The organism is Pseudomonas sp. R19M, assembly GCF_050312585.1.
Taxonomy (GTDB): domain Bacteria; phylum Pseudomonadota; class Gammaproteobacteria; order Pseudomonadales; family Pseudomonadaceae; genus Aquipseudomonas; species Aquipseudomonas palleroniana.
Map to the genome: position 1 here is coordinate 1 of NZ_JBNPJV010000029.1, position 55987 is coordinate 55987.

At 59.7% G+C, this 55987-nt stretch carries 59 protein-coding genes (1 of these 59 cut by a window edge); 21 read left to right on the plus strand and 38 right to left on the minus strand.

Annotated features, from left to right (window positions below; all coding sequences use genetic code 11):
- Positions 1-85: 85 nt before the first annotated feature.
- From murA to ACQRBT_RS04720, 7 genes are all read right to left on the minus strand, one after another.
- Positions 86-1351, minus strand: a complete 1266-nt coding sequence (gene murA / locus ACQRBT_RS04690; protein WP_060754956.1) for a UDP-N-acetylglucosamine 1-carboxyvinyltransferase — start codon at positions 1349-1351, stop codon at positions 86-88.
- A 23-nt stretch (positions 1352-1374) separates the two neighbouring features.
- Entirely contained in the window at positions 1375-1614 is a 240-nt protein-coding gene (locus tag ACQRBT_RS04695; protein ID WP_060754955.1) for a BolA family protein, read from the minus strand.
- A 114-nt stretch (positions 1615-1728) separates the two neighbouring features.
- Entirely contained in the window at positions 1729-2034 is a 306-nt protein-coding gene (locus tag ACQRBT_RS04700; protein ID WP_411985272.1) for an STAS domain-containing protein, read from the minus strand.
- Positions 2031-2678, minus strand: a complete 648-nt coding sequence (locus ACQRBT_RS04705; RefSeq protein ID WP_090366737.1) for an MlaC/ttg2D family ABC transporter substrate-binding protein — start codon at positions 2676-2678, stop codon at positions 2031-2033. The genes ACQRBT_RS04700 and ACQRBT_RS04705 overlap by 4 nt, the downstream gene beginning before the upstream one ends.
- An 11-nt stretch (positions 2679-2689) precedes the next feature.
- Positions 2690-3157: an outer membrane lipid asymmetry maintenance protein MlaD gene (mlaD, locus tag ACQRBT_RS04710; protein ID WP_010170575.1), complete on the minus strand. Its 468-nt coding sequence runs from the start codon at positions 3155-3157 to the stop codon at positions 2690-2692.
- On the minus strand, positions 3157-3954 hold the full coding sequence (gene mlaE, locus ACQRBT_RS04715; protein ID WP_060754952.1) for a lipid asymmetry maintenance ABC transporter permease subunit MlaE: 798 nt from the start codon (positions 3952-3954) through the stop codon (positions 3157-3159). Before mlaE ends, mlaD begins: the two co-directional genes overlap by 1 nt.
- Positions 3954-4763 carry an ATP-binding cassette domain-containing protein gene (locus ACQRBT_RS04720; protein WP_003171811.1) on the minus strand — a complete coding sequence of 270 codons (810 nt, stop codon included), beginning with the start codon at positions 4761-4763 and terminating at the stop codon, positions 3954-3956. The genes mlaE and ACQRBT_RS04720 overlap by 1 nt, the downstream gene beginning before the upstream one ends.
- 298 nt (positions 4764-5061) lie before the next feature.
- On the opposite strand from ACQRBT_RS04720, the gene ACQRBT_RS04725 reads away from it, so the two are divergent.
- The 10 genes from ACQRBT_RS04725 (at position 5062) to ACQRBT_RS04770 (ending at position 12071) form a co-directional block, all read left to right on the plus strand.
- Positions 5062-6036: a KpsF/GutQ family sugar-phosphate isomerase gene (locus ACQRBT_RS04725; protein WP_104995528.1), complete on the plus strand. Its 975-nt coding sequence runs from the start codon at positions 5062-5064 to the stop codon at positions 6034-6036.
- A complete protein-coding gene (locus ACQRBT_RS04730; protein ID WP_411985271.1) occupies positions 6037-6561 on the plus strand; it encodes a KdsC family phosphatase in 525 nt (174 codons plus the stop codon).
- A gap of 8 nt (positions 6562-6569) precedes the next feature.
- Positions 6570-7142, plus strand: a complete 573-nt coding sequence (gene lptC / locus ACQRBT_RS04735; RefSeq protein ID WP_060754949.1) for an LPS export ABC transporter periplasmic protein LptC — start codon at positions 6570-6572, stop codon at positions 7140-7142.
- The gene (gene lptA, locus ACQRBT_RS04740) at positions 7129-7662 is read left to right on the plus strand and encodes a lipopolysaccharide transport periplasmic protein LptA (RefSeq protein ID WP_244384323.1); all 534 of its coding nucleotides are present in this window, start codon (positions 7129-7131) and stop codon (positions 7660-7662) included. The genes lptC and lptA overlap by 14 nt, the downstream gene beginning before the upstream one ends.
- Positions 7662-8387: an LPS export ABC transporter ATP-binding protein gene (lptB, locus tag ACQRBT_RS04745; RefSeq protein WP_003171806.1), complete on the plus strand. Its 726-nt coding sequence runs from the start codon at positions 7662-7664 to the stop codon at positions 8385-8387. Before lptA ends, lptB begins: the two co-directional genes overlap by 1 nt.
- Positions 8388-8572: 185 nt before the next feature.
- The gene (locus ACQRBT_RS04750) at positions 8573-10066 is read left to right on the plus strand and encodes an RNA polymerase factor sigma-54 (RefSeq protein ID WP_060754947.1); all 1494 of its coding nucleotides are present in this window, start codon (positions 8573-8575) and stop codon (positions 10064-10066) included.
- A 75-nt stretch (positions 10067-10141) separates the two neighbouring features.
- The gene (gene hpf / locus ACQRBT_RS04755; protein WP_003171804.1) at positions 10142-10447 is read left to right on the plus strand and encodes a ribosome hibernation-promoting factor, HPF/YfiA family; all 306 of its coding nucleotides are present in this window, start codon (positions 10142-10144) and stop codon (positions 10445-10447) included.
- A gap of 10 nt (positions 10448-10457) precedes the next feature.
- Positions 10458-10922: a PTS IIA-like nitrogen regulatory protein PtsN gene (gene ptsN / locus ACQRBT_RS04760; protein WP_060754946.1), complete on the plus strand. Its 465-nt coding sequence runs from the start codon at positions 10458-10460 to the stop codon at positions 10920-10922.
- Positions 10923-10924: 2 nt separating this feature from the next.
- Positions 10925-11782 (plus strand): RNase adapter RapZ, encoded by an 858-nt coding sequence (rapZ, locus tag ACQRBT_RS04765; protein ID WP_060754945.1) that lies wholly within the window; start codon positions 10925-10927, stop codon positions 11780-11782.
- A 16-nt stretch (positions 11783-11798) separates the two neighbouring features.
- A complete protein-coding gene (locus ACQRBT_RS04770; protein WP_060754944.1) occupies positions 11799-12071 on the plus strand; it encodes an HPr family phosphocarrier protein in 273 nt (90 codons plus the stop codon).
- Positions 12072-12108: 37 nt separating this feature from the next.
- Here ACQRBT_RS04770 and ACQRBT_RS04775 read toward each other — a convergent pair whose 3' ends face one another.
- The 6 genes from ACQRBT_RS04775 to pmbA all read right to left on the minus strand — a co-directional run bounded on the left by ACQRBT_RS04775 (position 12109) and on the right by pmbA (position 17379).
- Complete coding sequence (locus tag ACQRBT_RS04775; protein WP_412047018.1) at positions 12109-13002, minus strand: ZIP family metal transporter; 894 nt, start codon at positions 13000-13002, stop codon at positions 12109-12111.
- A 36-nt stretch (positions 13003-13038) separates the two neighbouring features.
- Positions 13039-13650 (minus strand): superoxide dismutase, encoded by a 612-nt coding sequence (locus ACQRBT_RS04780; protein WP_090366752.1) that lies wholly within the window; start codon positions 13648-13650, stop codon positions 13039-13041.
- 1 nt (position 13651) lies between these two features.
- Positions 13652-14095, minus strand: a complete 444-nt coding sequence (locus ACQRBT_RS04785) for a hypothetical protein (RefSeq protein ID WP_198761543.1) — start codon at positions 14093-14095, stop codon at positions 13652-13654.
- Positions 14096-14122: 27 nt separating this feature from the next.
- Positions 14123-15499, minus strand: coding sequence for a class II fumarate hydratase (locus tag ACQRBT_RS04790; RefSeq protein ID WP_412047017.1), 1377 nt, complete (start codon positions 15497-15499; stop codon positions 14123-14125).
- Entirely contained in the window at positions 15492-15887 is a 396-nt protein-coding gene (locus ACQRBT_RS04795; RefSeq protein ID WP_060754939.1) for a hypothetical protein, read from the minus strand. The genes ACQRBT_RS04790 and ACQRBT_RS04795 overlap by 8 nt, the downstream gene beginning before the upstream one ends.
- Before the next feature lie 145 nt (positions 15888-16032).
- Entirely contained in the window at positions 16033-17379 is a 1347-nt protein-coding gene (gene pmbA, locus ACQRBT_RS04800) for a metalloprotease PmbA (RefSeq protein ID WP_060754938.1), read from the minus strand.
- A 108-nt stretch (positions 17380-17487) separates the two neighbouring features.
- On the opposite strand from pmbA, the gene yjgA reads away from it, so the two are divergent.
- A complete protein-coding gene (gene yjgA, locus ACQRBT_RS04805; RefSeq protein ID WP_060754937.1) occupies positions 17488-18009 on the plus strand; it encodes a ribosome biogenesis factor YjgA in 522 nt (173 codons plus the stop codon).
- A 45-nt stretch (positions 18010-18054) separates the two neighbouring features.
- On the opposite strand, the gene tldD is transcribed toward yjgA, so the two are convergent.
- The 8 genes from tldD to mreB all read right to left on the minus strand — a co-directional run bounded on the left by tldD (position 18055) and on the right by mreB (position 29256).
- Positions 18055-19497, minus strand: coding sequence for a metalloprotease TldD (tldD, locus tag ACQRBT_RS04810; protein WP_060754936.1), 1443 nt, complete (start codon positions 19495-19497; stop codon positions 18055-18057).
- A 19-nt stretch (positions 19498-19516) separates the two neighbouring features.
- A complete protein-coding gene (locus ACQRBT_RS04815) occupies positions 19517-20362 on the minus strand; it encodes a carbon-nitrogen hydrolase family protein (RefSeq protein WP_412047016.1) in 846 nt (281 codons plus the stop codon).
- Between the two features lie 48 nt (positions 20363-20410).
- Complete coding sequence (locus ACQRBT_RS04820) at positions 20411-24226, minus strand: YhdP family protein (protein WP_412047015.1); 3816 nt, start codon at positions 24224-24226, stop codon at positions 20411-20413.
- A 76-nt stretch (positions 24227-24302) separates the two neighbouring features.
- On the minus strand, positions 24303-25760 hold the full coding sequence (gene rng / locus ACQRBT_RS04825; protein ID WP_010567681.1) for a ribonuclease G: 1458 nt from the start codon (positions 25758-25760) through the stop codon (positions 24303-24305).
- Positions 25761-25830: 70 nt separating this feature from the next.
- Entirely contained in the window at positions 25831-26427 is a 597-nt protein-coding gene (locus tag ACQRBT_RS04830; protein WP_412047014.1) for a Maf family protein, read from the minus strand.
- A 51-nt stretch (positions 26428-26478) separates the two neighbouring features.
- Positions 26479-26967, minus strand: a complete 489-nt coding sequence (mreD, locus tag ACQRBT_RS04835) for a rod shape-determining protein MreD (RefSeq protein ID WP_003171788.1) — start codon at positions 26965-26967, stop codon at positions 26479-26481.
- Complete coding sequence (gene mreC / locus ACQRBT_RS04840; protein WP_412047025.1) at positions 26967-28079, minus strand: rod shape-determining protein MreC; 1113 nt, start codon at positions 28077-28079, stop codon at positions 26967-26969. The genes mreD and mreC overlap by 1 nt, the downstream gene beginning before the upstream one ends.
- Positions 28080-28218: 139 nt before the next feature.
- A complete protein-coding gene (gene mreB, locus ACQRBT_RS04845; protein WP_002555108.1) occupies positions 28219-29256 on the minus strand; it encodes a rod shape-determining protein MreB in 1038 nt (345 codons plus the stop codon).
- A 210-nt stretch (positions 29257-29466) separates the two neighbouring features.
- On the opposite strand from mreB, the gene gatC reads away from it, so the two are divergent.
- The 6 genes from gatC to ACQRBT_RS04875 all read left to right on the plus strand — a co-directional run bounded on the left by gatC (position 29467) and on the right by ACQRBT_RS04875 (position 34678).
- Complete coding sequence (gatC, locus tag ACQRBT_RS04850; protein ID WP_003188556.1) at positions 29467-29754, plus strand: Asp-tRNA(Asn)/Glu-tRNA(Gln) amidotransferase subunit GatC; 288 nt, start codon at positions 29467-29469, stop codon at positions 29752-29754.
- A 16-nt stretch (positions 29755-29770) separates the two neighbouring features.
- A complete protein-coding gene (gene gatA, locus ACQRBT_RS04855; protein WP_412047013.1) occupies positions 29771-31222 on the plus strand; it encodes an Asp-tRNA(Asn)/Glu-tRNA(Gln) amidotransferase subunit GatA in 1452 nt (483 codons plus the stop codon).
- Between the two features lie 10 nt (positions 31223-31232).
- Entirely contained in the window at positions 31233-32678 is a 1446-nt protein-coding gene (gene gatB, locus ACQRBT_RS04860) for an Asp-tRNA(Asn)/Glu-tRNA(Gln) amidotransferase subunit GatB (protein ID WP_060754930.1), read from the plus strand.
- Between the two features lie 145 nt (positions 32679-32823).
- Positions 32824-33195, plus strand: coding sequence for a septal ring lytic transglycosylase RlpA family protein (locus ACQRBT_RS04865; RefSeq protein ID WP_060754929.1), 372 nt, complete (start codon positions 32824-32826; stop codon positions 33193-33195).
- A 50-nt stretch (positions 33196-33245) separates the two neighbouring features.
- Positions 33246-34301, plus strand: coding sequence for a calcium/sodium antiporter (locus ACQRBT_RS04870; protein WP_161548353.1), 1056 nt, complete (start codon positions 33246-33248; stop codon positions 34299-34301).
- Positions 34298-34678, plus strand: a complete 381-nt coding sequence (locus ACQRBT_RS04875) for a carboxymuconolactone decarboxylase family protein (protein ID WP_060754927.1) — start codon at positions 34298-34300, stop codon at positions 34676-34678. The genes ACQRBT_RS04870 and ACQRBT_RS04875 overlap by 4 nt, the downstream gene beginning before the upstream one ends.
- Here the strand turns inward: ACQRBT_RS04875 and ACQRBT_RS04880 are convergent.
- The 5 genes from ACQRBT_RS04880 to kdgD form a co-directional block, all read right to left on the minus strand.
- Complete coding sequence (locus ACQRBT_RS04880) at positions 34675-35616, minus strand: AEC family transporter (RefSeq protein ID WP_060754926.1); 942 nt, start codon at positions 35614-35616, stop codon at positions 34675-34677. The two genes, ACQRBT_RS04875 and ACQRBT_RS04880, sit on opposite strands and share 4 nt — an antisense overlap.
- Positions 35617-35960: 344 nt before the next feature.
- Positions 35961-37514: a galactarate dehydratase gene (garD, locus tag ACQRBT_RS04885; RefSeq protein WP_104995520.1), complete on the minus strand. Its 1554-nt coding sequence runs from the start codon at positions 37512-37514 to the stop codon at positions 35961-35963.
- An 11-nt stretch (positions 37515-37525) separates the two neighbouring features.
- Positions 37526-38890 carry an MFS transporter gene (locus ACQRBT_RS04890; protein WP_060754924.1) on the minus strand — a complete coding sequence of 455 codons (1365 nt, stop codon included), beginning with the start codon at positions 38888-38890 and terminating at the stop codon, positions 37526-37528.
- A gap of 96 nt (positions 38891-38986) precedes the next feature.
- Positions 38987-40432: an aldehyde dehydrogenase family protein gene (locus tag ACQRBT_RS04895; protein WP_205345123.1), complete on the minus strand. Its 1446-nt coding sequence runs from the start codon at positions 40430-40432 to the stop codon at positions 38987-38989.
- Between the two features lie 54 nt (positions 40433-40486).
- On the minus strand, positions 40487-41398 hold the full coding sequence (gene kdgD, locus ACQRBT_RS04900) for a 5-dehydro-4-deoxyglucarate dehydratase (RefSeq protein ID WP_060754922.1): 912 nt from the start codon (positions 41396-41398) through the stop codon (positions 40487-40489).
- Between the two features lie 232 nt (positions 41399-41630).
- Between kdgD and ACQRBT_RS04905 the strand changes: the two genes are divergently transcribed.
- Complete coding sequence (locus ACQRBT_RS04905) at positions 41631-42785, plus strand: phospholipase (RefSeq protein ID WP_244697523.1); 1155 nt, start codon at positions 41631-41633, stop codon at positions 42783-42785.
- 3 nt (positions 42786-42788) lie between these two features.
- On the opposite strand, the gene ACQRBT_RS04910 is transcribed toward ACQRBT_RS04905, so the two are convergent.
- From ACQRBT_RS04910 to rplM, 8 genes are all read right to left on the minus strand, one after another.
- Positions 42789-43538: a FadR/GntR family transcriptional regulator gene (locus tag ACQRBT_RS04910; protein WP_060754920.1), complete on the minus strand. Its 750-nt coding sequence runs from the start codon at positions 43536-43538 to the stop codon at positions 42789-42791.
- Between the two features lie 157 nt (positions 43539-43695).
- Positions 43696-44115 (minus strand): ClpXP protease specificity-enhancing factor, encoded by a 420-nt coding sequence (locus ACQRBT_RS04915; protein WP_244697516.1) that lies wholly within the window; start codon positions 44113-44115, stop codon positions 43696-43698.
- 17 nt (positions 44116-44132) lie between these two features.
- Positions 44133-44750 carry a glutathione S-transferase N-terminal domain-containing protein gene (locus ACQRBT_RS04920; RefSeq protein WP_060754918.1) on the minus strand — a complete coding sequence of 206 codons (618 nt, stop codon included), beginning with the start codon at positions 44748-44750 and terminating at the stop codon, positions 44133-44135.
- Positions 44751-44899: 149 nt separating this feature from the next.
- Positions 44900-45679 carry a cytochrome c1 gene (locus ACQRBT_RS04925; RefSeq protein WP_412047012.1) on the minus strand — a complete coding sequence of 260 codons (780 nt, stop codon included), beginning with the start codon at positions 45677-45679 and terminating at the stop codon, positions 44900-44902.
- Entirely contained in the window at positions 45679-46890 is a 1212-nt protein-coding gene (locus ACQRBT_RS04930; RefSeq protein WP_060754916.1) for a cytochrome b, read from the minus strand. The genes ACQRBT_RS04925 and ACQRBT_RS04930 overlap by 1 nt, the downstream gene beginning before the upstream one ends.
- Positions 46890-47486 (minus strand): ubiquinol-cytochrome c reductase iron-sulfur subunit, encoded by a 597-nt coding sequence (gene petA, locus ACQRBT_RS04935; protein WP_060754915.1) that lies wholly within the window; start codon positions 47484-47486, stop codon positions 46890-46892. The genes ACQRBT_RS04930 and petA overlap by 1 nt, the downstream gene beginning before the upstream one ends.
- Positions 47487-47752: 266 nt before the next feature.
- On the minus strand, positions 47753-48145 hold the full coding sequence (gene rpsI, locus ACQRBT_RS04940; protein WP_016971570.1) for a 30S ribosomal protein S9: 393 nt from the start codon (positions 48143-48145) through the stop codon (positions 47753-47755).
- Between the two features lie 14 nt (positions 48146-48159).
- Positions 48160-48588: a 50S ribosomal protein L13 gene (gene rplM / locus ACQRBT_RS04945; protein ID WP_060754914.1), complete on the minus strand. Its 429-nt coding sequence runs from the start codon at positions 48586-48588 to the stop codon at positions 48160-48162.
- A gap of 248 nt (positions 48589-48836) precedes the next feature.
- On the opposite strand from rplM, the gene ACQRBT_RS04950 reads away from it, so the two are divergent.
- Positions 48837-49877, plus strand: a complete 1041-nt coding sequence (locus ACQRBT_RS04950; RefSeq protein ID WP_060754913.1) for an NADP(H)-dependent aldo-keto reductase — start codon at positions 48837-48839, stop codon at positions 49875-49877.
- 111 nt (positions 49878-49988) lie between these two features.
- Here ACQRBT_RS04950 and ACQRBT_RS04955 read toward each other — a convergent pair whose 3' ends face one another.
- Positions 49989-51125 (minus strand): acyl-CoA dehydrogenase family protein, encoded by a 1137-nt coding sequence (locus ACQRBT_RS04955; RefSeq protein WP_060754912.1) that lies wholly within the window; start codon positions 51123-51125, stop codon positions 49989-49991.
- A 220-nt stretch (positions 51126-51345) separates the two neighbouring features.
- Between ACQRBT_RS04955 and ACQRBT_RS04960 the strand changes: the two genes are divergently transcribed.
- Complete coding sequence (locus ACQRBT_RS04960) at positions 51346-52266, plus strand: GlxA family transcriptional regulator (RefSeq protein ID WP_174554048.1); 921 nt, start codon at positions 51346-51348, stop codon at positions 52264-52266.
- A 131-nt stretch (positions 52267-52397) separates the two neighbouring features.
- Here the strand turns inward: ACQRBT_RS04960 and zapE are convergent, their stop codons facing one another.
- From zapE to ACQRBT_RS04975, 3 genes are all read right to left on the minus strand, one after another.
- On the minus strand, positions 52398-53492 hold the full coding sequence (gene zapE / locus ACQRBT_RS04965; RefSeq protein WP_060754910.1) for a cell division protein ZapE: 1095 nt from the start codon (positions 53490-53492) through the stop codon (positions 52398-52400).
- A gap of 79 nt (positions 53493-53571) precedes the next feature.
- Positions 53572-54927 (minus strand): tryptophan--tRNA ligase, encoded by a 1356-nt coding sequence (locus tag ACQRBT_RS04970; protein WP_412047011.1) that lies wholly within the window; start codon positions 54925-54927, stop codon positions 53572-53574.
- A gap of 24 nt (positions 54928-54951) precedes the next feature.
- Positions 54952-55581 (minus strand): alpha/beta hydrolase, encoded by a 630-nt coding sequence (locus ACQRBT_RS04975; protein ID WP_060754908.1) that lies wholly within the window; start codon positions 55579-55581, stop codon positions 54952-54954.
- A gap of 146 nt (positions 55582-55727) precedes the next feature.
- Between ACQRBT_RS04975 and ACQRBT_RS04980 the strand changes: the two genes are divergently transcribed.
- Positions 55728-55987, plus strand: the 5' portion of a protein-coding gene (locus ACQRBT_RS04980) for a YhcB family protein (RefSeq protein ID WP_060754907.1). 178 nt of this gene lie beyond the right edge of the window; 260 of the gene's 438 nt are visible here — the first part of the coding sequence; the start codon lies at positions 55728-55730; the stop codon falls past the right edge of the window.

Below are 55987 nucleotides of genomic sequence, written 5' to 3' on the forward strand. Positions count from 1 at the left end.
GCTGGAGTGCGCAGCGCTCCCAAGATTTTTAGGGCCGCTTCGCAGCCCAGCGCGGGGCAAGCCCGCTCACTACAGTGATAGCGGACTAGCCCGGTACGCGGCGGATCTTCGCACCGAGCATCTGCAGCTTCTCTTCGATGCACTCGTAGCCACGGTCTATGTGGTAGATGCGGTCGATCAGGGTGTCGCCTTTGGCGCACAGTGCAGAAATCACCAGGCTGGCCGAAGCACGCAGGTCGGTCGCCATCACCGGCGCGCCCTTGAGCTCATCGATGCCGGTAACGATAGCGGTGTTGCCCTCGACCTGGATCTTGGCACCCATGCGGTGCAGCTCATACACGTGCATGAAGCGGTTTTCGAAGATGGTCTCGATCACGGCGCCCGTGCCTTCGGCAATTGCGTTCAAGGAGATGAACTGCGCTTGCATGTCAGTCGGGAACGCCGGGTAAGGAGCAGTGCGCAAGTTAACGGCTTTGGCTCGCTTGCCGTGCATGTCCAGCTCGATCCAGTCTTCACCGGTGGTGATTTCAGCACCGGCTTCCTTGAGTTTTTCCAGGACGGCTTCGAGGATGGTCGGATCGGTGTCCTTGACCTTCACGCGGCCACCGGTCACGGCGGCGGCAACCAGGTAGGTGCCGGTTTCGATACGGTCCGGCATCACTTTGTAGGTGGCCGAGTGCAGACGCTTTACACCGTCGATGGTAATGGTGTCGGTGCCGGCGCCGCTGATGTTGGCACCCATGGCGATCAGGAAATTCGCCAGGTCGACCACTTCCGGCTCACGCGCGGCGTTTTGCAGGACGCTGCGGCCATTGGCCAGGGCAGCGGCCATCATGATGTTCTCGGTACCGGTCACACTGACGGTATCGAAGAAGAAGTTGGCGCCACGCAAGCCGCCTTCCGGCGCCTTGGCCTTGATGTAGCCACCTTCGACGTCGATGATCGCGCCCATGGCTTCAAGGCCACGGATGTGCAGGTCAACCGGGCGCGAACCGATGGCACAACCGCCAGGCAGGGCCACTTCGGCTTCGCCGAAACGGGCAACCATCGGGCCCAGTACCAGGATCGACGCACGCATGGTTTTCACCAATTCATACGGGGCAACCAGGGTCTTGATGGTGCGCGGGTCGATTTCGACCGCCAGTTTCTCGTCGATGACCGGCTCGATACCCATGCGACCGAACAGTTCGATCATGGTGGTGATGTCGTGCAGGTGCGGCAGGTTGGCCACAGTCACCGGGCCATCGCACAGCAGGGTCGCTGCCAGGATCGGCAAGGCGGAGTTTTTCGCACCGGAAATGCGAATCTCGCCATCAAGGCGGGCACCACCGGTAATAATCAATTTATCCATAAGAATCTCGACGCCTTGGGGGCTCAGGTGCGCTCGGACCAGGCCGCGCGGCTGAAAAATTTCATAGTGACCGCGTGGATGCTGCCATCGGTGATCCACGGGTTCAAATGGGCATAGATCTGCTGTTGACGCTTGACCGGGCTCAATGCCGCCAGTTCATCGCTAATCACGTTCAGCTGGAAATTGCAGCCTTCGCCTTCAACTTCTACGATCGTTTCCGGCAGCTTTCCTTCAAGGAAGCTCTTAACTTCTAGGGCCTGCATGCTCAACCTCTATCGGCGCCCAGTGCGCACGGGTCGCACATCATACAAAAAAGCCCCGCGCCTGCGAACCCCGCATAGCAGGACTCTGACGGGGGGCTTTCTTGATAATAGCTATTAAGGACGCGCCAACAGCTCGGTCAGGCCACTGACCTGGGCAATTTCACGCATATCTTCGGGCAACGCGCGGATACTCACAGGCTTTTTCGCAGCCTCGGCATCCCGCATGAAGCACAGCAACAACGACAAGCCGACGCTGCTGGACTTGGTCACTGCCGAGCAATCGAGCACCAAAGCGGGCGCGGTGCTGGACTTGATCAACGCCTGGCCCTGCTTGCGCAGCGCAGGCCCGGTGCGGTAGTCCAGCACGCCGCTGAGCAGCAGCTCGCCGGCATCGCCAAGACGAACAGCCGACTCGGTCATTGTGCGGACTTCCCAGCTTCTTTATCGGAAGCTTCCTTGGCCTTGGCCACTTCACCCGCCCAACCATTGATGGTCTTGTCCAGGTCGTTGCCGTTGCGCTGCATGGCATCGGCGAACTGGTCACGGAACAGCTTGCCGATATTGATGCCGTTGATGATCACGTTGCGCAGCTTCCACTCGCCGTTGACCTTCTCCAGCGTGTACTGAACAGGGTAGACGGCGCCGTTGTTGCCTTTGACGCTCATGTTCACGCTGGTGCGGTCGCCCGACTCATCGCCGGCCGGAGCAACGGTAATGCCCTGATTGTTGTACTCAAGCAGCGCATTGCCGTAGAACTGGAACAGGCCCCTCTTGAAGTTTTCCTGGAAGGTCTGCATCTGCGCTGGGGTTGCCTTGCGCGAATACTTGACCGTCATGATGCTTCTGGAAATGCCTTCGGCGTCAACCACAGGCCCGACAATAGTGTTCAGGGCGTTGTAGAACTGGCTTGGGTCTTGTTTGTATTGCTCTTTGTTGGCTTTCAAGTCAGCCAGCATCTTGTTGGTCGTGTCCTGCACCAGATCGTGCGCAGAACCTGCCGCGTTGGCCATCAGCGGCAGCGCTGCAAGCAGTACCAGCAGGCCGCGTCGCAAGGTAGAGATCATGAACAGGTTCCTCATTTGGCGTCTTTATTGACCGTATTGAGCAGGAATTTACCGATCAGGTCTTCAAGCACCAACGACGACTGTGTGTCGTGGATTGTCGAACCATCCTTGAGCAGGGCTGTTTCCCCGCCCACGCTGATACCGATGTATTTTTCGCCCAGCAGACCCGCAGTGAGGATAGATGCAGTGGAGTCCGTCGGCAGATTATCTACCTTCTTATCCACTTGCATGGTCACTCGACCGGTGAAGCTGTCGCGATCCAGATCGATTGCCGTGACCTTGCCGATGGTCACACCGGCCATGGTCACTTTAGCTCTGACCGTCAAACCGGCGATATTGTCAAAGTAAGCGTAAAGTTTATAAGTATCGGCGGTGGGGCTGGCCGAAAGGCCGCTGACGCGCAGCGCCAGCAACAGTAAAGCCAGGATGCCAGCCAGCAAGAAAAGGCCGACACCGATTTCCACAGTGCGGTTTTGCATCAGAAATCTCCAAACATCAAGGCGGTCAAAATGAAGTCAAGGCCCAGTACGGCCAGCGAGGCGTACACAACGGTCTTGGTCGTGGCGCGACTGATCCCTTCTGAGGTGGGTTCACAGTCGTAGCCTTGGAATACGGCGATCCAGGTCACTACAAAGGCGAAAACGATACTCTTGATGATGCCGTTGAGCACATCGCCACTGAACGTCACGCTGTTTTGCATGTTGGCCCAGTAGGAGCCGTCATAGACCCCCAGCCAGTCCACCGCCACCCAGGAGCCGCCCCAGATACCCACCACGCTGAAAATCATCGCCAGCAATGGAAGGGAAATGAAGCCGGCCCACAGGCGCGGGGCAACAATGTATTTGAGCGGGTCTACGCCGATCATTTCCAGGCTGGACAGTTGCTCGGTGGACTTCATGTTGCCGATCTCGGCAGTCAGCGCCGAACCGGCGCGCCCGGCGAACAGCAACGCGGTGACCACCGGACCAAGCTCACGCAGCAGCGTCAGGGCGACCATCTGCCCTACCGCCTGCTCCGAACCGTAGCTGGAAAGAATATTGAAGCCCTGCAACGCCAGCACCATGCCGATGAATACGCCCGAGACGACGATGATCACCAGGGACATCACGCCGACCGCATGCAGTTGCTTGACCAGCAACCCAAAGCCGCCGCCGATGCCGCCGCGACCGAGCAAGGCGTGAAACAGGAAAATAGTCGAGCGACCCAGCACTTCGACGATGTCGATGCCTGAGCGGCCGAAAAGGCGAACCTTCTCGATAAGAGATGTCTTGCGCATCAGCGCTTCCCCAGAAGATCTGAGCGGTAGTCCGCTGCCGGAAAGTGAAAAGGCACCGGGCCATCGGGATCGCCGGTCATGAACTGGCGGATACGCGGGTTATCGGCATTCATCAGCTCCTCCGGCGTACCCTGCCCCAGCACCTGGCCATCACCCACTACATAGAGGTAGTCAGCGATGCTCGCGGTCTCGGCCAGATCGTGGGACACCACGATGCTGGTGATCCCCAGCGCATCATTGAGCAAGCGGATCAGGCGTACCAGCACGCCCATGGCGATGGGGTCCTGGCCGACGAAAGGCTCGTCATACATGAGGATCTGTGGGTCGAGGGCAATAGCCCGCGCAAGGGCGACACGGCGTTTCATGCCGCCGGACAACTCGTCGGGCATCAGGTCGATGGCACCACGAAGGCCAACGGCCTGCAGTTTCAACAACACGATGTCACGGATCATCTCATCGGACAGCTGGGTATGCACCCGTAGCGGAAACGCTACGTTTTCGAAAACATCGAGGTCGGTAAACAGCGCGCCGCTCTGGAACAGCACCCCCATGTGCTTGCGCGCATCGAACAGATCGCTGCGCGACAGCGTCGGCAGGTTCTGGCCATTGACCCACACTTCACCGGCACTGGGGCGCAATTGCATGCCCATCAGGCGCAATAAGGTGGTTTTGCCACAGCCGGAAGGCCCCATGATTCCCGTGACCTTGCCACGGGGAATGCGAATATCGACGTTATTGAAGATGCTGCGCGTCCCGCGCTTGAAGGTAAGGCCCTTCAGCTCGACCGCGTAGGCGTTATCGGCACTCATCTAATCTCCTTGGGATGCAGCCTTTCACTCAGACACCCGGTATGCGACTTTCGTTAGCAACGCCTGCGCAATAATTATCCACATGGGCTGAGCGGACCGAACTGGCGGCGAACTATATCACTGCTGGTACAGCGCCCCCAAGGCCGGAACAGCGCTTGTTCAGATTCACGACAGGGAAAAAACGTTGCTGAGCACGAATCTCAAGCGCTCAGCGAATAAAGCCTGACGAACTTGCGTGAGGGAATTGATCATTACCGCTATAATCGCCGACTTTTCGTCAGGCTATACGACTTCAGACATGAGCCAATCCAGCGACCTCATTGAATCCGCACAACGTACCATTCGCCTCGAACTGGAAGCCGTAGAAGGTTTACTGACCCATATCGACGCGGATTTCGTGCGTGCCTGCGAGATGATCCTGGCCAGTAAGGGCCGCGTTGTCGTGGTCGGCATGGGCAAATCCGGCCATGTCGGCAACAAGATTGCCGCCACACTGGCAAGCACCGGCACCACCGCGTTTTTTGTACATCCGGCCGAAGCCAGCCATGGCGACATGGGCATGATCACCAAGGATGACATCATCCTGGCGCTGTCAAACTCCGGCACCACCAACGAAATCGTGACCTTGCTGCCGCTGATCAAGCGCCTGGGCATCAAGATGATCAGCCTCACCGGCAACCCGGAATCGACGCTGGCCAAGGCTGCCGAAGTCAACTTGAACGTGCATGTGGCCCATGAAGCCTGCCCACTGAACCTGGCTCCCACCTCTTCGACCACCGCGGCCCTGGTCATGGGCGACGCCCTGGCCGTAGCGCTGCTGGAGGCTCGCGGCTTTACCGCTGAAGACTTCGCGTTCTCCCACCCGGGCGGCGCCCTGGGCCGTCGCCTGCTGCTGAAGGTGGAAAACGTCATGCATGCCGGCGATGAACTGCCCCACGTCCAACGCGGCACGTTGCTCAAGGACGCGTTGATGGAGATGACCCGCAAGGGCCTGGGCATGACCGTGATCCTGGAGACCGACGGACGCCTGGCCGGAGTCTTCACCGACGGCGACCTTCGCCGAACCCTGGACCGTACCATTGATATTCACACTGCAACCATCGATGCGGTGATGACGCCCCACGGCAAGACGGCCCGCCCGGAAATGCTCGCGGCCGAAGCCCTGAAGATCATGGAAGACCACAAGATCGGCGCGCTGGTGGTAGTCGACAGCGACGACCGCCCGATTGGCGCGTTGAACATGCACGACTTACTGCGTGCGGGAGTGATGTAAATGACCGACGACCTGCTGCAACGCGGCAAGAACATCAAACTGGCGATTTTCGACGTCGATGGCGTGCTGACCGATGGCCGCCTGTATTTCCTCGAGGATGGCAGCGAATTCAAGACTTTCAACACGCTTGATGGCCAAGGCATCAAAATGTTGATGGCCGCGGGCGTGCAAACCGGGATTATCAGCGGTCGAAAGACACCCGTTGTGGAACGCCGCGCACAAAACCTGGGGATTCCTCACCTCTATCAGGGCCGTGAGGATAAACTGGTGGTTCTGGACGAGCTTCTTGGCCAACTCAACCTAAGCTATGAGCAGGTCGCCTACTTGGGCGATGACCTGCCCGACCTGCCGGTCATTCGCCGGGTAGGCCTGGGCATGGCCGTCGCGAACGCCGCAGCCTTTGTGCGTGAACACGCGCATGGCGTCACCACTGCCCGTGGCGGTGAAGGTGCCGCCCGCGAGTTCTGCGAATTGATCCTGCGCGCCCAGGGCAGTCTTGAAGCGGCCCACGCCGCCTACCTATAGAGCGTTTTATGCTGAGCAAAAAGATTCGCAACTTCCTGTTATTCGGAGTCATCGCCGCGATCTTCCTGGCGGTGGGCTACTGGAATATCAGCCCGGAGCGCTTCCTCGACAAACCTGTCGTGCAGGTTGATGCAGGCGCTATCGACTATTACGCAACCAACGCCTACAGCGTGCAGTTCCTGCCCGACGGCAAGGTGCAGTACGAGATGACGGCGGACAAGGTCGAACATTTGAAAGCGTCCGAGGTCACTTTGCTGACCAACCCGGACATGAACCTGTACCGTGGCACCGAGTTCCCTTGGCATGTCACGAGCCTGCGCGGCGAAGTCAACCCGGACGGCACCCAGGTAGAGTTGATCGATTCGGTGCGCATTGCGCGCACCGACGAACAGAAGCGCGACACCATCATCACCAGCAGTCGCATGACCGTATTCCCACAACAGCAATATGCGCAGACCGAGCAAGACGTTAGAATCGACGGCGCTGGCGGTGTATCGACTGGCAAGGGAATGAAAGCGTATTTGAAAGAAAGCAGGATACACCTGCTATCGAACGTAAGAGGACAGTATGAGGCTCGTTAAAACCCTCCCTATTTTGCTCGGTCTGGGCGCAGCACTGGGAAGCGTGAGCGCCTGGGCTCTGCCGAACGATAGCCAGCAACCGATCCACATTCAGGCCAACGATGCCCAATTGGACGACAAGAAAGGCATTGCTACCTACACGGGCGATGTGATCATTACCCAGGGCTCGATGAAAATCACCGGCAACACGGTGACGCTCACTCGCACCCCCGCTGGCGACATCGACGTGGTGACCTCGGTGGGCAACTTGGCTTACTTCGAGCAGAAGCAAGCCGCGACCGATCCGGGACCGATGAAGGGCTACGGCAAGACCATCCAGTACCACGCCCAGCAAAACCGCATCATTTTGATCGACCAGGCCAAAGTGATCAGCACCGACGGCAACTCCACGGAAGGTGAAAAAATCACCTATGACACCGTGAAACAGATCGCCAACGCCGGTCGCGCCAATGGCAACAAGGTCAGCGCACCTCGTCCGCGTGTCGACATGGTTATCCAGCCGAAGAAGAAGGCCGAGTAATGGCAACCCTGAAAGCCCAGCATCTGGCCAAGGCCTATAAAAGCCGTCAGGTCGTGCGCGACGTCAGCTTGTCGATCGACAGTGGCCAGATCGTCGGTTTGCTCGGCCCCAACGGTGCCGGCAAGACCACTTGCTTCTATATGATCGTCGGCCTGGTCCAGGCGGATCAGGGTCGCGTGCTGATCGACGACCTGGATGTCAGCCACCAGCCCATGCACGGTCGTGCTCGGGCTGGCATCGGCTATCTTCCGCAGGAAGCGTCGATCTTCCGCAAACTGTCGGTGGCCGACAACATCATGGCGATTCTGGAGACCCGCAAGGAACTCGACCGTGATGGCCGCCGCAAAGAGCTGGAAAGCCTGCTGCAGGAATTCCACATCAACCACATTCGCGACAACCTCGGCATGAGCCTGTCCGGTGGTGAGCGTCGCCGAGTGGAGATCGCCCGCGCCCTGGCCACCGCACCGAAGTTCATCCTGCTGGACGAACCGTTTGCCGGCGTCGACCCGATCTCGGTTGGCGACATCAAACAGATCATCCACCACCTCAAGGCCAAGGGCATCGGCGTACTGATCACCGATCACAACGTTCGCGAGACGCTGGATATCTGTGAAACCGCCTATATCGTCAACGATGGCCAACTGATCGCCGAAGGTGACTCCGCGACCATCCTGGCCAACGAACTGGTCAAGGAAGTGTACCTGGGCCACGAGTTCCGCCTGTAAACACCGCGGTGTCACGGCTATTGGCCAATGCGCGCGGTAGTCAATAAAAACCTCAGGCTTTTTATTGTTACCGCGCTCTAGGCAAAGCCCCCGATATCAGGCATATAATTTGCTTATGTTTGGCGCTCACGCGCCCTGTCGTGGATGGCGCAATGCGCCGGCGAATAAGGTGTTAAGCCCCTGCCATGAAACCATCGCTAGTCCTGAGAATGGGCCAGCAGCTGACGATGACACCGCAGCTGCAACAGGCCATCCGCCTGCTCCAATTGTCGACCCTGGACCTGCAACAGGAAATCCAGGAGGCCCTGGAGTCCAATCCGATGCTCGAACGCCAGGAAGACGGCGACGACTTCGATAATACGGACCCGCTGGCCGACAACATCGAGCAAAAACCCAACTCCGACGTGCAGGAACCCTCCTATCAGGAAACCGCCCCTACGGTGGACAACCTCGAGGACGGCGAATGGAACGAACGCATCCCCAACGAGCTTCCAGTGGATACCGCCTGGGAAGACGTCTATCAGACCAGTGCCAGCAGCCTGCCCAGCAGCGACGATGACGAGTGGGACTTCACCACCCGCACGTCCGCCGGCGAGAGCCTGCAAAGCCATCTGTTGTGGCAGTTGAACCTGGCGCCGATGTCCGACACCGACCGCCTGATCGCCGTCACCCTGATCGACTGCATCAACAACCAGGGCTACCTGGACGAAACCCTTGATGAAATCCTCGAGGCATTCGACCCGGAACTGGACATCGAACTGGACGAAATCGAAGCCGTCCTGCACCGCATCCAGCAGTTCGAGCCCGCCGGCATTGGCGCCCGTACGCTCAGCGAGTGCCTGCTGTTGCAACTGCGCCAGCTGCCCGCCAAGACCCCCTGGCTGGTCGAAGCCCAGCGCCTGGTGACCGACTATATCGACCTGCTGGGCAGCCGCGACTACAGCCAGCTGATGCGCCGCATGAAGCTCAAGGAAGACGACCTGCGCCAGGTGATCGAGCTGGTACAGAGCCTCAACCCGCGCCCAGGCTCACAAATCGAGTCCAGCGAAGCCGAGTATGTCGTGCCCGACGTAATCGTGCGCAAGGACAATGAGCGCTGGCTCGTCGAGCTGAACCAGGAGTCGGTGCCGCGCCTGCGAGTCAACCCGCAATATGCAGGCTTTGTGCGCCGCGCCGATACCAGCGCCGACAACACCTTCATGCGCAACCAACTGCAGGAAGCCCGCTGGTTCATCAAGAGCCTGCAAAGCCGCAACGAAACCCTGATGAAAGTGGCCACCCAGATCGTCGAGCATCAGCGCGGCTTCCTGGAGTATGGCGACGAAGCGATGAAACCGCTTGTGTTGCACGATATCGCCGAAGCAGTGGGCATGCACGAGTCGACGATTTCCCGGGTAACCACGCAAAAATTCATGCATACCCCCCGGGGTATTTATGAGTTGAAATACTTTTTCTCAAGCCACGTCAGCACCTCCGAAGGCGGCGAATGCTCGTCCACGGCAATCCGCGCGATCATCAAAAAACTGGTTGCCGCGGAAAATCAGAAAAAGCCATTGAGTGACAGTAAGATCGCTGGTTTACTGGAGGCACAAGGCATTCAGGTCGCCCGTCGAACCGTCGCCAAGTACCGCGAGTCCCTCGGGATCGCGCCTTCCAGCGAGCGTAAGCGTTTGATGTGACGGGCGGGCCACAGCGTTCCAGTGGCAGGCACCCCGGCCTGCCGCTTTATGCACTGGCAACGAAGGAGAAGCTGTATGCAAGTCAACATCAGTGGACACCAGCTGGAAGTCACCAAACCCCTGCGTGAATACACCGAAAGCAAGCTGAACAAGCTTGCGGGGCATTTTGACAAGATCACCAACGTGCAGGTCATCATGGAGGTCGATAAGCTCAAGCAGAAAATCGAGGCCACCCTGCACGTACCGAATGCCAAGCTCGTCGCCAATGCGGAACATGAAGACATGTACGCGGCGATCGACTCGCTCTACGACAAGCTCGACCGCCAACTCATAAAGCATAAGGAAAAGAATCTGCACCTGATGCAAGGTACAGGTCGCTAACTCCCCTCCCATGATCCGACTTGAAACCATCCTGACCCCCGGCCGTTCCCTTGTGAACGTGCCGGGCGGCAGCAAGAAAAAAGCCCTCGAACAAATTGCCAACCTGATCAGCCGTGAAGTGCCGGATCTGGAGATGCAGGATGTCTTCGACGCGTTGATTGCCCGTGAAAAACTCGGCTCTACCGGTTTTGGCAATGGCATCGCCATTCCGCACTGCCGCCTCAAAGGTTGTGAAGCGCCCGTGAGCGCCCTGCTGCACCTGGAAGCGCCCATCGATTTCGACGCCATCGACGGCGCCCCGGTCGACCTGCTGTTCGTGCTACTGGTCCCACAGGCCGCCACCGACGCACACCTGGAACTGCTTCGGCAGATCGCCAGCATGCTCGACCGCAAGGAAGTACGCGACAAACTACGCAGCGCCAGCAGCAACGAGGCGCTCTATCAGGTTGTCCTGGATGAACAAAACGGGCAGTAATCATGCGTTTGATCATCGTCAGCGGCCGTTCCGGCTCAGGTAAAAGCACCGCCCTCAATGTTCTTGAGGACAACGGTTTTTATTGCATCGACAACTTACCCGCCGGTCTGCTGCCTGAATTGGCGGAACGTGCGTTGATCCATACCGAACTGGCGCAGCCGTTGGTGGCCGTATCGATTGACGCCCGCAACCTGCCCAGCCACCTCTCCCGCTTCCCGGAGTTGCTCGAGGAAGTACGCGCCAAGCACATTCATTGCGACGTGCTGTATCTGGATGCCGACGAAGAGACGCTGCTCAAACGCTTCTCGGAAACCCGTCGACGTCATCCGCTCAGCAGCCCACATCGATCTCTGGCTGAAGCCATTGAGGACGAAACCACGTTGCTGGGGCCGATCATTGACCTCGCCGACCTGAAGATCAACACCACCAGCCTCAACCTGTACCAACTACGCGACGCGATCAAGCTGCGCCTGTTGAACCAGCCCGAGCCCGGCACCGCGTTTCTCGTGGAGTCGTTCGGCTTCAAGCGCGGCATGCCGGTGGACGCCGACCTGGTGTTCGATGTCCGCTGCTTGCCTAACCCCTACTGGAAGCCAGAACTGCGCGACCAGTCCGGGCTGGATCAACCCGTTATCGACTACCTTGCAGCACAGCCGGATGTAGAGGATATGTTCCAGGATATCTCTACTTACCTGCTCAAATGGTTGCCGCGCTTCGCCGCGAGCAATCGGGCCTATGTCACGATTGCCATTGGTTGCACCGGCGGCCATCACCGCTCTGTCTATTTGACCGAACGACTGGGCCAGGTTTTGCAACACACCCTCAAGAACGTCCAGGTTCGCCACCGCGACCTTAGCTGAAAGGAACACCCCCGCGATGCCCGCTCTGGAAATTGAAATCATCAACAAGCTCGGCTTGCACGCCCGGGCTTCCGCCAAATTCGTCGGCGTTGCCGGGCAGTTCCCCTGCCAGATTCGCGCCGGCCGCACCCCGGAATCGATGGTCGATGGCAAAAGCATCATGGCCATGATGATGCTGGCTGCCGGCAAGGGCACCCGGATCCACCTGAAGACGGAAGGCGAGCAGGAACAGGAAGCGATGGACGCCTTGGTGAAGTTGATCAACAACTACTTTGATGAGGGTGAGTAAACCCACCCGTTGAAAACTGCGTGGAGCTGAAACGGCTTCACCCCAACGCAGTATCCATGACCATCATCAGGCAAAACCCGATACACAGCCCCAGGCTGGCGAGCTTTTCGTGACCATTGCGCCTCGATTCGGGGATCACTTCATGGGTTACCACCAGCAACATCGCACCGGCGGCCAACGCCAGCCCCAATGGCAACAGCACCTCGGCCAGGCTTACCAGCCATGCGCAAAGCACGGCAAAGACAGGCTCGACCAACCCGGATGCAGCACCGATCAAGAATGCCTTAAACCGTGACATCCCTGCCCCCGCTAATACCAGCGCTATCACCAGACCTTCAGGCACGTCCTGCAGGGCAATGCCCATGGCCAAACTGTCGGCATCGGGTACGCCACCCCCAGCGGAGACGCCCACCGCCATACCTTCCGGAATGTTGTGGGCAATGATCGCGAACACAAATAGCCAGATACGCGGCGGCATTACCGGCTTGTCCGGTGTCCCCACCAATATTTCGGGGCTGGCACCAGAAACCTTGCGATCAACCAGATACAGCCAGAAAGCACCCAGCATGATGCCGAAGCTGATCAATCCGCTCGCGCCCCAGGGCGATAACCCGAGGTTCTGGGCGGCAGAGATACCCGGCACGACCAACGAGAACGCGGTCGCCGCCAACATCACCCCCGCACCAAATCCCAGCAGGGAATCACTCAGTGCGACCGGCATGCGCCGAATCACCAGCACCGGGACCGCCCCCAACGCCGTGCCAAGCGCACAGATCGCCCCGCCCTGCAGGGCACGCAGAATGCGTGGTTCCAGGCCCAACCAGGCCAGCCCATGGGCTACCAGCAACGCAGTACCTGCCAATAGCAGCAGCGAGCCAAACGCATAGCGAAACAGGCGCCCGCTGCCGATCGTCAGTGTTTCAGTGCCCATTGGTCACCCTTGGATCTTGTTATAGGGAGGTGAGTGTCAGGCCAAGGCAGCCTGATAACGAGCGGCGACTTCCGGCCAGTTGATGACGCTGTAGAAGGCATTGATGTATTCCGGGCGACGGTTCTGATACTGCAGGTAGTAGGCGTGCTCCCAGACATCCAGGCCGAGGATCGGCGTATTGCCGCTCATCAACGGGCTGTCCTGATTGCCGCTGCTCTCCACCACCAGGGTCTTGCCTGGAGTGACACTGAGCCAGGCCCAGCCACTGCCGAAACGGGTCAGCGCGGCTTTGGTAAAGGCTTCCTTGAAACGCTCAAAGCCGCCCAATTGCTCGTCGATAGCCCGGCCCAGCACGCCCTCGGGCTGGCCGCCGCCCTTGGGTGACATCACTGCCCAGAACAGCGAGTGGTTGGCATGACCGCCGCCCTGATTGATCACTGCCGCGCGCAGTGTTTCAGGCAATTGCTGGACGCTGGACACCAGTTTCTCTACCGGCCAGCCCTCGAACTCAGTCCCGTCAACCGCCGCGTTGAGGTTGTTGATATAAGTCTGGTGATGCTTGGTGTAGTGAATTTCCATGGTCTGTGCATCGATATGCGGCTCGAGGGCATCGTAGGCATAAGGCAAGGCAGGCAAGGTGTAGGTCATATCAATGCGCTCCGTAATAAGGGTTGTTGCGGGTCGACGCATCCGTTTGCGTCGCAGCGCCGCCCAACAAGCGATGAGTACGTGGGTATTCACCGTGATCGCTGATGAAATTCAACAACTCGACATAGGTCTTGCTGCTCTGGCGCAGCGCCGCCTCGCGCAACTGCGGGCTAAGACGCGGGTCCTGCAGGGTCTGCAACAGGCGTTGGTGAATGGCGCAGAGGTATTCCGCGCTTTCTTCCGGCTGGTTCAGGCGCAGGTGCAGGTCCGCCAGGTTGTGATGGGAAATGACGCAGGCCGCCACTGCTTCTTCGGCGTCCGCCCAGCGCTCAAACAGCACTTGAGCCAGGGCCAGGGCTTGCAAATAGGCCTCGCGAGCGTCGACCAACTCACCCTGCATAAAGCAGCGATTGGCGCGTTCGATCGTACGTTTCCAGTGCTCCATGGTGAGCCTCCAAAGCAGAGTCGGTGACTACACGCCGCCGGCCGTGAGTTTTTCCGGGTCCAGCAGCATTTCCAGCTGACTACGGGGCAAGTCAGTGTGCTCAAGGGCAACGTCAATCACCGGCCGGCCTTGTTGATAGGCTTTTTTGGCGATTTCGGCGGCCTTCTGGTAACCAATGATCGGGTTGAGCGCGGTGACCAGGATTGGATTGCGCGACAGCGCTTCCTTGAGTTTGGCCTCATTGACCTTGAAGCTGGCGATGGCCTTGTCCGCCAGCAATCGACTGGAGTTGGCCAGCAATTCAAGGCTGCTGAGCAGGTTCTGGGCGATGATCGGCAGCATCACGTTCAGCTCGAAGTTGCCCGACTGGCCGGCGACGGTAATCACCGAGTCATTGCCAATCACTTGCGCGGCCACCATGGCGGTCGCCTCCGGGATCACCGGGTTGACCTTGCCCGGCATGATCGAGGAGCCCGGCTGCAGCCCTTCCAGCTCGATTTCGCCAAGCCCGGCGAGGGGACCGGAGTTCATCCAGCGAAGGTCGTTGGCGATTTTCATCAGTGAGACGGCGGTGGCTTTCAATTGACCGGAAACGGCGACGGCAGTGTCCTGGGAACCGATCAGGGCAAACAGGTTCTTGCCCGGCGTGAATTTCACGCCGGTCAAACCACTCAGTTGCCGGCTGAAACGTGCAGCGAACTCCGGGTGTGCGTTGATCCCGGTGCCGACAGCCGTGCCTCCTTGAGCCAGGGCCTGCAAGCTTGGCAGCAAGTCCTGCAAATGCCCGATATTGGCCTTGAGTTGCTGCGCCCAGCCGTTGAGCACCTGGCTCATGCGCACCGGCATGGCGTCCATCAGGTGGGTGCGGCCGGTCTTGATGAAGGGATGGACGGCTTCGGCCTTTTGCTCGATCACCTGAACCAGATGCAGCAGGGCTGGCAACGTTTGCTCATGCAGCACCAACGCGGCGCTGACATGGATAGTGGTCGGGATGATGTCGTTGCTGCTCTGGCCGCAGTTGACATGATCGTTGGGGTTGACTACCTCACCGAGCAAGCGGGTGGCCAGAGTTGCAATCACTTCATTGGCATTCATGTTGGAACTGGTGCCGGACCCGGTCTGGAAGATATCCACCGGGAAGTGCGGCATGAAATCACCTTCGAGCAAGCCTTGGGCGGCATCGACGATGGCCTTGCCCTGTGCTTCGCTGATCTGTTTGAGGTCGACATTGACCTTGGCGGCAGCCACCTTGGCCAGGATCAAGGCTCGAATGAATTGCGCCGGCATGCGCTGGTGACTGATTGGGAAATTGTTCACCGCGCGCTGAGTCTGCGCGCCATACAGCGCGTCGGCAGGTACTTGAAGTTCGCCCATGCTGTCGCGTTCGATACGGGTGTTACTCATCGTTAGATCCTTGCACCAGGTCAGAGTGAGAAAGTGATGGCAGCAATTGGCAGGTCGCCAACTGCCAGGCAAAGGTCTGCCAGCGCTTGAGGCGGCAGGCGCAGCGGGAGAGTTTTTCCAGGTCACGCAATGGGCGCCATGCCTGATCCAGGCACAGGGATCGCCAGTGCCATGGCAAGGCGATATCACTGGCGGTGTCGATCAAGAGACGGAATGAGGTTTCGGCGATCGTCCACGGATGGGTCGCAGTGCAGCACGCCAGGTATCGGCCTTCGTTGAGGTAATGTTCGATCAGGCGAGGCTCATTGGGATCAAGGCCGCAGCGGATCTGACGGCTCATCCAGCGCCAGCTTTCCAGGTACGGATCCTCATGCAGGACAGAACTCATGATCTACACTCGCTCGATAATGATATTCATTATTAAATGATATTAAGAATCAAAACAAGACGAGAAATTCAGTTCGACTTTTACATAGCCAAAAAAAAGCACGCCATCTTCGGGATGGCGTGCTTTTTTATGAAGCGCTGTGTGATCAGCTGCCGGCGACGGTCATCCGCTCGATCAGTACCGACCCCGTGCGAATGTTGCTGCGCAGCTCCAAGTCATTACCCACTGCCACGATCTGCTTGAACATGTCACGCATATTGCCGGCAATGGTCACTTCTTGGACGGCAAACTGAATCTCACCGTTTTCCACCCAGAAACCCGCCGCGCCTCGAGAGTAATCACCCGTCACCATATTCAAACCATGGCCCATCAACTCGGTCACCAGCAGGCCCCGGCCCATACGACGCAGCAAGGCAGCCTGGTCTTCGGCACCGTGAGTCACAAAGAGGTTATGCACGCCACCGGAGTTGGCAGTACTCGGCAAGCCAAGCTTGCGCCCGGCGTAAGTGCCCAGCACGTAGGACACCAGCTCGCCCTTCTCGACAAACGGCTTGGCATACGTCGCCAGGCCATCACCGTCGAACGCCGAACTGCCCATGGCACGCATCAGGTGAGGGCGCTCGTCGATGGTCATCCACTCAGGGAACAACTTCTGGCCGATTGCGCCTTCAAGGAACGAGGACTTGCGGTACAGGTTGCCGCCGGAAATCGCCCCCAGGAAACTGCTGAACAACCCCCCAGCCAGTTCCGCCGAAAACAGCACCGGCACTTCACAGGTCGGCACCGGGCGCGCACCCAACCGGCTGGCAGCGCGTTGTGCAGCGCGCTGGCCGATGCTGACCGGGTCCGCCAGCAGATCGCCCTGGCGATTCACGTCGTACCAGTAATCACGCTGCATCTGGCCATTGGCTTCGGCGATCATCACGCAGCTCAAACTATGACGGGTGGACGCGTAACCACCGATAAAACCGTGGCTGTTACCGTAAACGCGGCAGCCCTGATGCGTACTCAAAGTGGTGCCATCGGCGTTCTTGATGCGGGCATCGGCGTCAAACGCAGCCGCTTCGCACTTCAGCGCCTGCTCGATCGCTTGCTCAGGCGTGATATCCCAGGCATGGAACAGGTCGAAATCCTTCAAGTCCTTAGCCATCAACGCTTTGTCGGCCAACCCCGAGCTTTCATCTTCAGAGGTGTGCTTGGCGATGGCCAAGGCAGCCGCGACGGTCTCGCGAATCGCCTCCGGGCCGCTGGCCGACGTGCTGGCCGAGCCCTTGCGTTGCCCCACATACAAAGTAATACCAAAACCCTGGTCGCGGTTGAACTCGACGGTTTCCACTTCGCGCTGACGCACCGACGTAGACAGCCCTTGCTCCAGCGACACCGCCACCTCACAGGCGCTGGCCCCCTGGCGCTTGGCCTCGGCAAGGATCTGCTCGACTTGTTCCTGCAGTGCCGGTAAAGCTTGCGGACCGACGCTTTGGGCTGCACTCATGGTTTTCTCCACTCAAATTCTGCTTTCGGTTAAGGCCATCGAGCGACCGGGCCGGACAAGCGGCCCCCGACTGGTTATCATGGCGGCGTTTCTTTGCGGACTGCCACCATGGTTGATTCTTACGACGACTCCCTCGATGGGGAGAAAAGCAAATCCCAGGTCAAACGCGAGCTGCATGCTCTGGTTGACCTTGGCGAGCGCCTTACAACGCTCAAGAAAGACTTGATTGCGAAACTGCCACTGACCGACGAAATGCGCCGGGCGCTGGCGGATGCGCCCAAGCACACCGCGAATATCGCGCGTAAACGGCATATCGCGTTTATCGGCAGGCTGATGCGCGATCAGGATACTGACGCGATTCTGGCCTTGCTTGATCAAACCGATGCCTCCACTCGCCAGTACAACGAACGCTTCCATAACCTGGAACGTTGGCGTGACCGCCTGATATCGGGCGACGACGCCGTGCTGGAGAAATTCGTGGTGGACTACCCGGAAGCGGATCGCCAGCAACTGCGTTCCCTGATCCGTCAGGCCCAACACGAACTGGCGCACAACAAGGCGCCGGCCACCAGCCGTAAAATCTTCAAGTACATCCGTGAGCTGGACGAGACGCAGCGCGGCCTGCGCTGATCCTCTTCCCCGGGTGGCGACCTTCGCCACCCGAAGCTCCCCGGCTTACGACCCCGTACCCCCGACGGTAATCGCATCAATTTTCAGCGTTGGCTGGCCGACACCCACCGGCACCGACTGCCCGTCCTTCCCGCACGTACCGACGCCACTGTCCAGCGACAGGTCATTACCGACCATCGACACCTTGCTCATGGCCTCCGGCCCGTTACCAATCAACGTCGCCCCCTTGACCGGCGCGGTAATCTTGCCGTCCTCGATCAGGTACGCCTCGCTGGTGGAAAACACAAACTTGCCGCTGGTGATATCCACCTGGCCGCCGCCAAGGTTGGCGCAGTAGATCCCACGTTTCACCGAAGCGATGATTTCCGCCGGGTCGCTTTCGCCTCCCAGCATGTAGGTATTGGTCATGCGCGGCATCGGCAGGTGCGCATAGGATTCGCGGCGGCCGTTGCCGGTACGTGCCACACCCATCAGGCGCGCGTTGAGTTTGTCTTGCATATAGCCTTTGAGTACGCCGTTCTCGATCAGGGTGGTGCACTCGGTCGGTGTACCTTCATCATCAACACTCAGCGAGCCACGGCGGCCGGCCAGGGTGCCGTCATCGACGATGGTGCATAGTTTGGAAGCCACCCTCTCGCCCATGCGTCCGCTGTAGGCGGAGCTACCCTTACGGTTGAAGTCGCCTTCCAGCCCATGGCCCACCGCTTCGTGCAGCAAAACCCCGGACCAACCCGAACCCAGGACCACCGGCAAAGTCCCCGCTGGTGCCGGAATGGCCTCCAGGTTGACCAATGCCTGGCGCAGCGCTTCCCGGGCGTAGCCCATGGCACGGTCGTCAGCCAGGAAATAGCGGTAGTCGGTACGCCCGCCGCCGCCATGGCCGCCGCGCTCGCGACGGCCGTTCTGCTCAACGATCACGCTGACATTGAAACGTACCAACGGCCGCACATCCGCCGCCAGCCCACCATCGGTGGACGCCACCAGGACACGCTCCCACACACCGGCCATGCTCACGGTCACCTGCTGAATGCGCGGGTCCAGGGCTCGGGTGGCCGCGTCGACACGCTTGAGCAGCTCAACCTTTTCTGCACGACTGATGACTTCCAAAGGGTTATCCGGTGCGTAGAGCTGCGCCACATCCTGGGTGCTGAACGCCTGTACCGTGCCGTTTTGACCGGCACGAGAGATCGAACGCGCCGCACGGGCCGCCAGGCCCAGGGCTTCCAGGGTGATTGCGTTGCTGTAAGCAAAACCGGTCTTCTCACCCGATTGCGCGCGCACGCCGACCCCTTGGTCCAGGTTGAAGCTGCCTTCCTTGACGATGCCGTCTTCAAGAGCCCACGACTCGGAAATCTGCCCCTGGAAATACAGGTCGGCTGCGTCGATGCCCGGCCCGGCCAGATCGCCCAGCACGGTTTGCAAGCTTTCGATGGTCACGCCACCGGGTGCCAGGAGGTGTTCACTGACTGAGGACAACAACTCGCTCATAGGTTTGGCCTTAAATTCATCATTCTGAAGCAGGCCGCTGGGCGCCCTGCGAGAAAAAGCGCCGATGGTTCACCACCGGCATGCGCGCCCGTATCGACGCCTGTTCACTGCTATCGCGCTCGGCCAACAACACCGCTTCGCCTTGATCCTGTTGTGCCAGCACTCGCCCCCAAGGGTCGATAATCGCCGCATGCCCAAAGGTTTCCCGCGGCCCGGGGTGCACGCCGCCTTGTGCGGCCGCCAGCACGTAGCATTGGGTCTCGATGGCGCGTGCGCGAATCAACACATCCCAATGCGCCGCTCCCGTCACCGCAGTAAAAGCCGAGGGTGCGCTGATCAGCTCTGCGCCCGCTGCGCGCAACTCACTGTACAGCTCGGGGAAACGCAGGTCATAACACACGGTCAGCCCCAGTCGACCCACCGGTGTATCCGCCACCACCACTTTGCCACCGAAAGCATAGTCGTCAGACTCCCGATAACGACCACGGGCATCGGCGACATCGACATCGAACAAGTGCAGCTTGTCGTAACGGGCGACGATCTGGCCCTGATCGTCGATCAGCAGCGAGCAGGCGTTGGGCTTGGCATTCGGCTGGCCCTCGGGTGGCAATGGCAATGTACCGGCCACTATCCATAAGCTGAGGTCGCGGGCTGTCTGTTTCAACCACGGCAGGATCGGGCCTTCACCCGAGGCCTCGGCGCGACCGATATCGGCCACATCACGACGCCCCATGGCCGCGAAGTTTTCCGGCAGCACGGCAAGCGTCGCACCGCCCATCGCCGCTTGTTCCAGCAAGCGCCGGGCCTGGATCAGGTTGGCCAGCACATCGCTCTGGCTGACCATTTGAATTACCGCAAAGGACATGGGCCCACACTCCATGATTGGCATAGGGCCATGCTACTCCACAGTCTCTCAGTTTGGTTTTTCAAATGGTTTGTCGAACGTGATTTTCGGGTCTTTCCAAGGCCCTTCCACTTTGTATTGCACGCTGGCGAAGCGCGAAACACGGTCACCGATCAATTTGTCGATCAGAAACAACGCCCCCCCAATGGCCGGCGCACCGACAATCAGCGCCGCAATGGGCAGGTTGTTGGTTACAGGCAAAGTCACCAGCAACTTGGCGTCCACGCGGTCAGCCACCAGGTCCAGGGTGCCGTTGAGTTCCAGATTGGTCGACGGCCCGGTCATGGTGATCGGCTCACGGGTCACGAAGACTCCGTCACTGGCCGCCAGCAACCCCTTGACTCGGTCATAGCTCAAGCCCTTGCCGAGCAGGTCCGAGAAGTCCAGGCGCAAACGACGACCGATGGAGTTGAAGTTCAACAGGCCGAACACCCGCAACGCCTGGGCGCCGCCCTCCACTTCCACAAACTGACCTTTACGGAACGAGGCATCGAGGCTGCCGGAGAAGCGCTTGGGCCCGACCCACGCCGGTGAACCCGGCCAACGGCCATCCACGTCCAGGTGGAAGTCCTCGCTGGTCACCGTCGGCGCAAAGCCCCAGCCCTTCAGCACATCGGCGATGTTCTTGCCATCCAGGCGCCCTTTGTACCAACTGTAGCTGGCCCCTGGCGCACCTTCCCAGCCACCGGCGCCCTTGAGCAGCATACCCTTGAGGCCCAGATCCAGGTCGGTAAATGCCAGGCCCTTGGCGGTCGGCCGGATCTTCAGCGACCAGGCCCCCACGAGGTCCGGCCCCTGGAACAGCTTGTCGATGGCGATATCCAGTGCCGGAATATCCTTGGGATCAATATCAGCCAGCGGGTCAGGAGCGTTTTCGTCCGCCTGTACCGTTGGGTCCACCGCAGGCAATTTCACGTACTGCAGGTTGATCGCAATCGGCGCGCCCTTGGCGTCCGGCAGGTTCACCGTGCCTTTGGCCTGCTGGCTGTCGAGCTGCAAGCCCCACGCAGCAGGCTTGCGGTCGAGCTGCAGGCTGACTTGATCCAACTGGGAGCCAAGGCCGGTCAGCTTGCCCACCTTGAAATCGGCACCACTGAGCAGTTGCTTGGCACTGCCGCCCGGATCGTTGCCCGCGTAACGGTTAACCAGTTTTTTCCATGGGTCGATATCCAGTTCCGACAGCACCCCGCGAATGCGCAGGCCTTTGTTCGCGGGCAATAACGCGTTGCCATCGCCGAGGAACAACTCGCCACGACCGTCATTGAGCTTGTCGGGTGGCGCCGCAAAGGTGAAACTCGCCAACTCGCCGTAACTGAACCAATAGCGGCGCTCGGCACCTTGCAAAGTCATGCGAAAGACGCTGTCACGCCCCTGGCTGGCAGGCATGCCAAAGGGGGCGGGCAAATCTACTGCAACGCCCTTCATATTGGAGCTGACCATGAGTTGGCTGTCAGCGCCATCCAGGGTCAGCTGCAGTTGGTAAGGTATGTCGCCGGAAACCGGTAATGGCTGGCTGATCTTCAACCAATCCGTCAGACGCTTCACCGTGACCTGGCCTTTGGCGGTCACGCGGGTGCTGATATTGCCGGGCTTGCCATCGGCAACAATCTGCGCAGTGATGGGACGGTCGAACGCCTGCGCCGAAATGTTCTGGCCGCTCAGGCCCTTGGCGCTGTCGAAGCGGAAGTCACCCTTGAGCTGGGTCAGGTCCAGTGGCGGCTCGGCCAGTTGCAGGCGGGCCTTGTCGGTCTTGAAGTCCACCACGATCTTGGGGTCGTTCCCCTTGGCCAACGGAACATCCAGGTCCAGGCTGCCTTGCAGATCGCCCTCGCCTTTCCAACCGGCGAAGGTCGAGGCTGTGCCTATCGGCGCTTCCTGAAGGATTTTCAGACCATCACCCAGGCCACCGGCAAACCCTCCGGTCAGCAGCAGGTGACTGTCCTGGCCGGCAGGTGCGTGGGGAATATTGACATAGACATCCTTGACCTTGGTGTCGAGCAACTGGCCCTTGCTGGCCAGAATACGCACACCGCTCTCCTCGACGAACACTTCACCGTCGACCTTGCCCACATGAGGCCAGCCCGGCTGGAACGCCAACTCGGCATCATGCACCTTGAAGAACAGGCTGATATTGCGCGAAGCCGGCAGCGCGTCGTGGTTCAGCGAGCCCTGGTACTGGAAGAAACCCTGGTCAACCGCCCCTTTGAGAATCGCTGTGCGCAACCACTCATCCAGCGACGGGCTGAGTACGGCGGGCAGATACTTGGGGGTGAAGCGACCATCACCATCAACCATGCCGACCCGCAGGTCCATGTAGTCTTCCTGGTTATGGTCGAAATGCAGGCGAATCAGGAAGTCGGCAGCGATTTTGCCTTCCTCGCCCAGCACCTTGATGTAAGGCGCTATCAGGGTGAAGCCTTCTTTATCCAGCTTCCAGGTCAGTCGCGCATTGGCCTGGATGTACTGCCAAGGCTTGGCGAAAATCGGGTCCAGATGCAGGGAAAAGTCCTTGCTGTCCATGCGCAATTCGCCATGGCCCAGGTCGCCGCTGATACTACCGGACACGTTACGCGCGGCCGGCGCACCGAAATAAGCATCAAAGCCGATGCGCTCAAGGTTGGCGGCGAAGCTGACTTTCTGGTCGGTGGTGTCCTGGGGGCGCAGATCCACCAGTACATTACGCAGTACCCCCGTGGCCTTCAGATGCTCCAGGGTCTTGGCGAAGCCTTCCGGCAACGGCGCCAAGGCATTCAACAAAGGGGTGATAGGCGTCAGATCGAGGCGATCGGCCTGGAGCTTCCAGACCTCCTGGTCCTTGTCCGTGGCCAGGGTTTGCTGCAATTGCATGTGCGATTCCCAGCGGGTATCGCCCAGGTTCATCGCGAGCGAATCGAACAGCACCTTAAGGCCGCTATCACTGCGTTGCAGATAAGCGGTCAGGGCCAGATTTTCGATATGCACAGGCTTGCGATCGGCGTAGCTGCCCTTCACTTGCGCAGAGTTGAGACGCACAGCAGCACTTTGGACAGTACCTTTGGCCCAGCTCAACCAGAACTCACCGCCGGCCTGGAACTGCGTGAGCTTCCATTGCCGGGTCAGCTTCGCGGGAATCCATTTGGCCCAGTCGCTCTGGGGCAGGCTGAGATAGGCTTCGACTTCTGCGTCTTGCCATTGGCTGGCGCGAATGCGGCTGCGCAGGCTGACGGCAAGCGGTTGACCGTCAGGCAACGTCAAGCGTGCATCCAAACGTTGCCGAGTCATGCCGGTGTGCAGGCTCAAGCCGACGTAAGTCATGGTCAGCGGCGCCTGATCGAACGGCTGGAGGGTGACCTGGCTATCCAACAGCGACACGCGCTTGACCATTTGCATGCGCGTCAACAACTGCCCGGGGTCCAGTGGCTGTTCATCCCGTACCGGCAGACCTTGCAAGGCCCAGTGACCGTCCTTGTCTTCCTTGACGCTCAATTGCAGCCCACTGACTTGCAGATGGGCGATGCGCACTTCAAGGGCCATCAGGCTGGCCCAGATATCCGGCACCACTTCGACCTGATCCAGGCGCAGGGCGCTGCTGCCCTCACCGACCATCACGTCGTGGGCCAGCAATACCGGGGCGAAGCCACTCCAGCGCCCCTCGAGGCTGCCAATGTGCAGGGGCATGTCAACCGCGGCCTGGGCCTTGGCCTCAACTTGCGCACGGTATTCGGCCACCAGCGGCGTCAGTTCACGACCCAGGCTCACGTAGACCGCCGCCATTACCAGCAGCAGCGCACAGAGGCCCAGGCCCCAACGGGTCAAAGCGGCAAAAAAGCGTATCAGACGCTCCATGTCAGGCGACCCTCAAGGCAGTTGGCGGACGGCAGATCATGGCCTGCCGGTCTCACGGAAAGAAAGCGAATGGGGATCAGAGCAGCACCACGTCGTATTGTTCCTGGGAATACATGGTTTCAACCTGAAAACGGATGGTGCGCCCGATAAAACCTTCCAGCTCCGCGACGTTACCGGACTCCTCATCCAGCAATCGATCGACCACTTTCTGGTTGGCGAGCACTCTATAGCCTTCGGCCTGGTAGGCTCGCGCCTCCCGTAAGATTTCCCGGAAAATCTCGTAGCAAACCGTTTCTGGGGTCTTCAACTTGCCGCGCCCCTGGCAACTGCTGCAAGGCTCGCACAGCACCTGCTCAAGGCTTTCACGGGTACGCTTGCGGGTCATCTGCACCAGGCCAAGCTCGGTGATACCGATGATATTGGTCTTGGCGTGATCGCGCTCCAGCTGCTTTTCCAGCGTGCGCAACACCTGACGCTGGTGCTCTTCGTCTTCCATGTCGATGAAGTCGATGATGATGATGCCACCGAGGTTGCGCAGGCGCAGTTGGCGGGCGATCGCCGTAGCCGCTTCGAGGTTGGTCTTGAAGATGGTTTCTTCCAGGTTGCGGTGCCCTACGAACGCGCCCGTATTCACGTCGATGGTGGTCATGGCTTCTGCCGGGTCTACCACAAGATAGCCTCCGGACTTGAGTGGCACCTTGCGCTCCAGGGCTTTCTGAATTTCATCTTCGACGCCATACAGGTCAAAGATTGGACGTTCGCCAGGGTAGTGTTCCAGGCGATCGGCAATTTCCGGCATCAGTTCGGCAACAAACTGCGTGGTGCGCTGGAAGGTTTCCCGCGAGTCGATGCGAATTTTCTCTATCTTTGGGCTGACCAGGTCGCGCAGGGTGCGCAGCGCCAGGCCCAGGTCTTCATAGATGACGCTCGGTGCGCCAACGGTCTTGATCTGCGCGCCTATCTGGTCCCACAAACGCCGCAGGTAACGGATGTCCATCAGGATCTCATCCGCGCCGGCGCCTTCAGCGGCCGTGCGCAGGATAAAACCACCCGCTTCCTTGATGCCCTCAGCGGCCACACAATCACTGACGACCTTTTTCAGGCGCTCACGCTCGGCTTCGTCTTCGATTTTCAGCGAGATGCCGACATGGGCAGTACGGGGCATGTACACCAGGTAGCGTGATGGAATCGATAGCTGGGTGGTCAGGCGTGCGCCCTTGGAGCCGATGGGGTCCTTGGTGACTTGCACGACCAGGCTCTGCCCTTCATGCACCAGAGCACTGATGCTTTCCACCGCCGGGCCTTCGCGCAGGGAAATTTCCGAGGCATGGATAAACGCAGCACGGTCCAGGCCGATATCGACGAACGCTGCCTGCATCCCCGGTAACACGCGCACCACTTTGCCTTTATAGATATTGCCGACGATCCCGCGCTTCTGGGTGCGCTCGACATGCACTTCTTGCAGAACACCGTTCTCTACCACCGCCACGCGCGATTCCATCGGCGTGATATTGATCAGAATCTCTTCACTCATGGCTGGGTCTCGTTCAGGCGTTTTCACAATAGTGGCCGATCGCTTAAGGCTGGGCGCTGGAGTCAAGCGATCAGCGCACGGTGAGGTTTTGCCAACAGGGTATGCCGAATTGGCCAAGCAGTTGCGCGGTTTCGCACACCGGCAAGCCGACCACGGCGGAATAACTGCCATTGAGACCGGTCACAAATACCGAGCCCAACCCTTGAATAGCATAGCCCCCCGCCTTGTCCTGAGGTTCGCCACTGTGCCAGTAAGTTGTAGCCTCTTCGACAGAAACCCCGCGAAAACGTACACGGCTGCTTACACATTGGGTTACGCAGCGCAGCCCATCAGTAACAGCAATCGCGGTGAGGACTTCATGCTCGCGATCAGAAAGCGCCAGCAACATCGCCAGCGCATCGGCCTGATCCACCGGCTTGCCGAGGATCTGGCCGTCGACGATCACAGCCGTGTCGGCACCCAACACACATGCGCCGAAAGAATGTTCAAGCGCAGCAAAACCTGCCATGGCCTTGCCACGCGCAAGACGCTCGACATAGGCAACGGCGGGTTCGTTTGCAAGAGGAGTTTCATCAATAGCGGCGCTGACCACGGTGAAAGGCACACCGATCTGGGTCAGCAGCTCACGTCGCCTCGCAGAGCCCGAGGCCAGATAAAGCGAATTCATTCCAGACTCTCCCTGTAGAGTTCGATAACCAGGCAGAGCCTCGCAATCCATTCAATTGATTTTATAACGACGACGCAGGCCGCGCAGGCCGAAACTGATCCAGGGCCACAGTAGCGCACTGACCAGAGCCGGTAACACCAATGCCAGGGTTGGCTGGCGGTTACCGGTCAAGGCGCTGAGCCATAGTTGCACCAACTGCGCCAGGCCGAAGATCACCAGGATCACCAAGCACTGCTGCCACATCGGAAACATGCGCAGGCGCTGTTGCAACGACAGCACCAGAAAGGTAATCAGGGTCAGGATCAACGCGTTCTGCCCAAGCAAAGTGCCATAGAGCACATCTTCCGCCAAGCCCAGAAACATCGCAGTGACCATGCCCACTTTGTGCGGCAGGTTCAGCGACCAGAAGGCCAGCAGCAATGCCAGCCACAGTGGGCGCAGGATCTCCATGAATTGCGGCAGTGGCGACACGCTGAGCAGCAAACCGATGGCAAAGGTTAGCCAGACGATCCAGCCATTGCGCGAATGAGTACCGGCCATTATTCCTCCCTCTGCCGCGTAGTTGCCGGGGTGGTTGCCGGGGTGGTTGCCGCCGGCCTGGCGGCTGGCGTCGCGGCCGGTGGTTTAGCTGCTGCCGGTTTGGCTGGCCGCGCACTGTGGGCGGCCGGCTTGGCCGGGGTTGCTACGGGCGCCGCCGGAGCGGCTGCCGGCGCAGGCGGCCCTACGAACGCGGGCTTCGGCACCGTCGCCGGAATGATCGGCGCCGTACCGTTTTGCTTGTCTTCCGCCTCTTGGGCCTGCGCGGCGTCATTGGCGCGCTCTTCCGGCGTGCGGTTGTCACTGAAGACCAGCAGCAGGTAACGGCTACGGTTGAGGGCGGCGGTCGGCACGGCGCGAACAATGGCGAACGGCTGGCCGGAATCGTGGATCACTTCCTTGACCGTCGCCACCGGGTAGCCGGCGGGGAACCGCTGGCCGAGACCGGAGCTGACCAGCAGGTCGCCTTCCTTGATGTCGGCGGTATCGGCCACATGCCGCAGTTCCAGGCGCTCCGGATTGCCGGTGCCGCTGGCGATTGCACGCAAGCCATTACGGTTGACCTGCACCGGGATGCTGTGGGTCGTGTCGGTCAGCAACAATACCCGCGAGGTGTAGGGCATCAGCTCAACCACCTGGCCCATCAAGCCACGGGCATCGAGCACCGGCTGGCCAAGGACCACACCGTCGCGCTCACCCTTGTTGATGATGATGCGATGGGTAAACGGGTTGGGGTCCATGCCGATCAACTCGGCCACTTCGACCTTCTCGTTGACCAGTGCGGAAGAATTGAGCAACTCGCGCAGCCGAACGTTCTGCTCGGTAAGGGCCGCGAGCTTTTGCAGGCGCCCCTGCAGCAGCAGGTTTTCAGTCTTGAGTTTTTCGTTCTCGGCAACCAGCTCGGTGCGGCTGCCGAATTGGCTGGCCACGCCCTGGTAGAGACGTTGCGGCAGGTCGGTGATCCAGTAGGTCTGCATCAGCACCAGCGACATCTGGCTACGCACAGGCTTGAGCAGCGCAAAGCGGGCATCGACCACCATCAGCGCGACCGAAAGCACGACCAGCACCAATAAGCGCACGCCCAATGAGGGGCCTTTGGCGAAAAGCGGTTTAATAAGCCGCTCCTCCCAGGCAAATGTTCTCTTTATTCATACGGCATCTAACCGGCCTGGATGCAGATTGAAGAAGATAAACGCCAACAGGCAGCACTGCAAAGTGCTGCCTGCCGACGAAGCATGAACCATCCTGGCGATCTTATTCGCTGGAGAGCAGGTCCATGGTGTGTTTATCCATCATTTCCAGTGCACGGCCACCACCGCGGGCAACGCAGGTCAGCGGGTCTTCGGCGACGATCACCGGCAGACCGGTTTCCTGGGCCAGCAACTTGTCGAGGTCACGCAACAACGCGCCACCACCGGTCAGCACCAGGCCACGCTCGGCGATATCGGAAGCCAATTCCGGCGGCGATTGCTCCAGAGCGCTTTTCACTGCCTGAACGATAGTGGCCAGGGACTCTTGCAGAGCTTCCAGCACTTCGTTGGAGTTCAGGGTGAAGGCACGTGGAACGCCTTCGGCCAGGTTACGGCCGCGAACATCGACTTCGCGCACTTCGCCGCCCGGGTAAGCGGTACCGATTTCCTGCTTGATGCGCTCGGCGGTGGATTCACCGATCAGGCTGCCGTAGTTACGACGTACATAGGTGATGATCGCTTCGTCGAAGCGGTCGCCGCCTACGCGCACGGATTCGGCATACACCACACCGTTCAGGGAAATCAGGGCGATTTCAGTGGTACCGCCACCGATATCGACCACCATCGAACCGCGCGCTTCCTCAACCGGCAGGCCGGCGCCGATAGCGGCAGCCATAGGCTCTTCGATCAGGAACACTTCGCGGGCACCGGCCCCCAGGGCCGACTCACGGATGGCACGACGCTCCACCTGGGTGGACTTGCATGGAACGCAGATCAGCACGCGAGGGCTGGGCTGCAGAAAACTGTTTTCGTGAACCTTGTTGATGAAGTACTGCAGCATCTTCTCGCAGACGCTGAAGTCGGCGATCACGCCGTCCTTCATCGGACGAATGGCAGCAATATTGCCTGGTGTACGGCCGAGCATGCGCTTGGCCTCGGTGCCGACGGCAACGACACTTTTCTGATTACCATGGGTCCGAATAGCCACAACCGATGGCTCATTCAGGACGATACCGCGCTCGCGCACGTAAATAAGGGTGTTGGCAGTGCCCAGGTCAATGGAAAGATCGCTGGAAAACATGCCACGCAGTTTCTTGAACATGGGAAAGGGACCCTAGGCAACGCGTGGGTAAAAAAGTGCGGCAAACTCTAACAACGACAGGGATTTTGGGCAAGGCGCCAATGTGCTAAATTGGCCGACTTTCTGTGCACCAACCCCCACAATCGCGGCCATATGACCGTAGAAATGCGGTAGTGTTCCGACAATCTAACACACGGACGCCCTCCGTTCTGTTTTCCACTGGAGAATCCCATGGCGCTTGAACGCTCCGACGTGGAAAAAATCGCGCATCTGGCCTCGCTTGGCCTGAATGACGCCGATCTTCCACAGACCACCGCAGCCCTGAACAGCATTCTCGGGCTGGTTGACCAAATGCAGGCCGTGAATACCGACGGTATCGAGCCCCTGGCTCACCCGCTGGAAGCCAGCCAGCGCCTGCGCGCAGACGTCGTGACCGAGCGCAATAACCGCGAGGCTTACCAGTCCATCGCGCCAGCGGTCGAAAACGGCCTGTATCTGGTTCCGAAAGTCATCGACTAAAGGGAAAGAGCCTTTCATGCATCACATGACTCTGGCCGAGATCGCCCGCGGTCTCGCCGACAAAAAGTTTTCTTCCGAAGAGCTGACCAAGACCCTGCTGGCGCGCATCGCCGAGCACGATCCCAAGGTCAACAGCTTCATCAGCCTCACCGAGGAACTGGCCTTGAGCCAGGCCAAGGCCGCCGACGAGCGTCGCGCCAACGGTGAACAAGGCGCACTGCTGGGCGCACCGATCGCCCACAAAGACCTGTTCTGCACCCAGGGCATTCGCACCAGCTGCGGCTCGAAGATGCTCGACAACTTCAAGGCGCCCTACAACGCCACCGTAGTCGCCAAGCTGGCCGCCGCCGGGGCCGTAACCCTGGGCAAGACCAACATGGACGAATTCGCCATGGGCTCGGCCAACGAGTCGAGCTACTACGGCGCAGTAAAAAACCCGTGGAACCTGGAGCATGTGCCCGGCGGCTCGTCCGGGGGCTCGGCTGCGGCCGTCGCCGCACGTTTCCTGCCGGCCGCCACCGCCACCGACACCGGCGGTTCGATCCGCCAGCCTGCCGCGTTCACCAACCTCACTGGCCTGAAGCCGACCTACGGTCGTGTTTCCCGTTGGGGCATGATCGCGTACGCGTCCAGCCTGGATCAGGGCGGCCCGCTGGCTCGGACAGCGGAAGACTGCGCAATTTTGTTACAAGGCATGGCAGGCTTCGATAAACAGGACTCCACCAGCATCGATGAGCCAGTGCCGGACTACAGCGCCAGCCTGACTACGTCGATCAAGGGCCTGCGTATCGGCGTGCCGAAGGAATACTTCAGCGCAGGCCTCGACCCACGTATCAACGAGCTGGTGCACAACAGCATCAAGGAGCTGGAAAAGCTCGGCGCCGTGATCAAGGAAATCAGCCTGCCGAACAACCAGCACGCGATTCCGGCCTACTACGTGATCGCCCCGGCGGAAGCCTCCTCCAACCTGTCGCGTTTCGACGGTGTGCGCTTCGGCTACCGCTGCGAAAACCCGAAAGACCTGACCGACCTGTACAAGCGCTCGCGTGGCGAAGGCTTTGGCGTGGAAGTACAACGCCGGATCATGGTGGGTGCCTACGCGCTGTCGGCTGGTTACTACGATGCGTACTACCTCAAGGCGCAAAAAATCCGTCGCCTGATCAAGAACGACTTCATGAGCGCCTTTAATGAAGTCGACGTGATTCTCGGCCCAACCACGCCTAACCCGGCGTGGAAGATCGGCGCCAAGAACAACGACCCGATCGCCGAGTATCTGGAAGATTTCTACACCATCACCGCCAACCTCGCGGGCTTGCCTGGTCTGTCCATGCCGGCCGGTTTCGTCGACGGCCTGCCGGTGGGCGTGCAATTGCTCGCACCGTATTTCCAGGAAGGCCGCCTGCTCAATGTGGCGCACCAGTACCAGTTGAACACTGACTGGCACACTCGCACCCCTACCGGCTTCTGAGGAGAACACTATGCAATGGGAAGTTGTGATCGGGCTGGAGATTCATACCCAGCTCGCCACCCAATCGAAGATTTTCTCCGGTAGCGCCACCACGTTCGGCTCAGAGCCCAACACCCAGGCCAGCCTGGTTGACCTGGGCATGCCCGGCGTACTGCCAGTGCTGAACCAGGAAGCGGTACGCATGGCGGTGATGTTCGGCCTGGCGATTGACGCCCAGATCGGCCAGCACAACGTGTTCGCGCGCAAGAACTACTTCTACCCGGACCTGCCCAAGGGCTACCAGATCAGCCAGATGGAACTGCCGATCGTCGGCAAGGGCCACCTGGACATTCCCCTGGAAGACGGCACGATCAAACGTGTCGGTGTAACCCGCGCCCACCTGGAAGAAGACGCAGGCAAAAGCCTGCACGAAGAATTCCCGGGGGCTACCGGCATCGACTTGAACCGTGCCGGCACGCCGCTGCTGGAGATCGTGTCCGAGCCGGACATGCGCAGCGCCAAGGAAGCCGTAGCCTACGTCAAGACGATCCACGCACTGGTGCGCTACCTGGGCATCTGCGACGGCAACATGGCCGAAGGTTCGCTGCGTTGCGACTGCAACGTGTCGGTCCGCCCAAAGGGCCAGGTCGAATTCGGCACCCGCTGCGAGATCAAGAACGTCAACTCGTTCCGCTTCATCGAAAAGGCGATCAACAGCGAAGTGCGTCGCCAGATCGAACTGATCGAAGACGGCGGCAAGGTCATCCAGCAGACCCGCCTGTACGACCCGAACAAAGACGAAACCCGCGCCATGCGCAGCAAGGAGGAAGCCAACGACTACCGTTACTTCCCCGACCCGGACCTGTTGCCGGTCGTGCTGGAGGACTCGTTCCTCAATGACATCCGCAGCACCCTGCCGGAACTGCCGCAGCAGAAACGCGAGCGCTTCCAGGAGCAGTTCGGCCTGTCGGTCTACGATGCCAGCGTCCTGGCGTCCAGCCGCGAACAAGCCAACTACTTCGAAAAAGTGCTGAGCATCGCCGGTGACGCCAAACTGGCGGCCAACTGGGTGATGGTCGAGCTGGGCAGCCTGTTGAACAAACAGGGCCTGGAAATCGACGAGGCCCCAGTCACAGCCGAGCAACTGGGCGGCATGCTGCTGCGTATCAAGGACAACACGATCTCCGGCAAAATCGCCAAGACCGTGTTTGAAGCCATGGCCGCAGGCGAAGGCAGCGCCGACGAGATCATCGAGCAGCGTGGCCTCAAGCAAGTGACCGACAGCGGTGCGATTTCCGCCGTTCTCGACGAAATGCTCGCGGCCAACGCCGAGCAGGTCGAACAATACCGTGCGGCCGACGAAGCCAAACGCGGCAAGATGTTCGGCTTCTTTGTCGGTCAGGCGATGAAAGCATCCAAAGGCAAGGCCAACCCGCAACAGGTGAACGAACTGCTGAAAAGCAAGCTCGAAGGCTGACAGCGATGAAGAGACCGGGTGAGCTCGGTCTACTGTAGGAGGGGGCTTGCCCCCGATGAGGGTGTATCAGTCAGCAATTTTATGGACTGACTCACCGCTATCGGGGGCCAGCCCCCTCCCACATTTGATAGGGGGATACCTGGAAATGAAGCGTCTATTCGGCCTCCTGGCCCTGTTCTCCCTGTTGACCGGTTGCGCCAGCGGCCTCATTGACCCCAACGGCTACGACGAAACTGGCACCGCCTCCTATTACGGTGCCAAGCACCATGGCAAAAGAACCGCCAGCGGTGAACCCTTCAACCAGAACGCCCTGACGGCCGCCCACCGGCGCCTGCCCTTCGGCACCCGGGTCAGGGTGACCAACCTCGCCAACAACAGATCCGTGGTGGTACGCGTGAATGACCGTGGCCCGCATACCCGAGGGCGCTTGATCGATCTGTCGCGCAAAGCAGCCGAGCAACTGGGTATGCTGGGCAGCGGCACCGCACGGGTTCGTGTGCAAGCCATGAGCAACTGATCGAGGCCGCCTTGAGTATTTTTGGATTGAACGCACTCTCGCCCTGGAGCCTGGCCGAACTGATCAGCGGCCTGTTGCTGCTGATCGTCGGTGCCGAAATCCTGGTGCGTGCCGCCGTGCGCCTGGCCGCCAGCCTCAAGGTACGGCCGCTGATCATCGGCTTGAGTATCGTCGCCTTCGGCAGCAGCGCGCCGCAGATGACCGTCAGCCTGCAAGCTACCGTGGCCGGCAACACCGATATTGCCGTGGGTAGCGTAATCGGCAGCAGCATCTTCAACATCCTGGTGACCCTGGGTTTGTCCGCCCTGGTCATTCCATTGCGAGTGTCACGACAACTGGTTCGCCTGGACATCCCGGTCATGATCCTCGCCGGGCTGCTGGTCTTTGCGCTGGCAGCCAACGAAGCGCTGACACCCTTCGATGGCCTGCTGTTGCTCGCCGCCCTGGCGGGCTATCTGGGCCTGTTGCATTACCAGACCCGCCACTCACGCCGCCCACGTACACGGGATACCGTGGCCCAAGCGCCTTGGCTGAGTAGCGTATTGCTGATGCTGGGCGGGTTCCTGGTGCTGGTGCTGGCCGGGCATTTGCTGCTGGGCGCAGCGGTGGATGTGGCCGGTGACCTGGGCCTGTCGGAACGCATCATCGGCCTCACGCTGATCGGCGTCGGTACCTCTCTGCCGTGCCTCGCCACCTCGTTGATTGCAGCCCTGCGTGGCGAGCGGGAAATAGCCGTGGGCAACGTGATTGGCAGCAATTTGTTCAACTTGCTGGGCGTACTGGGTTTTACGGCGTTGATCGCACCGTCGCCACTGTCGGTGTCACCCAACGCCCTGGACTTCGACCTGCCGGTGATGCTCGGCGCAATCACCCTGTGCTTGCCGGTGTTCTATACCGGTTACCGCGTCACTCGCGCCGAAGGCCTGGTGCTGCTGGGACTGTACCTTGCGTATGGCCTGCATGTGATGGCGTTCACCACCGGCATGCCCCTGGCCAATAAGCTCGAACAATTGATGCTGTACTACGTCCTGCCGGTGCTGGTGGCGTTGCTGTTGTTCACATCGCTACGGGCCTGGCGTCGTCAACACAAGAGGGAATCGCAATGACCGATCAGAAAAAGCCCGGGGTTGAAATGCGTCGCCAAGTCATGGGCGACGCGTTCGTCGAACGCGCCCTGGGCAATGCCACCGAGTTCACCCAACCGTTGCAGGATTTCGTCAACGAGCACGCGTGGGGCAGCGTGTGGAATCGCGAAGGCTTGCCCCTGAAGACGCGCAGCCTGATCACCCTCGCCGCCCTGACCGCGCTCAAATGCCCGCAGGAGCTCAAAGGCCATGTGCGGGGCGCACTGAATAATGGCTGCACCGTCGAAGAAATTCGCGAAGCGCTGCTGCATTGCGCGGTGTATGCCGGGGTGCCGGCGGCGATCGATGCGTTTCGTGCGGCCCAGGAAGTCATCGACAGCTACCAGAAGGAAGGTTAGATCCAGCCGCCTGCCTGCAACACAAAGATCCCGATATTCGTGGTCACCGCCGCCATCAGCGTGGTGATCACGATAATCGCCGCCGCCAGTTCATGATTGCCCTCGGCCGCCCTGGCCATCACGAAACTCGCAGCGGCCGTCGGCGCGCCGAAGTACAGAAACAGAATGCCCAGCTCCGGCCCCCGGAAGCCCAGCAACCAGGCGCCTAGCGTCGCCACCAGCGGCAAGCCGAGCATTTTTACCAGGCTGGCGCTGAGCGCCATGTTGCCACTCTTGCGCAGCGCTGCCAGCGACAAGGTGCCACCGATGCAGATCAACGCCAGCGGCAGGGTCATGTCCGCCAAATACCGGGCGCAAGACTCCAGCCAACCCGGCAGGCCGATCTTGAACATCGCAAACGGCGCGGCCGCAATCACGCTGATGATCAACGGGTTGGCCAGCACACTTTTGCAGATACTCCACGGGTCGGACTTGATCACCGGGCTATACACCGCCAGCACGATGGTCGACAGCGTGTTGTAGAACAGGATCACCAACGCCGCGAGGATAGCGCCCAGGGAAATGCCGTAGTCACCGTACATGCTGGCTGCCAGCGCCAGGCCGATGACCCCGTTATTGCCGCGAAACGCACCCTGGGTATAAATGCCCCGGTCTTCACGCGGGCAACGAACAATCGCCCAACCCCAGGCCAATGCAAAGCTGAGCAAGGTGGCAACGGCAAAGTAGATCAGCAAACCCGGCTTGAGCGCCGAATGCAGATCGGCATGCAGGATGCCCAGGAACAGCAGCGCCGGCATGGTGACGTTGAACACCAGGGACGAGGCAGTGTGGATAAAGTTGTCGTTGATCCAGTTGATGCGCTTGAGCAGCACACCAAGGAACAGCATGGCAAACACCGGCGCCGTGATGGTGAGGGTGGTGAAGAAAATAGCCAGCATGCCGGGGAGAACCTTGGTCGACGTCGTCAGGTAGCCAATGATAAGCCACCACAGGCCACCCCGTCCGGTTGTAGTGAGCGGGCTCGCCCCGCGCTGGGTGGCGCAGCCGCCCCAACGAGCCCTCCCAAGACGCTTCAGAAAGACCGAGGCGCCTGGGTTGAGGGCGAGGCACGCCCTAATACCAGCCAGTCAAGGCTTAACGCTGTCACTGTGGGAGGGGGCTTGCTCCCGATGGGCTGCGAAGCGGCCCTAATCCCAAGCGCTTCGGTCTTTCTGAAACACCGCGGCGATTGGGGCGGCTTTGCCGCCCAGCGCGGGGCAAGCCCGCTCACTACAAGGCAAGTTCAGGTGATAGGCGCAGGATTGAACAGGGTGATGTCGTTATGCAGCTTATGCCGTTCGGCCCACGTCTGCTTCTTGCCGCTGGCCACGTCCAGGTAGAAGTGAAACAACTCCCAGCCCAATTCCTCGATACTCGCGCGCCCTGTGGCAATGCGCCCGGCGTCGATATCGATGAGATCCGGCCAGCGCTGCGCCAACTCCGTGCGCGTCGACACTTTCACCACGGGCGCCATCGCCAGCCCATACGGCGTGCCACGCCCGGTGGTGAACACATGCAGGTTCATTCCCGCCGCCAGTTGCAAGGTGCCACACACAAAATCACTAGCCGGCGTGGCGCAAAAAATCAGACCCTTGCCCTTGAATCGCTCGCCGGGGCCAAGCACGCCGTTGATCGCACTGCTGCCGGATTTGACAATAGACCCCAAAGACTTCTCGACAATGTTCGACAACCCGCCCTTCTTATTGCCTGGCGTGGTATTGGCGCTGCGATCCGCCTCGCCCTTGGCCAGGTAACGGTCGTACCAGTCCATTTCCCTGACCAGCTCCCGAGCAACGTCCTCGCTCTGTGCGCGAGAAGTCAGCAGGTAGATGGCGTCTCGGACTTCAGTCACTTCGGAAAACATCACCGTCGCCCCGGCCCGCAACAGTAAGTCCGAGGCGTACCCCAGCGCCGGGTTGGCGGTGATGCCGGAAAACGCATCGCTGCCCCCGCATTGCATCCCCAGGATCAGCTCGGAGGCCGGCACGGTTTCACGACGACGCTGGTCGAGCTTCTTCAAGCGGGTTTCGGCCAGCGCCATGATCTGCTCGATCATTTCAGTGAAGCCGTGGCTGGCGTCCTGCAGGCGGTACAACCACGGCTCGCTCAGGTCGACGGAACTGTCGTGCTCATGCATCACTTGCCCGGCCTGCAATTTCTCGCAACCCAGGCTGATCACCAGCGCTTCGCCCCCCAGGTTGGGGTTGCGTGCCAGGTTGCGCACCGTGCGGATCGGGATATAGGCATCCGTCGCGGTGATCGCCACGCCGCAGCCGTAGCTGTGGGTGAGCGCCACCACGTCGTCAACGTGCGGATACTTGGGCAGCAATTCGTCCTTGATGCGCTTGACCGCATGATCCAGCACGCCCGTGACGCACTGCACCGTGGTGGTGATACCGAGGATATTGCGCGTCCCCACGGTACCATCGGCGTTGCGATAGCCCTCGAACGTAAAGCCCTCCAACGGCGCCTGGGTTTGCGGGACCTCGGTGGACAGCGGCAAGCTGTCCAGCGGTGGCGCGGTGGGCATGCGCAGTTGATCTTCCTGCACCCAACTGCCACGTGGAATCGGCGCCAAGGCATACCCGATGGTCTGGCCATAACGAATGATCCGACCGCCTTCGGGAATATCTTCCAGGGTCACCTTGTGGCTCTGGGGAATAAACTCCAGCGTCACCAGGCCGTCCGGAAACTCGGTCCCGGCCGGTACCCCCTGATCGTTGACCACGATCACCACGTTGTCGCGCTCGTGCAAACGAATCGAGCGTGGCGAATCGGCATGTTCAATCAATTGCATCACACGGCCCCTCAGGAATGCGCTTCGGACAGATGGGTCAGCTCAGGCCCCTTGCTTGGAGGCTCTTTGAGTACTACACGCTTGATCGGGCCAACGATGACCAGGTAGCTGAACACCGCCACCAGCGCGTTGGCGCCGACAAACACCAGGGCCCACTTGAACGAGCCGGTGGTGCTGATGATGTAACCGATGACGATCGGCGTGGTGATCGACGCGAGGTTACCGAAGGTATTGAACAAGCCGCCACTGAGGCCGGCGATCTGTTTCGGCGAGGTGTCGGACACCACCGCCCAACCCAGTGCGCCAACGCCCTTGCCGAAGAACGCCAGGGCCATGAAGCCGACCACCATCCATTCGATATCCACGTAGTTGCAAGCCACGATACTGCTGGAAATCAACAGCCCGCCAATGATCGGCGCCTTGCGCGCGAAGGTCAGCGAATGGCCCCTGCGCAGCAGGTAATCGGAAATCACCCCACCGAGCACGCCGCCGATAAACCCGCAGATCGCCGGCAACGACGCAATGAAGCCGGCCTTGAGGATGGTCATGCCACGGTCCTGCACCAGGTACACCGGGAACCAGGTGAGGAAGAAGTACGTGATGCCGTTTATGCAATATTGGCCCAGGTACACGCCGAGCATCATGCGATTGGTCAGTAACTGGCGGATGTAATTCCACTTCGGGCCGTCGGTTTTCTTGCCTTTGCCTTTATCCTGATCCATATCGACCATCGCACCATTGGCCGCGATGTGATTGAACTCGGCTTCGTTGATCATCGGATGCTGGCGCGGGCTGTGGATCACTTTGAGCCAGATCAGCGAAAACAGAATGCCGATCACGCCCATCACGATAAACACGTGCTGCCAGCCGAAGGTGAAGACGATCCAGCCCATCAGCGGCGCAAACAGCACGGTGGCGAAGTACTGCGCCGAGTTGAAGATGGCCGACGCCGTACCGCGCTCCGCCGTAGGAAACCACGCTGCGACAATACGCGCATTTCCGGGAAACGACGGCGCCTCAGCCAGGCCCACCAGAAAGCGCAGCATGAACAACGCGACCACTGCGGTGGAAACCCCGAACTCACCAACATAGCCTTGCAGCACGGTGAACAAAGACCAGGTGAAGATGCTCAAGGCATAGATTTTTTTCGAGCCGAACCGGTCCAGCAGCCAGCCACCGGGAATTTGCCCAGCCACGTAGGCCCAACCGAATGCGGAGAAGATGTAACCGAGGGTGACCGCGTCGATACCGAGGTCTTTTTGCAGGCTGGAGCCTGCGATGGCGATAGTGGCCCGGTCGGCATAGTTGATCGTCGTCACCAGAAACAGCATGAGCAGGATCAAATAGCGGACGTGGGTCGGCTTGGTCGCTTGCATGAAGAAGTACTCCCACTAATTATTTTTTTTGCGGGTAATCATTTCTGTGTTGAAGGTAGGAGCCGGCAGGCAACCGGCTCCTACGACGGGCGCGTCCTACGACCCGATGTAGCTGGTTTTCACCACGGTGTAGAACTCTTGTGCATAACGACCTTGTTCACGCGAACCATAGGACGAGCCCTTACGGCCACCGAACGGCACGTGGTAATCCACACCCGCTGTCGGCAGGTTGACCATGACCATCCCGGCCTGGGAGTGGCGCTTGAAGTGGTTGGCGTACTTCAGCGACGTGGTGGCAATACCGGCCGACAAACCGAATTCGGTGTCATTGGCCATCGCCAACGCCGCCTCGTAGTCCGCCACGCGGACCACGTTGGCTACCGGACCGAAGATCTCCTCACGACTGATACGCATGGCGGCTTCGCTGTCGGCAAACAACGTCGGCGCCAGGTAATAGCCTTCGGTGTCACAGGTCACCAGGCCGCCGCCACTGACCAGCCGAGCGCCTTCGCTTTGGCCGATGTCGATGTATTTCAGATCCTGGTCCAACTGGGCCTGGGACACGACCGGGCCAATATCGGTGCCGCTTTTCAGCGCGTGACCGACAGTGATAGAGCGCATGCGCTCGGCCATGGCCGCGACGAACCGGTCGTGGATGCCGGCCGTGACAATCAAGCGACTGGATGCGGTGCAACGCTGGCCGGTGGAGTAGAACGCACTTTGTACCGACAGCTCGACAGCCTGCTTGAGGTCGGCATCATCGAGGATGATCTGCGGGTTCTTGCCGCCCATTTCCAACTGCACTTTGGCCTGGCGCGACACACAGCTCACGGCGATCTGACGACCCACGCCCACCGAGCCGGTGAAGCTGATGCCATCGACTTTCGGGCTGTTGACCAACACATCGCCGACCACACGACCACTGCCCATCACCAGGTTGAACACGCCGGCGGGAAAACCGGCGCGAGAAATGATTTCCGCCAGGGCCCAGGCACAGCCCGGCACCAGCTCGGCGGGCTTGATCACCACGCAGTTACCGTAGGCCAGGGCCGGGGCGATTTTCCAGGCGGGGATGGCAATCGGGAAGTTCCACGGTGTGATCAGGCCAACCACACCCAGCGCTTCGCGGGTCACTTCAACGTGGACGCCTGGGCGCACCGACGGCACATAGTCGCCGGACAGGCGCAGGCATTCACCGGCGAAAAACTTGAAGATATTACCTGCACGCGTCACTTCGCCAATGGCTTCGGGCAGGGTCTTGCCCTCTTCCCGGGCCAGCAGGGTGCCGAGTTCTTCACGGCGGGCGAGGATTTCGCTGCCGACTTTATCCAGCGCATCGTGGCGAGCCTGGATACCGGATGTCGACCAGGCCGGAAACGCAGCCCGGGCGGCATCGATAGCGGCATTGACCTGAGCTACGTCAGCCTTGGCATATTCGCCGATGACATCGGACAACTCCGACGGGTTGAGATTGACGCAGTAGTCGGTACCGGCCACCCACTCGCCGTTGATGTAGTTTTCAAAACGCTTGGCTTGGGACACAAATCTTCTCCTGACGCAAAAGGCTGCTGATTGCTCAGCGGCCTTGTTGATAAGTTACTGCGGACCTTGCTGGTCGATCAGTGCCGCCAGGGCTTCGTATTCTTCCGGCAGCAAGTCGGTCAGTGGGGTACGGACCGGGCCTGCGTCATAACCGGCGATCTTGGCGCCGGCCTTGACGATGCTCACGGCATAACCCGCCTTGCGGTTACGGATGTCGAGGTAAGGCAGGAAGAAGTTGTCGATGATTTTGGCGACCGTGGCGTGATCGTCCTTGGCAATCGCGTGGTAGAAGTCCATCGCAGTTTTCGGGATGAAGTTGAACACCGCCGAGGAGTACACCGGAACGCCCAGGGCCTTGTAGGCAGCGGCGTAAACCTCTGCAGTCGGCAGGCCGCCGAGGTAGCTGAATCGGTCACCCAGACGACGACGGATCGACACCATCAACTCGATGTCACCCAAGCCGTCCTTGTAGCCGATCAGGTTCGGGCAACGTTCGGCCAAGCGCTCCAGCAATGGCGCAGTCAGGCGGCAGACGTTGCGGTTGTAGACCACTACACCGATCTTGACCGATTTACACACCGCCTCAACGTGGGCGGCAACCCCGTCCTGGCTGGCTTCGGTGAGGTAGTGCGGCAGCAGCAACAAGCCTTTGGCGCCGAGGCGTTCGGCTTCCTGGGCGTACTCGATCGCCTGGCGGGTCGAACCGCCCACACCGGCGAGGATCGGCACGCTGCTGGCGCAGGTATCAACGGCGGTTTTCACCACTTGGGAATATTCGCTGGCGGCCAGGGAGAAAAACTCACCGGTACCGCCGGCGGCGAACAACGCCGTCGCACCGTAGGGGGCCAGCCATTCGAGGCGCTTGATGTAGCCCGCCTGGTGGAAGTCACCCTGGGCGTTGAAATCGGTCACCGGAAAAGACAGCAGACCGTGGGAAAGGATGGACTTCAGTTCTTGTGGATTCATTATTCGAACACCCTGGGCAAAGACTTCATGTGAAAGGTATTGTTGGTTTTCGTGATGTCGTACGTCATCGTACAACTATAAATAAATTCGTCAACCGCAATTCATCAGGCTGCAGTGCGCGAGATGTCTGGACGCGCCTTCTTGACGTAGGAAAATTTTCCTCTATCCTCAAATTAACTGTATATACATACAGTTATCAAGGAAGATTCCTACGACATAGCAAGGAGCTAACATGTCAGATCTTGAATTCGCAGCACCCGAAAAAAGCCCGCCGACATTGCGCTTCGAAGGGGGTGAACACACCGCCATCGGCGACGACACCCTGTTGCGCTTCGTCAAAGGCGCTCCGGCAATTCCTGCCCACCAGGTCGAGTTGCACCTGCCCAACGGCCTCGCACTGACGTATGGCCAAGTGATCGCCCTGGGCGGCGATTTCTATGGCATCCCCGGTCAGCCCATCAGCGATGGCGCATCCCCTGCCGACCGTGTGCAACGCTTCACGGCAGCGTTTAACTCGCTGGCTGTGCTGCCGGCCTCGCGGGAGGAAGCCAAAAAAATTCTCGCGGTGATGCAAAAGGAGATCAACGCGGTCAACCAGGCCATCAAGGACGGTAAGCAACCCCATGAAGCCTATGACGCCCTGGGTGATACGTTGTCTGAAGAATGGAACCGGATCACTGGCGGCGGCAGTGCGGTTTCGGCGCTGATCCCGCTGGGACGCTACCTGAAACTGGCGGCGGACAATGCCGATCACTTCGGCGAATGGGCGCTTTCGGCCTATCTGGCGGGGCACACGGCGGCACTTCAACAAGCCGTCGTCGCCCATCAGACCGGTACCGACCAGGCATTGGAGCTGGCGTATGCCATGAACAGTTTCGCCGATCACTTTTTGACCGACCTGTTCTCCGCCGGCCATTTGCGTGTACCGCGCAAACAATTGGCGGCCGTGGTGACGCCGGGCGATCTGGGTTCGCTGATCAGTCGTTTCATGCATGACGAAGACAGTAAATTCGGACTCAACGTACGCAATGCCATGGGCGATCAGTGGCATGCCTATGGGGACAAACGCTACTTCGATGCGATTGACGCGGCCAATCGCGTACAGGTCAAACGTGCGGTACAGGCTTCAGCGGATGAGATCTTCGACACGTTTATCAGTGGGGTCGCGCCCTCCCCGGCCAACTACAAGGCACCGCTGTATGTGCCGGACCTGAATGCCGCGCAGAACCCGGCGAATAACTTCTCGCCGCTGTTCAAGATGGAGGGAGACAAGGTGCTGCGCCGAAAGGACGTGAATGACCTGAACGACAAGCACTGGACGAATGATTGGTGGGGGTGGAGCACCTACCTGTTGCTCAAGGACTACAAGCCCAACCAGCCCGCCTGACCCTTAACCGCGCTGCGCCTGCGCCTCTTCATGGGCATGGCGCAGCCGTTCCCGGCTGTTGGTCAGATGCAGCCGCATGGCCGCCCGCGCCGCATCCGAATCCTGCCGCGCAATCGCTTCATAGATTTCTTCGTGCTCACGACTCAAGCGGCTCATATAGTGCTGCTGGTCATCATGGGCCAGGCGCGCCGAATTCAACCGTGTGCGCGGAATGATGCTGGTGCCCAGGTGGGTCATGATGTCGGTGAAGTAACGGTTGCCGGTAGACAGCGCAATTTCCAGGTGGAACGCAAAGTCGGACGCCACCGCATCACCGGCATGAGCCGCGCTTTCATTCAAAGCGTCGAGGGCGGCGCGCATGGCTGCCAACTGCTCATCACTGCGACGTAGCGCCGCCAGGCCGGCAGACTCCACCTCCAGGCTGATGCGCAGCTCCAGGATCGCCAGCACATCACGCAAGGTCACGACCGTGGCCGGGTCAATCCGAAAGCCGCTGGGGCTTGGCGTGTCCAATACGAAAGTGCCGATGCCGTGACGGGTTTCCACCTGCCCTGCGGCCTGCAATCGCGAGATCGCTTCGCGCACGACCGTGCGACTGACCCCGTGGGCATCCATGATCGCCGACTCGGTGGGCAATTTATCACCGCGCTTGAGCTGGCCATCGCGGATCTGCTCGGACAACACCGTGACCAGTTCCTGGGCAAGGCTGCGGCGCTTGCGGGGAAGACGAGGGGCGGTGTGGGCGTTATCCATGATGAATCATCTTTTTCGGCGAACTTGAGCACGCATCATAGCCCATGGTGGTTGTACGATCACCGTCCTGTCGCGACTTTCATCTTTATCATCCGCGCAAAAAAATGCCCCGACCCAGGTCGAGGCATTTTCCAGGCAGACCTCAAGGGTCAACCCATTACTTCACCACTTTCAGACTCGGCCGGCCGCTGGGGCGCGGCGGCTCGGTATCCGGTGGTGGCAAATCATCGCCATCTTCGCCTTCGATCGATTCGTCATCTGCGAGAGATGACTCCAGATCAAACACCATGCCTTGGCCATTTTCCCGGGCGTAAATCCCGAGGATGGCGCCAATAGGCACGTACAGCGTATGTGGCACGCCGCCGAAACGCCCTTCGAAGCTGACGGCCTCGTTGTCCATGTGCAGGTGGCGCACGGCGCTGGGTGATACGTTCAGGACGATCTGCCCGTCACTGGCAAAACCCTGCGGTACCTGAACCGCAGGAAATTCGGAATTGACCAGCATGTGCGGGGTGCAATCGTTGTCCACAATCCACTCATAGAGCGCGCGGACCAGGTAGGGTCGACTGGAGTTCATCAGCGGCTCCTTAAGCCTTAGCGCATATCGCGTTCGGCACCAGACAGACTCGCCTGGAAAGCCTCACGCGCAAACTGGCGCTCCATGTAATCAAGCAACGGCTTGGCCGGCCGCGGCAGTTCGATACCGAGAATCGGCAAGCGCCAGAGTATCGGTAATAGGCAGCAATCCACCAAGCTTTGTTCCTCACTGAGGAAAAAAGGTTTATCGGCGAACAACGGAGAAACACCGGTCAGGCTCTCGCGCAATTCCTTACGCGCCTGCACCCGAGCGGCTTCTTTGGTACGCGAATCCAGAATCAGATCCACCAACCCGCACCAGTCACGCTGGATCCGATGGATCAGCAGGCGGCTGTTGGCACGCGCCACCGGGTACACCGGCAGCAAAGGGGGATGCGGGTAACGCTCATCCAGGTATTCCATCACCACAGTCGACTCCCACAACGCCAAGTCACGATCGACCAGAGTGGGCAAGCTGCCGTAGGGGTTCACTTCGATCAGCTTCGGCGGCTGACGGCCCGCCTCCACACTGATGATCTCTGCGCTGACACCCTTCTCGGCGAGCACGATACGTACTCGGTGGGAATAGTGGTCGGCGGGGTCGGAGTAACAGGCCAACCGATTGGTCACGCCCATGGCGGTCCTCCTCGCTTGTTGAAATTATCGAAAGCTCAAAAACGAGCGCGCCCAGTGAGCATCTCCGTAACGTCCGGTTCAACCAGACTGCTACATGTTCAGAGATGCCGCTGGGCGCGCAAGATTAACAGCAATTGCTTACGGTTGGATCAATGCACATCCTTCCAGTATTCGCGCTTGAGCAGATAAGCGAATACAAAGAAGAAAGCCAGGTACAGCAATACATAGGTGCCGATACGTTGGTGCTGCAGTTTGACCGGGTTGGCCGAGTAGGCCAGGAAGGTCACCAGGTTCTTGACCTTCTCGTCGAACTGCTCTTCATTCAGCGTACCGGTCTTGGGCACAATGGTCAGTTGATCGCACGCTTCGTGGGTCAACGGCGTACCGGTCAACGGATCATATTGCTTCTTGCCGTCTTCAACGACCTGAACCTGCTTGCATCCTACCACTTGCCGGCCCTGCAGGCTTACCAGAACGTTAGGCATGCCGACGTTCGGGAACACCTTGTTGTTCACCCCCCAAGGGCGCGCCGGATCTTCGTAGAAAGATCTCAGATAGCCATACAGCCAGTCAATCCCACGCACGCGGGCCACCAGGGTCAGATCGGGCGGTGCCGCACCGAACCAGGCCTTGGCGTCCGCCGGCTGCATCCCGATGTTCATATGGTCGCCAATCTTGGCGCCAGTGAATACCAGCTTGTCGAGCATCACTTCGTGAGGAATGCCCAGGTCGTCGGCGACGCGCTCGTACCGCTGGAACTTGGCGCTGTGGCAACCCATGCAGTAGTTGGCGAACGTGCGTGCGCCGTCTTGCATGGCAGCCTTATCGGACACGTCGATATCGACTTTTTCCAGCTCAGGACCATGTTCGGCCGCGAAGGACAGGAGCGGCAGCGCCGCAAGCATCAAAGCAACGAATAACTTTTTCATCAGCCAGTCACCCTTTCCGGAACCGGTTTGGTCTTCTCGAGCCGGGTGTAGAACGGCATCAGAATGAAGTAGGCGAAGTACAGGAAGGTGCAGATCTGCGACAGCAGCGTACGCTCGGGGGTTGGCGCCAATACGCCGAGTACGCCCAGGATCACGAACGCGATGCAGAATATCCACAGCCAGATTTTGCTCAGCCAGCCTTTGTAGCGCATGGACTTGACCGGGCTTCGGTCCAGCCAGGGCAGCACGAACAGCAGCGCGATCGAAGCCCCCATCGCCATGACACCCATCAGTTTGTCGGGGATCGCCCGCAAGATGGCGTAGAACGGCGTGAAGTACCAGACCGGGGCAATATGCTCAGGCGTCTTGAAGGCGTTGGCCTGTTCGAAGTTGGGTTTCTCCAGGAAATAACCGCCCATCTCCGGGAAAAAGAACACGATCGAGCAGAAGATAAACAGGAAGACGACCACACCGACAATATCTTTGACCGTGTAGTACGGATGGAATGGAATGCCGTCCAGCGGTACGCCATTTTCGTCTTTGTGCTTCTTGATATCCACGCCATCGGGGTTGTTGGAGCCCACTTCGTGCAGCGCCAGGATGTGCAGTACTACCAGGCCGAGAATCACGATCGGCAGGGCTACGACGTGCAGAGCAAAGAAGCGGTTCAGGGTGATGCCGGAGATCAGGTAGTCACCACGAATCCACTGGGTCAGGTCGTTACCGATCACCGGGATCGCGCCGAACAACGAGATGATCACCTGGGCTCCCCAGTACGACATCTGGCCCCAAGGCAGCAAGTAACCCATGAAGGCTTCGGCCATCAGCGCCAGATATATCAGCATGCCGAAGACCCAGACCAGTTCGCGGGGTTTCTGGTACGAACCGTAGAGCAGGCCACGGAACATGTGCAGGTAGACAACGATGAAGAACGCCGATGCGCCGGTGGAGTGCAGCAGGCGCAGGATCGAGCCGTACTCGACGTCGCGCATGATGTACTCGACGGAGGCGAACGCCTCTTCCGCCGACGGGGTGTAGCTCATCGTCAGCCAGACGCCGGTGACGATCTGGTTGACCAGCACCAGCAGCGCCAGGGAACCGAAGAAGTAGAAGAAGTTGAAGTTTTTTGGTGCGTAATATTTGCTGAGATGGTCTTCCCACATTTTAGTCGCGGGGAAGCGTGCATCCACCCAATCCATGAACTTGCTCATCAGGCTTTCTCCCCTTGGTCGACACCAATGACAATGACACTGTCAGTCTCGTAGTGATGGGGCGGAACCGGCAGGTTCAAGGGTGCGGGTTGTGCCTTGTAGACGCGACCGGCCAGGTCGTAGTGAGAGCCGTGGCAAGGGCAGAAGTAGCCACCTACCCAGTCTTTGCCAAGGTCGGCGGGAGCAACTTCAGGACGGAAAGTAGGCGAGCAGCCCAGGTGGGTGCAGATACCGATCAGCAGCAGGATTTCTGGCTTGATCGAACGGATTTCCTTATCGACGTAAGCGGGTTGGTCGGAATTCTTCGAGTCGGGGTCAGACAGTTGACCTTCGATTTTCTTCAGATTCCCCAGGATTTCCTCGGTACGACGAACGATGAATACTGGCTGACCGCGCCACTCAGCAATCATTTGCTGGCCTGGGTCGATCTTGCTGACATTCACCTTCACCGGTGCACCTGCGGCTTTCGCTTTGGCACTGGGAAACCATGACCCCACGAACGGGACCGCAGCCCCCACCGCTCCTGCAGCACCCACCACGGATGTGGCTGCTACCAAGAAGCGACGCCGGCCTGCATTCACGCCGTCATTGCTCATTCAGTCCTCTCCCATCAGCTTTTTGGCCTGTTAAATCAGGCGTCTACTAAGTGTTGAATCTTTACTTATAAAAATTTTGACGGATGGTAATGAAAAGCCCCACGTATGACAAGGGAATTGCCCGGGGCTCCCTCTCCAAGCCTTGTAGTATAGGGGGTCTACGGATGTGGCAAGTTGTCACGGTAAAATTTCTGCATAAATCGCAGGCAATAAAAAACGCCCAGCTCCGTGAGGAGACTGGGCGTTTTTGTGGAACGTAAAGCGAATTAACGCTTCGAGTACTGCGGACGCTTACGCGCTTTACGCAGACCGACTTTCTTACGTTCAACTTCACGGGCATCGCGAGTAACGAAGCCAGCTTTGCGCAGAGCGCTACGCAGGGTTTCGTCGTAGCTCATCAGAGCGCGAGTGATGCCGTGGCGGATTGCGCCAGCTTGACCACTTACACCGCCACCGATAACGGTGACGTAGATGTCGAACTTTTCAACGGTCTCGGTCAGTTCCAGCGGCTGACGAACTACCATGCGGGCAGTTTCGCGGCCGAAGAAGTTGTCCAGGGAGCGGTTGTTGATCGAGATGTTACCAGTGCCCGGACGCAGGAAAACGCGTGCGGTTGCGGTTTTGCGACGGCCAGTGCCGTAATTTTGAGTCGCCGACATAATGAACTATTCCGTTAAAACTTCAGTTCTTGGGGCTGCTGAGCAGCATGAGGGTGAGCTGCGCCCGCATAGACTTTCAGCTTGCGAAACATATCGCGACCCAGTGGGCCCTTCGGCAGCATGCCTTTGACCGCGATTTCGATCGGGGCTTCAGGCTTCTTGGAAATCAGGCCTTCGAAGTTGGAAGACTTGATACCGCCTGGGAAACCGGAGTGACGGTAGTACATTTTGTCGCTTGCTTTGTTGCCGGTTACACGAACCTGCTCAGCGTTGATGATCACGATGTAGTCACCGGTATCAACGTGCGGGGTGTACTCAGGCTTGTGCTTGCCACGCAGACGGCTGGCGACTTCAGTGGCCAGACGACCCAGGGTCTGACCAGCGGCGTCGACGACAAACCAGTCGCGCTGAACTGTTTCCGGTTTTGCAGTAAAAGTTGTCATTCTTTAATAGCCTCAGGGGCCGCCTGTAAATTAGACGGCGGATCTTACTGAATAGTGCGTACTTTGACAAGGTCAAAGGCAGCCGGATACAGACGCTATCGGGGGCTCGGGTCGGCGCGTCCGTTCAACGGCAAGATTCTTCGGCAGGCGGCGCATCACTTCCACTGCAGAAAGAGGTGGGCAATTATGCAGATTGCGAAAAAAAATTCAACCTGCTTTTATGATTGTTTTCCCTGAAGGAGTACCCGATGGATTATCGACAGCTGGGCCGTACGGATCTGAACGTGAGCGCGATAGCCTTGGGCACCATGACCTGGGGCGAGCAGAACAGCGAGGCAGAGGCCTTTGCGCAGATCGAACGAGCCAAGGCCGCGGGGATCAACTTCCTCGATACGGCCGAGATGTACCCGGTGCCACCCAAGGCCGACACCTACGCCACCACCGAGCGTTACATCGGCAACTACTTCAAGAGTCGCGGCGACCGGGCTGACTGGATCCTGGCCAGCAAGATCGCCGGCCCCGGCAACACCATCGACTACATCCGCGACGGCTACCTGCGCCACAACCGCAAGCACATCGCCCTGGCGCTGGATGCCAGCCTCAAGCGCCTGCAGACCGACTGGATCGACCTCTACCAGTTGCACTGGCCGGAACGCAGCACCAATTTCTTCGGCCAACTGAGCTACAAGCACAAGGACGAAGACGACCTCACCCCACTTGAGGAAACCCTCGAGGCACTGGATGAACAGGTGAAGGCCGGCAAGATCCGCCACATCGGCCTGTCCAACGAAACCCCGTGGGGCACCATGAAGTTCCTGGCCCTGGCCGAAGCGCGCGGCTGGAGCCGTGCGGTGTCGATCCAGAACCCCTACAACCTGCTCAACCGCAGCTTCGAAGTGGGCTTGGCCGAAGTCGCCATTCGCGAACAGTGCGGCCTGCTGGCCTACTCGCCCCTGGCCTTCGGCATGCTCAGCGGCAAGTACGAAGGCGGGGCACGCCCGGCAAAGGCACGCCTGACCGAGTACAGCCGTTTCAGCCGCTACTTCAACCCGCAGTCGGAGGCGGCATGCAGCCGTTATGTGGCCCTGGCGCGCGAGCATGGCCTGGACCCGGCGCAGATGGCGCTGGCGTTCGTGACACAGCAGCCGTTCGTGACCAGCAACATCATCGGGGCTACGTCGCTGGAGCAACTGGACAGCAACATCGCCAGTGCTGACCTGAAGCTGTCCAAAGAGGTGTTGGAAGGGATAGAGGCGATTCAGAAGGATCATCCGAATCCTGCGCCTTGATTGACCTTTAGACTGCTATCGGGAGCAAGCCCCCTCCCCCATTTTGATCTGTGAATACATTCAAATGTGGGAGGGGGCTTGCTCCCGATGGGGCCCTCAACGACGCCCCCCTCAAAGCGCCCGCGCAATGATTTCCTTCATGATCTCGTTGGTCCCCGCATAGATCCGCTGCACCCGCGCATCCGCCCAGGCCCGTGCAATCGGGTATTCCCACATGAAACCGTAACCGCCATGTAGCTGCACGCATTCGTCGAGCACCTTGCATTGCAGGTCGGTCGCCCAGTACTTGGCCATCGCCGCCGTAGGCACATCAAGCTTGCCCTCCAGATGCAACGCCATGCACTTGTCGACGAATACACGGCCGATCTGAATCTCAGTCGCCATCTCTGCCAGTTTGAAGCGGGTGTTCTGGAAATCCGCAATGGCCTTGCCGAAGGCCTTGCGCTCACGGGTGTATTCCAAGGTCCACTCCAACGCGGCCTCGGCGGACGCCAGGGCGCCAATCGCCACGGTCAATCGCTCCTGGGGCAGCTCCTGCATCAAGTAAGCGAACCCCATGCCCGCCTGGCCCAGCAGGTTTTCCCTGGGCACGCGCACGTCCTGGAAAAACAGCTCCGACGTATCCTGGGCCTTCATGCCCACCTTCTCCAGACGCTTGCCCTTGTCAAAGCCAGGCGTATCGGCCTCCACCAGAAAGAGGCTGGTGCCCTTGGCGCCGGCCTTGGGGTCGGTCTTGGCCACGACGATCACCAGCTCGGCCAGGAAGCCGTTGGTGATGAAGGTCTTGGAGCCATTGATCACGTACTCATCGCCGTCCAGAACCGCTGTGGTCTTGACCCCCTGCAGGTCGGAACCGGCACCCGGCTCGGTCATCGCAATGGCCGTGACCATCTCGCCCGAGATCAATTGGGGCAGGTATTTGTGCTTCAGCGCCTCGCTGCCGTAGTGCAGGATGTAGGGCGCGACGATGTCCGAATGCAGAGAGAAACCGATGCCAGTCAACCCCAGGCGACTGATCTCCTCGATCACCACCGCACTGTAGAGAAAGTCCGCGCCCAGCCCGCCATACGTCTCCGGCAGATGGGAACACAGCATCCCCGCCTCCCCTGCCTTGCGCCACAAGCTGCGGTCGATATAGCCCTGCTTCTCCCATTGACTGTGGAATGGCGCCGCCTCTTTTTCGAGGAAGGTGCGCACGCTCTCGCGAAAGAGTTCGTGCTCGGGACTGAACAAGGTTCTGGGAATCATGGGTCACCTGCAAGAATTGTCGGACAAGGACGAGACCCCAGAGACTATGCCCCGATGGCGTCACGGGACACTGGACACATGCGACAAAAAATAAGACGATCCAGCCGTCTGGTGACCACTTTCCCCTATAAGAATAAATGAAATTATGTCTAACCAAATCTCCACGCCCTTGCGGCGCGTCAGCATTTTGGCCATTGATCGGGTATTTGCTTCTACCCTCATGCAAGCCAAGGATTTCTTCCACCTTGCCAGCCTGCGCTATGGCAAACAGCAGGGCCTGGGCCTGACGCCAGCGTTCGAAACGCGCCTGGTCAGCCCCGATGGGCAACCGGTGCGCAGCTTCAGCGACGTGATCATGCCGGTGGATGGCGGCCTGGAAAACGCCGACATCATTGTGCTGCCGGCTTTCTGGGATGATTTCGACGCCCTGTGCACCCGCTATCCGCAAGTGCTGCCCTGGCTACGCGAGCAACATGCCCGCGGCGCCGTGCTCTGCGGCGAAGCCACCGGGGTGTTCTGGCTCGCTGAGGCCGGCCTGCTCGATGGCAAGGAGGCGACCACCTACTGGCGTTTCTTCAACGCTTTCAGCGAGCGCTTCCCCAAGGTCCAACTCAATCAGGACAAACACCTCACCGACGCCGACAACCTGTATTGCGCCGGTGGCACCACCTCGGCGTGCGACCTTTACATCTACCTGATCGAACGCTTCTGCGGCGCCAACATCGCCCAAGCCGTGGCCCGCGATATCCTCTACGAAGTGCAGCGCAGCTACGCGCCGGGGCGCATCGGTTTTGGTGGGCAGAAGCTGCATCAGGACGTGATCATCCTGCAGATCCAGCATTGGCTCGAAGAGCACTTCGCCGACAAGTTCCGCTTTGAAGACGTCGCAAGGGAGCACGGCATGAGCATTCGCAACTTCATGCGCCGCTTCCAGACCGCCACCGGTGACAAGCCGCTGCATTACCTGCAACGCCTGCGAATCGAGACGGCAAAAGGCCTGCTCTCGGGCAGCCGCAAGAGCATCAAGACCATCAGTTACGAGGTGGGTTACGACGATGCGAGTTTCTTTGCGCGGTTGTTCAGGCAGCACACGGAGCTGTCGCCGAACCAATATCGCCAGCAGTTCCAGCAAGCGGCCTGAATCAAGGATACGCACAAGGCAAATGTGGGAGGGGGCTTGCTCCCGATAGCGGTGTATCAGTCAACCTATACAGTGACTGGCACCCAGCTATCGGGAGCAAGCACCCTCCCACATTTTGATCTACGGCGTTCTTAAGGTTTGTGTCCGCGCGACAGGAATTCGTGGGACTGCATTTCCAGCAGGCGGCTCAAGGTACGCTGGAATTCGAAGTTCAAGCGGCCACCGGTATACAGGTCCTTGAGCTCGACCTCAGCCGAGATGATCAGCTTGACGTTACGGTCGTAGAACTCGTCGACCATGTTGATAAAGCGCCGCGCGATGTCGTCGGTGGTGACGCTCATCTGCTCCACGCCACTCAAGATCACCGCATGGAAAATCTTGCCCAGCTCGATGTAGTCGTTCTGGCTGCGCGGGCCATCGCAGAGTGCGCGGAAGTCGAACCAGGCCACGTCATCGCACGTGCGCAGCGCGATGATTTCGCGGTTCTCGATCATCAGCTTGTCGTTTTCCACCGCCTGGGTGCATTCCGGCGTCAGCGCACGGAAGCTCTTTTTCAGGCTCTCGTGGGCCGCTTCGTTCAGCGGGAAGTGGTACAGCTCAGCTTGCTCAAGGTGACGCAGGCGGTAGTCGACGCCACTGTCAACGTTGACGATCTCGGTGTTCTGCTTGATCAGCGCGATGGCCGGCAGGAAGCGCGCACGTTGCAGGCCGTCCTTGTACAGGCCGTCGGGCACGATGTTCGAAGTGGCGACCAGGGTCACGCCGTTCTTGAACAACTCTTCCATCAGGGTGCCGAGGATCATGGCGTCGGTGATGTCGGAGACGAAGAACTCATCGAAGCAGATCACCCGCGCTTCTTCGGAGAAGCGCTTGGCGATGATGGTCAGCGGGTTCTTCTCGCCCGGCAGGGTCTTCATCTCTTCGTGCACGCGCTTCATGAAGCGGTGGAAGTGGGTACGGACCTTTTCCTTGAACGGCAGCGCTTCGAAGAAGGTGTCGACCAGGTAGGTCTTGCCCCGGCCGACGCCGCCCCAGAAGTACAGGCCCTTGACCGGCGTGCGGTCTTTTTTGCCAAACAGCTTGCTGAGCATCCCTGGCTTGCTTTGCGAGGCCGCGAGCAGGTCGTCGTACAGGCGCTGCAAATGACGCACCGCGGTTTCCTGGGCTGCGTCATGGAAGAATTCAGGGCGCTTCAGATCAGCTTGATATCGTTCTAGGGGCGTCATAATTTCGTTAGCAAGGCAACAAAAACGGGCCGTCACTGTAGCGACGGCCCCGGATAATGGCAATCAACCCTTGGTCGGGTTAATCCTCGAGGGGGGTCAGCGCGACGCGCAAGGCCGCGATGGCCGCATCGCGCGACTGTTCGTCGGCGAACTCGGCGCTGTCGGCCACGGCCACGCCGTCCAGCCAGACGCTGAAACCCTGGGCTTCGGTGCGCACGTCCAGGGCGTCGCCACTTTGCAGTTGCTTGGTCACCGCGCCAGCGGCTTTACCGTCGGCAAAGTTGCGCGACAGCAGCAGTTGCTCGCCATCGGCGGCCAGCAGGCGGAAGCGGAAGCTACCATCATCTTCACGGAAGCTCACGAAGCGCGCGGCTTTCGCAGCTTTCTTCTTGGCCGCCACCGGCGCTGCCGCTTGATTTACGAACGAACGCAGGCCCACCGCTTCACGCAACTCAGCCAGGAATGGCGCCGCCACGGCACGGGCTTTCTTGGCGCCGATCAGCAGCAGGTCTTCCATGTCGGACGGGCGCGACATCAATTGATGGTAACGCTCACGGGCTTCGCCCAGCTGGCCATCCAGCAGTTGGAACAGACGGTTCTTCGCCTCGCCCCAGCCCAGCCCTTGCAGCAATTCAGCGCGGAACTCTTCTTCCTGCGCCTTGCTGGCGAACGCCTGGTACAGGGTGAACAGGTGCGAGTTGTCCGGGTCTTTGGCTTCGCCGGGGGCACGGGAGTCGGTGACGATGCGCGAGATCGCATCCTTCATGTCCTTGGCGCTGGTGAACAACGGGATGGTGTTGTCGTAGCTCTTGGACATCTTGCGGCCATCCAGGCCCGGCAAGGTGGCGACGCTTTCTTCGATCAGCGCCTCGGGCATGGTGAAGAACTCTTTGCCATTGCCGAACAGGTGGTTGAAGCGCTGGCCGATATCGCGGGCCATTTCCACGTGCTGGATCTGGTCGCGGCCGACCGGCACCTTGTGCGCGTTGAACATCAGGATGTCCGCCGCCATCAGTACCGGGTAGCTATACAAACCCATGCTGATGCCCGCATCCGGGTCTTCGCCGGCTTCCACGTTCTTGTCCACCGAGGCCTTGTAGGCGTGGGCACGGTTGAGCAGGCCCTTGGCGGCGACGCAGGTGAGCAGCCAGGTCAGTTCGGGGATTTCAGGGATATCGGACTGGCGGTAGAACGTTACCCGGTTCACATCCAGGCCACCGGCCAGCCAGGTCGCGGCGATTTCCATACGCGAGCGCTGGATGCGTTGCGGGTCATCGCATTTGATCAGGGCGTGGTAGTCGGCCAGGAAGTAGAAGGAATCGGCATTGGCGTCCTGGCTGGCGAGGATCGCCGGACGGATCGCGCCGGCGTAGTTGCCCAGGTGCGGCGTGCCGGTGGTGGTGATGCCGGTGAGGATACGGGTACGAGTCGTCATGGGTAATCGCTTATCAGACTGCTATCAATTCGAGAGGCGCGGCAGCACCAGATCCTTGAGATCGGTCAGCTTGCCATGAAAAAAGTGTCCGCATTCTGCCACTTTCAGCAGCTCATGGGGGCGTTTGAGGGCAGCGGACCAGTCATAGACGACCTGCGGGTCGACCACTTCGTCGGTTTCCGGCTGGATCAGGGTCAGCGGACAGCCCAGCGGCAGCAGGTCGGTATCGCGCAGGCGCATCACCGCAGCCGCCACCATGAACAAGTGCGCCAGCTTTTCGCCCTTGGCTTCCAGGCGCCCACCGAGGCTGGCGGCCACATAGCCGCCGAAGGAAAAACCGAGCAGCGTGATCGGCAAGTCCGGGTGCTTTTCCCGCAGCCAGGCAGCGGCCGCTTCGGCATCATCCACTTCACCGGTGCTCATGTCGTGGGTGCCCGCACTGGCACCGACACCCCGGTAGTTGAAACGCAAAGTAATCAAACCGGCATCGCGGGCTGTGCGTTGCAGGGTCGACACGACTTTATTGAGCATGGTCCCACCCTGCACCGGGTTGGGATGACAGATCAGCGCCAGGCCACGTGGCTCGGGGTGATCCAGGTACAAGGCTTCCAATTGACCCGCCGGGCCATCGATCAAAACGGGGGTTTCACGCATGAGCAAGGATGAACTCCGTGACCTCTCAAAGGGTCGACTCGTCTAGCTAAAAGTCTGTGCATGGCATCATTGCGAGCTTAATCGCGGTATACAGCGCAGGTCCGAGCCGTTAACGTAAAGCAAAGCCGTTTATAGAGGAAGGACTCGTGGAACACTCGCTCTTAGTTTGGTTGTTGCCGACTCTCGCCCTGGTTGCCGGTGTCGCCATTGGATTCCTGGTTGCTCGCCTGCTGCCGAATGCCGCGCCTAACCGCACGCAGCGTCAGTTGGATGACATTCAGGAACGTTTTGACAGTTATCAGAACGAGGTTGTTACCCACTTCAACAGCACCGCGACCCTGGTCAAGAAGCTCACCCAGAGCTACCAGGAAGTACAGGATCACCTCGCCGATGGCGCCAACCGCCT

Coding starts and splice junctions, on each gene's coding strand:
- murA (WP_060754956.1), bottom strand. CDS start 1,351: ATGGATAAATTGATTATTACCGGTGGTGCCCGCCTTGATGGCGAGATT.
- ACQRBT_RS04695 (WP_060754955.1), bottom strand. CDS start 1,614: ATGCAGGCCCTAGAAGTTAAGAGCTTCCTTGAAGGAAAGCTGCCGGAA.
- ACQRBT_RS04700 (WP_411985272.1), bottom strand. CDS start 2,034: ATGACCGAGTCGGCTGTTCGTCTTGGCGATGCCGGCGAGCTGCTGCTC.
- ACQRBT_RS04705 (WP_090366737.1), bottom strand. CDS start 2,678: ATGATCTCTACCTTGCGACGCGGCCTGCTGGTACTGCTTGCAGCGCTG.
- mlaD (WP_010170575.1), bottom strand. CDS start 3,157: ATGCAAAACCGCACTGTGGAAATCGGTGTCGGCCTTTTCTTGCTGGCT.
- mlaE (WP_060754952.1), bottom strand. CDS start 3,954: ATGCGCAAGACATCTCTTATCGAGAAGGTTCGCCTTTTCGGCCGCTCA.
- ACQRBT_RS04720 (WP_003171811.1), bottom strand. CDS start 4,763: ATGAGTGCCGATAACGCCTACGCGGTCGAGCTGAAGGGCCTTACCTTC.
- ACQRBT_RS04725 (WP_104995528.1), top strand. CDS start 5,062: ATGAGCCAATCCAGCGACCTCATTGAATCCGCACAACGTACCATTCGC.
- ACQRBT_RS04730 (WP_411985271.1), top strand. CDS start 6,037: ATGACCGACGACCTGCTGCAACGCGGCAAGAACATCAAACTGGCGATT.
- lptC (WP_060754949.1), top strand. CDS start 6,570: ATGCTGAGCAAAAAGATTCGCAACTTCCTGTTATTCGGAGTCATCGCC.
- lptA (WP_244384323.1), top strand. CDS start 7,129: ATGAGGCTCGTTAAAACCCTCCCTATTTTGCTCGGTCTGGGCGCAGCA.
- lptB (WP_003171806.1), top strand. CDS start 7,662: ATGGCAACCCTGAAAGCCCAGCATCTGGCCAAGGCCTATAAAAGCCGT.
- ACQRBT_RS04750 (WP_060754947.1), top strand. CDS start 8,573: ATGAAACCATCGCTAGTCCTGAGAATGGGCCAGCAGCTGACGATGACA.
- hpf (WP_003171804.1), top strand. CDS start 10,142: ATGCAAGTCAACATCAGTGGACACCAGCTGGAAGTCACCAAACCCCTG.
- ptsN (WP_060754946.1), top strand. CDS start 10,458: ATGATCCGACTTGAAACCATCCTGACCCCCGGCCGTTCCCTTGTGAAC.
- rapZ (WP_060754945.1), top strand. CDS start 10,925: ATGCGTTTGATCATCGTCAGCGGCCGTTCCGGCTCAGGTAAAAGCACC.
- ACQRBT_RS04770 (WP_060754944.1), top strand. CDS start 11,799: ATGCCCGCTCTGGAAATTGAAATCATCAACAAGCTCGGCTTGCACGCC.
- ACQRBT_RS04775 (WP_412047018.1), bottom strand. CDS start 13,002: ATGGGCACTGAAACACTGACGATCGGCAGCGGGCGCCTGTTTCGCTAT.
- ACQRBT_RS04780 (WP_090366752.1), bottom strand. CDS start 13,650: ATGACCTACACCTTGCCTGCCTTGCCTTATGCCTACGATGCCCTCGAG.
- ACQRBT_RS04785 (WP_198761543.1), bottom strand. CDS start 14,095: ATGGAGCACTGGAAACGTACGATCGAACGCGCCAATCGCTGCTTTATG.
- ACQRBT_RS04790 (WP_412047017.1), bottom strand. CDS start 15,499: ATGAGTAACACCCGTATCGAACGCGACAGCATGGGCGAACTTCAAGTA.
- ACQRBT_RS04795 (WP_060754939.1), bottom strand. CDS start 15,887: ATGAGTTCTGTCCTGCATGAGGATCCGTACCTGGAAAGCTGGCGCTGG.
- pmbA (WP_060754938.1), bottom strand. CDS start 17,379: ATGAGTGCAGCCCAAAGCGTCGGTCCGCAAGCTTTACCGGCACTGCAG.
- yjgA (WP_060754937.1), top strand. CDS start 17,488: ATGGTTGATTCTTACGACGACTCCCTCGATGGGGAGAAAAGCAAATCC.
- tldD (WP_060754936.1), bottom strand. CDS start 19,497: ATGAGCGAGTTGTTGTCCTCAGTCAGTGAACACCTCCTGGCACCCGGT.
- ACQRBT_RS04815 (WP_412047016.1), bottom strand. CDS start 20,362: ATGTCCTTTGCGGTAATTCAAATGGTCAGCCAGAGCGATGTGCTGGCC.
- ACQRBT_RS04820 (WP_412047015.1), bottom strand. CDS start 24,226: ATGGAGCGTCTGATACGCTTTTTTGCCGCTTTGACCCGTTGGGGCCTG.
- rng (WP_010567681.1), bottom strand. CDS start 25,760: ATGAGTGAAGAGATTCTGATCAATATCACGCCGATGGAATCGCGCGTG.
- ACQRBT_RS04830 (WP_412047014.1), bottom strand. CDS start 26,427: ATGAATTCGCTTTATCTGGCCTCGGGCTCTGCGAGGCGACGTGAGCTG.
- mreD (WP_003171788.1), bottom strand. CDS start 26,967: ATGGCCGGTACTCATTCGCGCAATGGCTGGATCGTCTGGCTAACCTTT.
- mreB (WP_002555108.1), bottom strand. CDS start 29,256: ATGTTCAAGAAACTGCGTGGCATGTTTTCCAGCGATCTTTCCATTGAC.
- gatC (WP_003188556.1), top strand. CDS start 29,467: ATGGCGCTTGAACGCTCCGACGTGGAAAAAATCGCGCATCTGGCCTCG.
- gatA (WP_412047013.1), top strand. CDS start 29,771: ATGCATCACATGACTCTGGCCGAGATCGCCCGCGGTCTCGCCGACAAA.
- gatB (WP_060754930.1), top strand. CDS start 31,233: ATGCAATGGGAAGTTGTGATCGGGCTGGAGATTCATACCCAGCTCGCC.
- ACQRBT_RS04865 (WP_060754929.1), top strand. CDS start 32,824: ATGAAGCGTCTATTCGGCCTCCTGGCCCTGTTCTCCCTGTTGACCGGT.
- ACQRBT_RS04875 (WP_060754927.1), top strand. CDS start 34,298: ATGACCGATCAGAAAAAGCCCGGGGTTGAAATGCGTCGCCAAGTCATG.
- ACQRBT_RS04880 (WP_060754926.1), bottom strand. CDS start 35,616: ATGCTGGCTATTTTCTTCACCACCCTCACCATCACGGCGCCGGTGTTT.
- garD (WP_104995520.1), bottom strand. CDS start 37,514: ATGCAATTGATTGAACATGCCGATTCGCCACGCTCGATTCGTTTGCAC.
- ACQRBT_RS04890 (WP_060754924.1), bottom strand. CDS start 38,890: ATGCAAGCGACCAAGCCGACCCACGTCCGCTATTTGATCCTGCTCATG.
- kdgD (WP_060754922.1), bottom strand. CDS start 41,398: ATGAATCCACAAGAACTGAAGTCCATCCTTTCCCACGGTCTGCTGTCT.
- ACQRBT_RS04905 (WP_244697523.1), top strand. CDS start 41,631: ATGTCAGATCTTGAATTCGCAGCACCCGAAAAAAGCCCGCCGACATTG.
- ACQRBT_RS04910 (WP_060754920.1), bottom strand. CDS start 43,538: ATGGATAACGCCCACACCGCCCCTCGTCTTCCCCGCAAGCGCCGCAGC.
- ACQRBT_RS04915 (WP_244697516.1), bottom strand. CDS start 44,115: ATGAACTCCAGTCGACCCTACCTGGTCCGCGCGCTCTATGAGTGGATT.
- ACQRBT_RS04920 (WP_060754918.1), bottom strand. CDS start 44,750: ATGGGCGTGACCAATCGGTTGGCCTGTTACTCCGACCCCGCCGACCAC.
- ACQRBT_RS04925 (WP_412047012.1), bottom strand. CDS start 45,679: ATGAAAAAGTTATTCGTTGCTTTGATGCTTGCGGCGCTGCCGCTCCTG.
- ACQRBT_RS04930 (WP_060754916.1), bottom strand. CDS start 46,890: ATGAGCAAGTTCATGGATTGGGTGGATGCACGCTTCCCCGCGACTAAA.
- petA (WP_060754915.1), bottom strand. CDS start 47,486: ATGAGCAATGACGGCGTGAATGCAGGCCGGCGTCGCTTCTTGGTAGCA.
- rpsI (WP_016971570.1), bottom strand. CDS start 48,145: ATGTCGGCGACTCAAAATTACGGCACTGGCCGTCGCAAAACCGCAACC.
- rplM (WP_060754914.1), bottom strand. CDS start 48,588: ATGACAACTTTTACTGCAAAACCGGAAACAGTTCAGCGCGACTGGTTT.
- ACQRBT_RS04950 (WP_060754913.1), top strand. CDS start 48,837: ATGGATTATCGACAGCTGGGCCGTACGGATCTGAACGTGAGCGCGATA.
- ACQRBT_RS04955 (WP_060754912.1), bottom strand. CDS start 51,125: ATGATTCCCAGAACCTTGTTCAGTCCCGAGCACGAACTCTTTCGCGAG.
- ACQRBT_RS04960 (WP_174554048.1), top strand. CDS start 51,346: ATGCAAGCCAAGGATTTCTTCCACCTTGCCAGCCTGCGCTATGGCAAA.
- zapE (WP_060754910.1), bottom strand. CDS start 53,492: ATGACGCCCCTAGAACGATATCAAGCTGATCTGAAGCGCCCTGAATTC.
- ACQRBT_RS04970 (WP_412047011.1), bottom strand. CDS start 54,927: ATGACGACTCGTACCCGTATCCTCACCGGCATCACCACCACCGGCACG.
- ACQRBT_RS04975 (WP_060754908.1), bottom strand. CDS start 55,581: ATGCGTGAAACCCCCGTTTTGATCGATGGCCCGGCGGGTCAATTGGAA.